52 protein-coding genes (2 of these 52 cut by a window edge) are annotated in these 57,671 nt (G+C 46.5%); all 52 read left to right on the top strand.

The annotated features are described in order from the left end of the window. A protein-coding gene (gene fliM / locus ATL39_RS05235) for a flagellar motor switch protein FliM (protein ID WP_120192246.1) crosses the window boundary here: on the top strand, nucleotides 1–704 show its 3' portion. Its footprint begins 286 nt before the window's first position; only the last 704 of its 990 coding nucleotides appear in the window; its start codon lies beyond the left edge, outside the window; the stop codon is at nucleotides 702–704. Further along, nucleotides 697–1,812 (top strand): flagellar motor switch phosphatase FliY, encoded by a 1,116-nt coding sequence (gene fliY / locus ATL39_RS05230; protein ID WP_120192245.1) that lies wholly within the window; start codon nucleotides 697–699, stop codon nucleotides 1,810–1,812. Before fliM ends, fliY begins: the two co-directional genes overlap by 8 nt. Nucleotides 1,813–2,317: 505 nt before the next feature. Beyond that, entirely contained in the window at nucleotides 2,318–2,908 is a 591-nt protein-coding gene (gene fliO / locus ATL39_RS05225) for a flagellar biosynthetic protein FliO (protein WP_120192244.1), read from the top strand. Beyond that, nucleotides 2,905–3,585 (top strand): flagellar type III secretion system pore protein FliP, encoded by a 681-nt coding sequence (gene fliP / locus ATL39_RS05220; RefSeq protein ID WP_120192243.1) that lies wholly within the window; start codon nucleotides 2,905–2,907, stop codon nucleotides 3,583–3,585. The genes fliO and fliP overlap by 4 nt, the downstream gene beginning before the upstream one ends. Nucleotides 3,586–3,598: 13 nt before the next feature. After that, entirely contained in the window at nucleotides 3,599–3,868 is a 270-nt protein-coding gene (fliQ, locus tag ATL39_RS05215) for a flagellar biosynthesis protein FliQ (protein WP_120192242.1), read from the top strand. A 10-nt stretch (nucleotides 3,869–3,878) separates the two neighbouring features. Beyond that, nucleotides 3,879–4,652: a flagellar biosynthetic protein FliR gene (fliR, locus tag ATL39_RS05210; protein ID WP_342768760.1), complete on the top strand. Its 774-nt coding sequence runs from the start codon at nucleotides 3,879–3,881 to the stop codon at nucleotides 4,650–4,652. Nucleotide 4,653: 1 nt separating this feature from the next. After that, the gene (flhB, locus tag ATL39_RS05205) at nucleotides 4,654–5,733 is read left to right on the top strand and encodes a flagellar biosynthesis protein FlhB (protein WP_120192241.1); all 1,080 of its coding nucleotides are present in this window, start codon (nucleotides 4,654–4,656) and stop codon (nucleotides 5,731–5,733) included. A gap of 19 nt (nucleotides 5,734–5,752) precedes the next feature. Further along, nucleotides 5,753–7,792, top strand: a complete 2,040-nt coding sequence (flhA, locus tag ATL39_RS05200) for a flagellar biosynthesis protein FlhA (protein WP_120192240.1) — start codon at nucleotides 5,753–5,755, stop codon at nucleotides 7,790–7,792. Nucleotides 7,793–7,810: 18 nt separating this feature from the next. Then, entirely contained in the window at nucleotides 7,811–8,857 is a 1,047-nt protein-coding gene (locus tag ATL39_RS05195) for a protein-glutamate methylesterase/protein-glutamine glutaminase (RefSeq protein ID WP_120192239.1), read from the top strand. Nucleotides 8,858–8,884: 27 nt separating this feature from the next. Next, complete coding sequence (locus ATL39_RS05190; protein WP_120192238.1) at nucleotides 8,885–9,514, top strand: chemotaxis protein CheC; 630 nt, start codon at nucleotides 8,885–8,887, stop codon at nucleotides 9,512–9,514. Further along, entirely contained in the window at nucleotides 9,507–10,013 is a 507-nt protein-coding gene (locus tag ATL39_RS05185) for a chemotaxis protein CheD (RefSeq protein WP_120192237.1), read from the top strand. The genes ATL39_RS05190 and ATL39_RS05185 overlap by 8 nt, the downstream gene beginning before the upstream one ends. 24 nt (nucleotides 10,014–10,037) lie before the next feature. Next, nucleotides 10,038–10,817, top strand: coding sequence for a FliA/WhiG family RNA polymerase sigma factor (locus tag ATL39_RS05180; RefSeq protein ID WP_120192236.1), 780 nt, complete (start codon nucleotides 10,038–10,040; stop codon nucleotides 10,815–10,817). Between the two features lie 193 nt (nucleotides 10,818–11,010). Continuing rightward, nucleotides 11,011–11,760 carry a 30S ribosomal protein S2 gene (rpsB, locus tag ATL39_RS05175; RefSeq protein WP_120192235.1) on the top strand — a complete coding sequence of 250 codons (750 nt, stop codon included), beginning with the start codon at nucleotides 11,011–11,013 and terminating at the stop codon, nucleotides 11,758–11,760. A 124-nt stretch (nucleotides 11,761–11,884) separates the two neighbouring features. After that, nucleotides 11,885–12,766 carry a translation elongation factor Ts gene (gene tsf, locus ATL39_RS05170; protein ID WP_120192234.1) on the top strand — a complete coding sequence of 294 codons (882 nt, stop codon included), beginning with the start codon at nucleotides 11,885–11,887 and terminating at the stop codon, nucleotides 12,764–12,766. Between the two features lie 101 nt (nucleotides 12,767–12,867). Continuing rightward, nucleotides 12,868–13,584, top strand: coding sequence for a UMP kinase (gene pyrH / locus ATL39_RS05165; protein WP_120192233.1), 717 nt, complete (start codon nucleotides 12,868–12,870; stop codon nucleotides 13,582–13,584). A gap of 2 nt (nucleotides 13,585–13,586) precedes the next feature. Next, nucleotides 13,587–14,144, top strand: coding sequence for a ribosome recycling factor (gene frr, locus ATL39_RS05160; protein WP_120192232.1), 558 nt, complete (start codon nucleotides 13,587–13,589; stop codon nucleotides 14,142–14,144). A gap of 237 nt (nucleotides 14,145–14,381) precedes the next feature. Beyond that, entirely contained in the window at nucleotides 14,382–15,146 is a 765-nt protein-coding gene (locus ATL39_RS05155; protein ID WP_120192231.1) for an undecaprenyl pyrophosphate synthase, read from the top strand. Between the two features lie 14 nt (nucleotides 15,147–15,160). Next, the gene (locus ATL39_RS05150) at nucleotides 15,161–15,961 is read left to right on the top strand and encodes a phosphatidate cytidylyltransferase (protein ID WP_120192230.1); all 801 of its coding nucleotides are present in this window, start codon (nucleotides 15,161–15,163) and stop codon (nucleotides 15,959–15,961) included. A gap of 43 nt (nucleotides 15,962–16,004) precedes the next feature. Continuing rightward, complete coding sequence (locus ATL39_RS05145; protein ID WP_120192229.1) at nucleotides 16,005–17,150, top strand: 1-deoxy-D-xylulose-5-phosphate reductoisomerase; 1,146 nt, start codon at nucleotides 16,005–16,007, stop codon at nucleotides 17,148–17,150. A gap of 13 nt (nucleotides 17,151–17,163) precedes the next feature. Continuing rightward, nucleotides 17,164–18,429 carry an RIP metalloprotease RseP gene (gene rseP / locus ATL39_RS05140; protein ID WP_120192228.1) on the top strand — a complete coding sequence of 422 codons (1,266 nt, stop codon included), beginning with the start codon at nucleotides 17,164–17,166 and terminating at the stop codon, nucleotides 18,427–18,429. A gap of 164 nt (nucleotides 18,430–18,593) precedes the next feature. Then, a complete protein-coding gene (locus ATL39_RS05135) occupies nucleotides 18,594–20,294 on the top strand; it encodes a proline--tRNA ligase (protein ID WP_120192227.1) in 1,701 nt (566 codons plus the stop codon). A 110-nt stretch (nucleotides 20,295–20,404) separates the two neighbouring features. Then, complete coding sequence (locus ATL39_RS05130; protein WP_120192226.1) at nucleotides 20,405–24,703, top strand: PolC-type DNA polymerase III; 4,299 nt, start codon at nucleotides 20,405–20,407, stop codon at nucleotides 24,701–24,703. A gap of 260 nt (nucleotides 24,704–24,963) precedes the next feature. Further along, entirely contained in the window at nucleotides 24,964–25,434 is a 471-nt protein-coding gene (gene rimP / locus ATL39_RS05120) for a ribosome maturation factor RimP (RefSeq protein ID WP_120192224.1), read from the top strand. A gap of 31 nt (nucleotides 25,435–25,465) precedes the next feature. Next, nucleotides 25,466–26,569 (top strand): transcription termination factor NusA, encoded by a 1,104-nt coding sequence (nusA, locus tag ATL39_RS05115; RefSeq protein WP_120192223.1) that lies wholly within the window; start codon nucleotides 25,466–25,468, stop codon nucleotides 26,567–26,569. A 26-nt stretch (nucleotides 26,570–26,595) separates the two neighbouring features. Further along, nucleotides 26,596–26,868: an RNase P modulator RnpM gene (gene rnpM, locus ATL39_RS05110; protein WP_120192222.1), complete on the top strand. Its 273-nt coding sequence runs from the start codon at nucleotides 26,596–26,598 to the stop codon at nucleotides 26,866–26,868. Further along, entirely contained in the window at nucleotides 26,865–27,167 is a 303-nt protein-coding gene (locus tag ATL39_RS05105; RefSeq protein WP_120192221.1) for a YlxQ family RNA-binding protein, read from the top strand. The genes rnpM and ATL39_RS05105 overlap by 4 nt, the downstream gene beginning before the upstream one ends. 18 nt (nucleotides 27,168–27,185) lie before the next feature. Continuing rightward, nucleotides 27,186–29,288, top strand: coding sequence for a translation initiation factor IF-2 (gene infB, locus ATL39_RS05100; protein ID WP_120192220.1), 2,103 nt, complete (start codon nucleotides 27,186–27,188; stop codon nucleotides 29,286–29,288). Further along, nucleotides 29,285–29,563, top strand: coding sequence for a DUF503 domain-containing protein (locus ATL39_RS05095; RefSeq protein ID WP_120192219.1), 279 nt, complete (start codon nucleotides 29,285–29,287; stop codon nucleotides 29,561–29,563). The genes infB and ATL39_RS05095 overlap by 4 nt, the downstream gene beginning before the upstream one ends. Nucleotides 29,564–29,581: 18 nt before the next feature. Then, nucleotides 29,582–29,935, top strand: coding sequence for a 30S ribosome-binding factor RbfA (gene rbfA, locus ATL39_RS05090; protein ID WP_120192218.1), 354 nt, complete (start codon nucleotides 29,582–29,584; stop codon nucleotides 29,933–29,935). Nucleotides 29,936–30,072: 137 nt separating this feature from the next. Beyond that, nucleotides 30,073–30,987: a tRNA pseudouridine(55) synthase TruB gene (truB, locus tag ATL39_RS05085; protein ID WP_342768759.1), complete on the top strand. Its 915-nt coding sequence runs from the start codon at nucleotides 30,073–30,075 to the stop codon at nucleotides 30,985–30,987. Between the two features lie 31 nt (nucleotides 30,988–31,018). Next, nucleotides 31,019–31,996 carry a riboflavin biosynthesis protein RibF gene (ribF, locus tag ATL39_RS05080; RefSeq protein WP_120192217.1) on the top strand — a complete coding sequence of 326 codons (978 nt, stop codon included), beginning with the start codon at nucleotides 31,019–31,021 and terminating at the stop codon, nucleotides 31,994–31,996. A 138-nt stretch (nucleotides 31,997–32,134) separates the two neighbouring features. Next, nucleotides 32,135–32,404: a 30S ribosomal protein S15 gene (gene rpsO, locus ATL39_RS05075; RefSeq protein ID WP_120192216.1), complete on the top strand. Its 270-nt coding sequence runs from the start codon at nucleotides 32,135–32,137 to the stop codon at nucleotides 32,402–32,404. 154 nt (nucleotides 32,405–32,558) lie between these two features. Beyond that, nucleotides 32,559–34,655, top strand: a complete 2,097-nt coding sequence (locus ATL39_RS05070; RefSeq protein ID WP_120192215.1) for a polyribonucleotide nucleotidyltransferase — start codon at nucleotides 32,559–32,561, stop codon at nucleotides 34,653–34,655. 120 nt (nucleotides 34,656–34,775) lie between these two features. Further along, the gene (locus ATL39_RS05065; RefSeq protein ID WP_120192214.1) at nucleotides 34,776–36,038 is read left to right on the top strand and encodes a M16 family metallopeptidase; all 1,263 of its coding nucleotides are present in this window, start codon (nucleotides 34,776–34,778) and stop codon (nucleotides 36,036–36,038) included. Nucleotides 36,039–36,136: 98 nt separating this feature from the next. Then, complete coding sequence (asd, locus tag ATL39_RS05060; RefSeq protein ID WP_120192213.1) at nucleotides 36,137–37,192, top strand: aspartate-semialdehyde dehydrogenase; 1,056 nt, start codon at nucleotides 36,137–36,139, stop codon at nucleotides 37,190–37,192. 23 nt (nucleotides 37,193–37,215) lie between these two features. Further along, nucleotides 37,216–38,439 (top strand): aspartate kinase, encoded by a 1,224-nt coding sequence (gene dapG, locus ATL39_RS05055; protein ID WP_120192212.1) that lies wholly within the window; start codon nucleotides 37,216–37,218, stop codon nucleotides 38,437–38,439. Between the two features lie 69 nt (nucleotides 38,440–38,508). Further along, a complete protein-coding gene (dapA, locus tag ATL39_RS05050; RefSeq protein ID WP_120192211.1) occupies nucleotides 38,509–39,378 on the top strand; it encodes a 4-hydroxy-tetrahydrodipicolinate synthase in 870 nt (289 codons plus the stop codon). Nucleotides 39,379–39,595: 217 nt separating this feature from the next. Then, nucleotides 39,596–41,263, top strand: a complete 1,668-nt coding sequence (locus ATL39_RS05045; RefSeq protein WP_120192210.1) for a ribonuclease J — start codon at nucleotides 39,596–39,598, stop codon at nucleotides 41,261–41,263. A 192-nt stretch (nucleotides 41,264–41,455) separates the two neighbouring features. Continuing rightward, the gene (locus ATL39_RS05040; protein WP_170146842.1) at nucleotides 41,456–43,807 is read left to right on the top strand and encodes an FtsK/SpoIIIE family DNA translocase; all 2,352 of its coding nucleotides are present in this window, start codon (nucleotides 41,456–41,458) and stop codon (nucleotides 43,805–43,807) included. 18 nt (nucleotides 43,808–43,825) lie between these two features. After that, on the top strand, nucleotides 43,826–45,100 hold the full coding sequence (gene yfmF, locus ATL39_RS05035) for an EF-P 5-aminopentanol modification-associated protein YfmF (RefSeq protein WP_120192209.1): 1,275 nt from the start codon (nucleotides 43,826–43,828) through the stop codon (nucleotides 45,098–45,100). After that, nucleotides 45,101–46,390, top strand: coding sequence for an EF-P 5-aminopentanol modification-associated protein YfmH (gene yfmH / locus ATL39_RS05030; protein ID WP_120192208.1), 1,290 nt, complete (start codon nucleotides 45,101–45,103; stop codon nucleotides 46,388–46,390). Continuing rightward, complete coding sequence (gene ymfI, locus ATL39_RS05025) at nucleotides 46,383–47,117, top strand: elongation factor P 5-aminopentanone reductase (protein ID WP_120192207.1); 735 nt, start codon at nucleotides 46,383–46,385, stop codon at nucleotides 47,115–47,117. Before yfmH ends, ymfI begins: the two co-directional genes overlap by 8 nt. A gap of 107 nt (nucleotides 47,118–47,224) precedes the next feature. Continuing rightward, nucleotides 47,225–47,977: a DUF3388 domain-containing protein gene (locus ATL39_RS05020; protein WP_245960925.1), complete on the top strand. Its 753-nt coding sequence runs from the start codon at nucleotides 47,225–47,227 to the stop codon at nucleotides 47,975–47,977. 17 nt (nucleotides 47,978–47,994) lie between these two features. Then, nucleotides 47,995–48,849, top strand: coding sequence for a helix-turn-helix domain-containing protein (locus ATL39_RS05015; protein WP_120192205.1), 855 nt, complete (start codon nucleotides 47,995–47,997; stop codon nucleotides 48,847–48,849). Further along, nucleotides 48,833–49,000: a hypothetical protein gene (locus ATL39_RS17385; RefSeq protein ID WP_170146841.1), complete on the top strand. Its 168-nt coding sequence runs from the start codon at nucleotides 48,833–48,835 to the stop codon at nucleotides 48,998–49,000. Before ATL39_RS05015 ends, ATL39_RS17385 begins: the two co-directional genes overlap by 17 nt. A 57-nt stretch (nucleotides 49,001–49,057) precedes the next feature. Continuing rightward, nucleotides 49,058–49,636: a CDP-diacylglycerol--glycerol-3-phosphate 3-phosphatidyltransferase gene (gene pgsA, locus ATL39_RS05010; protein WP_120192204.1), complete on the top strand. Its 579-nt coding sequence runs from the start codon at nucleotides 49,058–49,060 to the stop codon at nucleotides 49,634–49,636. A gap of 20 nt (nucleotides 49,637–49,656) precedes the next feature. Beyond that, nucleotides 49,657–50,907, top strand: coding sequence for a competence/damage-inducible protein A (locus tag ATL39_RS05005; protein ID WP_120192203.1), 1,251 nt, complete (start codon nucleotides 49,657–49,659; stop codon nucleotides 50,905–50,907). Then, entirely contained in the window at nucleotides 50,894–52,510 is a 1,617-nt protein-coding gene (locus tag ATL39_RS05000; RefSeq protein ID WP_120192202.1) for a DEAD/DEAH box helicase, read from the top strand. The genes ATL39_RS05005 and ATL39_RS05000 overlap by 14 nt, the downstream gene beginning before the upstream one ends. Before the next feature lie 239 nt (nucleotides 52,511–52,749). Then, complete coding sequence (gene recA, locus ATL39_RS04995) at nucleotides 52,750–53,796, top strand: recombinase RecA (protein WP_120192201.1); 1,047 nt, start codon at nucleotides 52,750–52,752, stop codon at nucleotides 53,794–53,796. Between the two features lie 136 nt (nucleotides 53,797–53,932). Further along, on the top strand, nucleotides 53,933–54,982 hold the full coding sequence (locus ATL39_RS04990; RefSeq protein ID WP_120192200.1) for a 2,3-butanediol dehydrogenase: 1,050 nt from the start codon (nucleotides 53,933–53,935) through the stop codon (nucleotides 54,980–54,982). A 451-nt stretch (nucleotides 54,983–55,433) separates the two neighbouring features. Further along, nucleotides 55,434–56,999: a ribonuclease Y gene (rny, locus tag ATL39_RS04985; protein WP_120192199.1), complete on the top strand. Its 1,566-nt coding sequence runs from the start codon at nucleotides 55,434–55,436 to the stop codon at nucleotides 56,997–56,999. A gap of 74 nt (nucleotides 57,000–57,073) precedes the next feature. Beyond that, nucleotides 57,074–57,671: the 5' portion of a TIGR00282 family metallophosphoesterase gene (locus ATL39_RS04980; RefSeq protein WP_120192198.1), read on the top strand. It continues 197 nt past the right edge of the window; the window shows 598 of its 795 coding nt (coding positions 1–598); its start codon is at nucleotides 57,074–57,076; its stop codon lies beyond the right edge, outside the window.

The following is a 57,671-nucleotide window of genomic DNA, read 5'->3' as shown; positions in this document are numbered from 1 at the left end:
CCATACCGAAAATGACGCTTTTAAACGTATTTGAAGCACAGCCTATGGCAGGCCGGCTCTTAATGGAAGTGAATCCAAACATCGCTTATGCCATGATGGACCGCCTCCTAGGCGGTCACGGCAGCAGTGTAAATAAAATCGATAATTTAACAGAAATCGAAACAATCATTATGACGAGGCTTTTTCAGACGATGCTTGATTCTTTTCAAGGGGCATGGGAATCGGTAATGGAAATCGATCCGGTCGCAGAAGAGATGGAAGTAAATCCGCAGTTTCTGCAGATGGTGTCTCCCAATGAAACGGTTGTGGTGATTTCGTTATCGACGACTATCGGTGAAACGACGGGTATGATCAATATCTGTCTTCCCCACGTTGTAATGGAGGATATACTTCCTGATATTTCCGGGCATTACTGGATGCAGACAGCCAAAAAGGAAACCAATCAGGAAGAGTACCTGAAGCTGTCCAATCAGATAAAAACAGCTCCTCTTACGCTGCAGGCAGTACTCGGTCATTCCAGTATTACGATTGAAGAATTTCTGCAGCTGTATGAAGGAGACGTAATTGAACTCGACCAGAAAATTAATGAGCCGTTGACGATATTAACAGAAGGCGTGCCCAAGTATAAAGCACAGCCCGGCAGACGTGGAAAAAAGCTCGGCGTGCAGATTATAGAAGAAATAAAGGAGGAACCAAATGAGTGATGATATGCTTTCCCAGGACGAGATCAACAATCTGTTAAAACGAGTAGCAGAAGAAGAAAACGGCGGGGGAACAGCCGAAGAGGAACTGCCTGAGCTGGATTCCATTGAAAAAGATGCGCTCGGAGAAATAGGGAACATTTCGTTTGGAAGTGCGGCGACGGCTCTTTCTACGCTGCTGAATCAAAAAGTGGAAATCACTACACCGGAAATTTCCGTTATTGACAGCTCCGAGCTCAATGAGGAGTTTCCTGTCCCTCATGTTGCAGTGAATGTAGATTATACCGCCGGATTTGAAGGAACCAACTTACTGGTAATCAACTCAACGGATGCGGCCGTTATCGCAGATTTAATGATGGGTAATGATGGAACGTCTCCGGAGGCTGTATTAAGTGAAATGTATTTAAGTGCCATGCAGGAAGCGATGAATCAGATGATGGGATCTGCTTCTACATCAATGTCAACAATTTTTAACAAAAAAGTAGATATTTCCCCACCCGGTATTGAAGTAATGGACGTGGGAAATGAAGAAGGAACGGCCCACATACCTAAAGATAAAAAGCTCGTAAAAATTGCGTTTCATATGAAAATCGGTACGCTGGTTGATTCTTATTTAATGCAGATTGTCACGATTCCTTTTGCTAAAAAAATGGTGGAAGAATTAATGGGCACGCCGGAAGAAGAGCTCTCTGCTGACGAACATATCGTCGAGGAGCCGGTTCCTCCGGCTTCTCCCATGCAGGAAAAAACCAACACTTCTGTTTCGGAGTCAAAAGAACAGCCGGCTGCCAACCGGGTCGAAAATGCTGCTTTTTCTCCATTTGAAGAAATGGAACGCGGGACATCAGATTCGAAAAATCTCGACATGCTTCTTGATATTTCATTAGAGGTGACGGTAGAACTGGGCAGGACAAAGAAATCGATTAAAGATATTCTGCATTTTTCGCAGGGGTCCATTATCGAATTGGATAAGCTTGCCGGCGAGCCGGTTGATATTTTAGTTAACCAAAAATTGGTAGCACGCGGAGAAGTCGTCGTTATTGATGAAAATTTCGGAGTGCGTGTGACAGATATCGCAAGCCGGGAAGACCGAATCCGACATATTCAATAAAATATTTTTCAAAACACGCTATCTCTAAACGGATATAGCGTGTTTTTAATGTGATGAAAAAAACTAGTCTTAAAGTAGTCCTTTATTCCTTGAATGATAGAACATCCTATCGGAATTCTACCTTTGGTGGTTAAACATAAGATATTTACAATCACTGCTGCTGCAGTCTTGTACAAAGGACTATAAAAATAAACTGGGCATTTATTACTAACATATTCAAAAACCAAAAGACTGTTAGACAAACGTCCTAATTTTTTGTACAATTTTAATAGTTGATCTGATAGTTTGTAATAATTTGGAATAAAAGTTGTTATAAAGTCATAATATATTTACGCTGATTATTTATTTTTAGAAAACAGAGGATCCTTGTACCCAGATGAAAGGAGGCAGTTGGGTATAAATACATTTTCAAAAAATGTGGTGAGGGTGCTTCTATTTTCAGCTGCTCCGGCTGTTACATAATACTGTACTGTATTTTACTTATATAAAGATAAGAGGCGAAACAATGATTAAAAAAATATGCAGCATGTGGCTTATCGCTTTATTGTTTTTTCTTGGAATGGCTGCATCTGTTCAGGCGGAGGAAAACCGAACGCTGAATGATGCGCTCGAAGAAGGAACGCCGCCGGCAGAAGAAACGGATGCTGCAGAAGAAGAAATCGCTCTTGTAGAAGAAAGAAGCGCGGTCATGATCTTCGGACAGATGATTCTTGCACTGGCAGCCGTTATTACGATTATGTACCTGCTTCTCAAATTCATAAACAAACGAACCAAAAAATATTCTTCCAACCAGACGATGCAGAATCTGGGAGGGGTGCCGCTTGGGCAGAACAAGTCGGTTCAGCTCGTCAAAGTCGGCGAAAGACTTTTAGTTGTAGGCGTGGGCGAATCGATTCAGCTTTTAAAAGAAATAGAAGATGAGGAGGAAAGGGAGACATTATTGGAACAGCCTGAACCTGAACCATCTTTCTTTTTTAAGAAAAAACAAAAAAAAGAAGACCACGCCGGATTTCAATTCAAGTCGATTTTGGATAAAAGGCTTGAAGAAATAGAAAAAAACCGCAAACCGGGCAGCGGGAGGGATGAAGGTTCATGATACTGATGTTTCCAAGTATTGATTTTGGGGCCTTTACAAGCGACGACCCGGAAAACATGGCAACGACACTGCAGCTTGTAGCGCTTATGACGGTCTTATCACTAGCTCCAGCTATTCTTATTTTGATGACCAGCTTTACACGCATTGTTATTGTACTCAGCTTTGTACGAATGGGACTGGCTACCCAGCAGATGCCTCCGAACCAGGTTCTTATCAGCCTGGCATTATTTATGACTTTTTTCATTATGGCTCCGGTATTCTCGGACATTAATGAGTCCGCGCTGACGCCGATGCTTGATGGGGAAATGACGCAGGAAGAAGCCTTTACGGAAGGAACGGAGCCGCTTAAAGAGTTCATGTCCCAGCATACGCGGGAAAAGGATCTGGCTTTATTTATGGGATATGCCGGACTCGAGAGACCGGAAACGCTGGAAGATGTTCCTTTAACAGCACTGATTCCCGCTTTTGCAATAAGTGAACTGAAAACAGCCTTTCAAATCGGTTTTCTGATTTTTGTTCCGTTTCTGGTTATTGACATGATTGTGGCGAGTATTCTTATGTCGATGGGTATGATGATGCTGCCGCCGGTCATGATTTCGCTGCCGTTTAAAATTTTATTATTTGTGCTCGTGGATGGATGGTATTTAATTGTAGAATCGCTTTTATTAAGTTATTAGAGGGTGAAATGATATGACGCCGGAAACGGTCATTAATATAGCGGAAAGCGGAGTATGGATGGTATTCATTATCGCTGGTCCGCTGCTGGTTGTCGCTTTAGTCCTGGGATTTGGAGTAGCGATTTTCCAGGCAACTACACAGATTCAGGAACAGACGCTGGCGTTCATACCAAAAATTTTCGGAGTATTGATCTGCCTGATTCTATTCGGGCCCTGGATGCTTTCCCAGATGGTTCACTTTACATATCAGCTGCTAAGCAACTTAAACGACTTTATTGGATAGGGAGAACATTATGGAATGGATAGAGCAGCTGCCCGCTTACTTATTGGTCCTGGCCAGGGTTCTGGCTTTTTTTACAACGATGCCTCTATTCTCTTATCGGAATGTTCCTTCCTATTTTAAAGTTGGACTGGGAATTTTCTTTGCTTTTTTTATATTATTCAGCATTGATGCCCCGGCGATGGAGGTAGACAGCACGTTCGTGCTTATTCTATTTAAAGAAATTCTGGTAGGGCTTAGTATCGGCCTGCTGGCGGGGATGCTTTTATACGCTGTGCAGACGGCAGGTATGTTTCTGGACACGTCGCTCGGGTTTCTAATGGCCAACGTAATTGATCCGCAGACAGGTGCTCAGACCCCGCTGACAGGAGGGTATCTTTATACGTTTACGCTTCTGCTGCTTCTCGCGCTCGACGGCCATCACATGATGCTCGATGGCATGTTTTACAGCTACAACTTTATTCCAATGGAACAGGTCACGCTGCCTTTCGGGGATGAAGAAGTGGTGCGGCATATTGCCAGATCTTTTGCGCTGATGTTTATGATTGCTTTTCAAATGGCCTTTCCGGTCATGGGGGCTTTGTTTTTAGTAGACATCGCGCTTGGCATGATGGCGCGGGCGGTTCCGCAGATGAACGTATTTGTAGTCGGACTGCCTCTTAAAATATTTGCAGGGATGCCGCTTTTGGCTATAGGCCTGCCCAGCTTTTACTTAGTAGTGGAAAATCTATTCGATCAAACATATGAGGCGATGCGTGTGTTAATGACTTTGCTGGGGAGTGCATAATATGAAGCTTCGTCTGGATCTGCAGTTTTTCTCGGGGGAAAAAACAGAAAAAGCCACCCCGAAGAAAAAAGAAGAATCAAGAAACAAAGGCCAGGTGGCAAAAAGTAACGATGTAAATACAGCGCTGATGATGCTTGGGTTTTTCCTGTTTTTGTTTTTTTATGCGGGGACAGTCGGAGAATATCTAATGGACATGATGAGTCATGTGTTCACCGAATACCTGCTTCGTGACATTACGATTGCAAGCGTGGAAGACATCATGTTTGAAATAACGGTGGAATCCTCCATCGTTCTGCTGCCGCTGATGGCCGTAGCCGTCGTAATCGGCACCGCGGCGGCTGCTATGCAGGTGGGGCTGAAGTACACCCCGGAAGCCATCAAAATGAAACTGGAAAAAATTGATCCTTTAAAAGGCTTTAAACGAATATTCTCCGCCCGGGCGATTGTGGAGCTATTCAAATCATTATTCAAGATCACGCTTGTTGGAGCCGTTGTTTTTACGATTATTTATATTCATCTCGATGACCTGCTGATGATGTATCAGAAGCATCCGCTGGACGGGTTCTACCTGATTGCGAGACTCACCGGCCTGATCGGGGTGGCAAGCGCCATCCTGCTCGTTATCCTGGCAGTTCCGGATTATATCTATCAGCGCTATGACCATGAAAAACAGATGAGAATGTCCAAGCATGACGTGAAAGAAGAACATAAAAAAATGGAAGGGGATCCGCGCATCAAATCAAAAAGGCGCCAGAAGCAGATGGATATGGCGATGAACCGGATGATGCAGGAAGTACCAAAAGCGGATGTTGTCATAACCAACCCTACCCATTTTGCTGTCGTACTCAAATATGAAGACGGTTCGATGGCTGCTCCGGTAGTCACTGCCAAAGGCGCGGATTTTGTTGCAAAAAAAATTAAAGAACTGGCCCGCGAAGACCATATTCCGATGGTGGAAAACAAGCCGCTTGCAAGAGCCTTGTTCAGCCAGGCGGATATCGGTGACGAAGTGCCGGAGGATTTGTTCAAAGCCGTCGCGGAAGTACTCGCGTACATTTACCGGCTTAAGCACAAAATATGAAAAGGAGAGGAGGAAGTAAATGAAAATTAGAGAGTTTTCCGTATTGTTCGGCGTCATCATGATTGTAGTTATGCTGATTATTCCTCTTCCCACCCTGATACTGGATTTATTAATCATTTTAAATATTTCGCTGGCGCTGTTAATTATTCTTGTCGCAATGAATACGAAAGAACCACTGGAATTTTCTATATTTCCGACCCTCCTGCTGCTCGTCACCCTTTTCCGGCTGGGTCTTAACGTCTCCACGACCCGTTCGATATTAAGCAATGCCGATGCGGGAAACGTCATTGAAACATTTGGTAATTTCGTTATATCGGGAAGTGCACTAGTCGGCTTTGTTGTTTTTCTTATCTTAATTATTATTCAATTCGTCGTGATCGTAAAAGGAGCCGAGCGGGTTTCGGAAGTCGGCGCCCGATTTACGCTTGATGCTATGCCTGGTAAGCAGATGAGTATTGATGCAGATTTGAATGCGGGGATGATCTCCGACCTGGAAGCCAAGCAGCGCCGTGAAAAAATTGAACGGGAAGCTGATTTTTACGGCTCCATGGACGGGGCAAGTAAATTTGTAAAAGGGGATGCGATTGCAGGTATCGTTATCGTCATTATTAACATGATCTTCGGCATCGTGATCGGCATGACCGAACACAGTATGGATGTCGGCACCGCAGCGAATACGTTTACGCTTCTTACTGTAGGAGACGGACTTGTCAGCCAAATACCTGCGCTGCTTATCTCGACTGCTACCGGTATTATCGTTACAAGAGCCGTATCGGAAGGTAACCTGGGCTCGGATGTAACCCGGCAGCTGCTGGCTTTTCCTACCATGCTCTATATTGCGGCAGGGTCCATTTTTGCCCTCGGCGTTTTTACGCCGATTAACTTCTTTTTAACATTTTCTATTGCTTCGCTGCTCTTTGTTTTAGCCTGGTTTGCCAACAAAACGCTCAAATCGGAAGCTCTCGAAGCCGAAACGGCAGCAGCGGCAGGCCAGGAAGAAGAAGTGGACATGAAGTCTCCGGAAAATGTGGTTCATTTGTTAACTGTTGACCCTATTGAATTTGAGTTCGGATACGGGCTGATTCCATTAGCTGATACCAATCAGGGGGGCGACCTGCTCGACCGGATTGTGATGATCCGCCGCCAGCTCGCTCTGGAAATGGGAATGATTGTGCCGGTTATCCGCATCCGGGATAACATCCAGCTGCAGCCTAATGAATACGTGATAAAAATGAAAGGCAATGAAGTAGCAGGAGGAGAAATGCTGCTCGATCATTATCTGGCGATGAGCCCGGGAGTCGAAGATCCGGCCGTACAGGGAATCGAGACAGTGGAGCCGGCATTTGGTCTGGCGGCCCTCTGGATAACCGAGGACATGAAAGACACCGCTGAAGGCTCCGGCTATACGGTTGTTGATCCGCCTTCCGTTGTGTCCACGCATTTAACAGAAGTTGTAAAAGCCCACGCGCACGAGCTGCTTGGACGGGAAGAAACAAAACAGCTGGTGGACCATCTGAAAGAAACATATCCAACGCTTGTGGAGGAAGTAACACCTTCTCCGCTGCAGCTTGGAGAAATTCAGAAAGTGCTTTCCAATCTGCTGAAGGAAAAAATATCGATCCGCAACCTGCCTACTATTTTTGAAATTCTTGCAGAATACGGCCAGATGACAAAAGATATGGATTTAATTACAGAATATGTGCGGCAGGGTCTTTCCAGACAGATCACCAAACAGTTCGCGCAGGAAGGAAGCGCGATGCAGGTCATTACGATCAGCGGAGGAATTGAAAAGCAGATAGCTGACAATATCCAGCAGACAGAACATGGGAATTATCTGGCGATGGATCCAGGCGTAAGCCAGCAGATATTGGAATCGATAAGCAGGGAAACGGAACGGGCTGCCGGAAACGGACAGCCGGCCATTCTCCTTTGTTCACCGGCTGTGCGTATGCATCTGCGTCAGCTTGTGGAACGCTATCTGCCGCAGGTGCCGGTTCTTTCTTACAATGAACTCGAGCCAAGCCAGGAAGTCCAGAGTATTGGCATCGTTCAGCTATAGGAAGAGGAGGACTGGAAAGTGATCGATGTGCTGGTAGTTGATGATTCAGCGTTTATGAGAAAAATGCTTTCGGAATTTATAAACAGCCAGACGGATATGACCGTAAAAGCAGCAGCAAGAAACGGCAGCGATGCTTTGAAAAAAGTTCAGGCCGAACATTTTGACGTAATGACGCTGGATGTGGAAATGCCGGTTATGAACGGCATAGACGTATTAAAGAAAATCCCTGCAGGCGGGCCGGCCGTTATTATGGTCAGCTCAAAAACCCAGCGCGGTTCCGATATGGCCGTTGAGGCCCTGGAACTCGGAGCAGTAGAAGTAGTAGCCAAGCCCTCGGGATCTATATCCCTTGATATAGATAAAGTTAAAGAAGAATTTCTTTCCAAAATAAGAATAGCGGCAGCGGCAGGTACGGGAAAGCCGGTGGTGGATCGAAGCCTATCCAGAGCATCTGCACCGACGGTTCCACCTAAAGCAGTTGTCCATTCAGGATGCAGGAACGTTATTGCCATCGGTACATCAACGGGAGGGCCGAAAGCTCTTCAGGTCGTTATACCAAAACTTCCGGCATCACTCCCTGCCCCTGTTTTTGTTGTTCAGCATATGCCTCCCTCCTTTACAGGCTCTCTTGCCAGACGGCTTAACCAAATTTCCGGAGTGCGTGTGAAAGAGGCGGAGCATAATGAAACGGCCGAAAACGGCGTCGTTTATATTGCGCCGGGGGGAAGCCAGATGCGTGTCGGTAAAAAAGAGGGAAGGCTGTTTCTTTCCGTGACACAAGAAGAAGCTAACGAAGGGCACCGGCCTTCAGTAGACGTTTTATTTAAATCATTATCCGCCTTAAAACATGTCCGCGTTACAGCGGCAGTGCTTACCGGAATGGGAAGGGACGGGGCGGAGGGAGTAAGGCAGCTGCTTGAAGAGAATTCGAGCCGCATTGCAGCGGAGTCGGAAACGACTGCGGTTATATACGGAATGCCAAAAGCGGCAGCCCGGATTGCCGGGGTGGAAAATATAGCACTGGAGCATATATCGGCTTTTCTTACCCGGGACTTTTCCGGCTGAAAATGAAAATAGAAAGGACGCAGAGAAATGAACCTGACGATAGATGACAGATTTGAGGATATGCTTAAGGAGGCGGCCAATATTGGTTCCGGCCGTGCCGTTAACTCGCTGTCCCTGCTGCTGGGCGAGCCCGTATCAATGAAGCCTGTTCAATTGAAAGTGGTCTCTTTTCAAGAACTTATGTCTGAATATGGTGATAAAGAGGAAGTGATGGCAGCTTCTCTGCTTCCTTTCTACGGTGATTTAGAAGGCATTGTATACCTGCTTTTTTCACAGGACGATATAAACGCATTAGCCGGCTCCTTAATAGGAAGATCTGTAACAATGAAAGAACTGGAAACGGATCCGTATATGCACTCTATGCTGATGGAGCTTGGCAATATTCTGTCAGGAGCCTACATTTCAGCGCTGGCTGACTTTACCTCTTTAAACATGCAGACGGCTGCTCCCTCTGCAGCCGTTGATATGGCTGTTTCTCTGTGGAATGAGGGGCTGACATATACTCAGGAAACGCAGAACGAAGTGCTTTTTCTGGAATCAGAATGGAAGAGTGCCTCCCTTCCAGGCGGAACAGCCTCGGGACGCTTCTTATTTCTGCCGGATGCAGCCTCTTTTCAAGTGCTGCTGCGCAGTCTGGAGGAAAAAATAAATGACTAGTATTTCAGCTGGATTATATATAAGGGTGGGGATGTCCGACTGGAAAGCCTCTACAGATAAAGAGCAGCTCCGCACTTCCGGGCTAGGCTCCTGCATCGGCGTAGTCATCTACCAGCGGAGCGGCGCTCTGGCTGTTATGGCTCATATTCTGCTTCCTGCCTGCCCGGAGAACCAGTTGGAAAACACGCAGCTGAGAGCTAAATTTGCTGATACTTCTATAGAAGATATTGTTCATTTTTTTCATAAACAAAATATTCCCTCCCGAAAACTTGCCGCCAAAATGGCAGGGGGAGCACAGATGTTTGCTGTATCTTCTGGAAGAGAAAATAAAAGCATCGGTTTCCGGAATGCAGAAGCGGTAAAAGAAGCGCTGCAGCTTTACTCCGTACCGCTGCTTGCTGAGGATACCGGGGGCGACAAAGGCAGAACGATTACATTTGATCCTGGGTCAGCCAATCTTTACATACGAAAAGCCTATGGGGAAGAAAATGCAATTTAAAACGATGGAAAAGGGGGAACTACAATGGCAAGAACAACTTTTCATGAGCATCAGGAGCTTTGGGAAAAATGGATAGAGCATAGAGACATGGAGGCATGCAATCAGCTCATGCATGAGTACCAGCCGCTTGTTCATTATCACGTGCAGCGTATTGGAGCGGGGCTGCCAAAAAGTGTACGCCGGGACGATCTGTGGAGCCATGCAATGGCAGGCCTGTATGACGCGATGAAAAAATTTGATTTCAGCCGTGACCTGAAATTTGATACCTATGCCTCTTTTCGTATAAAAGGTTCTATTCTGGACGGTCTTCGACAGGAGGATTGGATGCCCAGGTCATTAAGGGAAAAGTCGAAAAAACTGGAAGAGACGACGGAAATGCTTGAACAAAAGCACGGCAGGTATGTGACGGAAGAGGAAGTGGCCATGCAGATGAACGTAACGACTGCGGAAGTGCGGAAGGTAAGTGCAGAAAGCTTTTTCGCCAATGTCCTCTCAATGGACGAAGAAAGCGCAGAAGGCGATAAATCAGAATCATTTAAAGTAGCTATACGTGATGAAAAAACCCTGAGCCCTGAAGATCTAATGATGAAGGATGCATCCATTCAGGAACTTGCCGAAGTGATTCAATCCCTCACTGATAAAGAAAAAATGGTCGTCAGTCTGTTTTATACAGAAGAGATGACGCTTACGGAAATCGGGGAAATCATGAGCCTTTCCACTTCCCGGATTTCCCAGATCCACTCCAAAGCCCTCTTCAAATTAAAACAGGCTCTGGAAAAAAGAAAACTGCAGAACAACGGATAAAACGGTTAAATAGAAAATAAATTTTTTACAAATAAATAAAGTTCATTATCTTGATTTGCCTATATGCATATGATATATTAATTGACGGTGTTAAATACACACGCCCGGCTGATCTGCAATAAGGTGGCTGCTGAATGCAGCTGAAATGCAGAAAAGATGCAGGCGGAGGAAAAAACCTAAGGAGGAATAAATCATGGCAGTTATTTCCATGAAACAATTACTAGAAGCAGGGGTGCACTTTGGTCATCAGACCAGACGCTGGAACCCGAAAATGAGCCGTTATATCTTTACTGAAAGAAATGGTATCTATATCATTGACCTTCAGAAGACGGTTAAAAAAGTAGAAGAAGCATACAACTACGTACGCGACATTGCTGCAGACGGAGGAAAAATTCTTTTCGTTGGAACGAAAAAGCAGGCTCAGGATTCTGTCCGTGACGAAGCTATCCGTTCAGGTCAGTTCTATATCAACCAGCGCTGGCTCGGAGGAACTCTTACGAACTTTGCAACGATCCGTAAGCGTATTGCCCGCCTAAAAGATATCGAAAAAATGCAGGAAAATGGTACATTCGAAGTCCTGCCTAAAAAAGAAGTAATGCTTCTCGTTAAAGAAATGGACCGTTTGGAAAAATTCCTCGGCGGAATTAAAGAAATGAAGAAGCTGCCGGCAGCTATCTTTATTATTGACCCGCGCAAGGAAAGAATTGCTGTCGCAGAAGCGCACAAGCTTAATATTCCAATCGTTTCTATTGTAGATACAAACTGCGACCCGGATGAAATTGATAAAGTAATTCCTGGTAACGACGACGCGATCCGCGCTGTACGTCTTTTAACTTCAAAAATGGCAGATGCTGTTATTGAAGCAAATAGAGCTAATGAGCAGGCCGAACTTGAGAAAGAAACAGAAGAAGAAGCTGCTGAAAATCAGGAAACAATTTCATAATCACAGCATCCGCATCATGAATACGAGTGCTGTACACAAAAGGGTGGTATAAGGGGATTGCCCTTTATCATCCTTTTGTTATAGAAAAAAGAAACAGGCATTTATTCAGAGGAGGAATATAACAATGGCAATTACAGCTGGTATGGTAAAAGAGCTCCGCGCAAAAACAGGAGCCGGAATGATGGACTGCAAAAAAGCACTAACGGAAACAGACGGAGATATGGATCAGGCAGTTGATTATCTTCGCGAAAAAGGTATTTCCAAAGCCGCAAAGAAAGCAGATCGTGTGGCAGCAGAAGGTCTTTCCTCCGTATTAATCGAAGGAAACAAAGCAGTTATTCTTGAAATTAATGCAGAGACAGATTTCGTAGCTAAAAACGAAAACTTCCAGGCACTGGTCAAAGATGTAGCTTCCTATCTTCTTTCAGAAGAGCCGGCAGATGTTGACACAGCACTTGCTGCTTCGTTTAAAGAAGGAGTAACGCTTCAGGATTACCTGAACGACCAGATCGCTAAAATCGGGGAGAAAATTTCCCTCCGCCGTTTTGAAATTGTAAAGAAAAGCGACAATGATTCGTTCGGCTCGTATCTTCATATGGGAGGACGCATTGGTGTTCTTACGCTTCTTGAAGGCACAACCGATGATCAGGCAGCTAAAGACGTAGCAATGCACATCGCTGCTATCAACCCGAGCTACACGTCCCGTGATCAGGTACCTCAGGAAGAAGCAGATCGTGAAAGAGAAGTTCTTAAGCAGCAGGCTCTTAACGAAGGCAAGCCGGAAAACATCGTTGAAAAGATGGTAGAAGGCCGTATTAATAAATACTTCGAGCAGATCTGCCTATTGGATCAGGAATTCGTAAAAGATCCGGACCAGAAAGTCGGCAAGTATGTGAAAAGCTTCGGCGCTGAAGTAAAAGGCTTTGTCCGCTATGAAGTTGGAGAAGGTATGGAAAAACGTGAAGATAACTTTGCTGAAGAAGTTATGTCCCAAGTGAAAAAATAATGGTGCAGCGGGTATGCTCCCTGGATATATCCAGTGGGGCAGGCCCTCTTTCCATGTTATAGAAGGGTTTCACAATAATACCTGACAAGCGGAGGTAAATGATGGAAAAGTACAACAGAGTAGTATTGAAATTAAGCGGTGAAGCTCTTGCTGGAAAATTAGGATATGGAATTGACCCGGAAGTTATTCAGTCCATAGCCACCCAGATTAAAGAGATTGTGGCTTATGATATTGAAATAGCTATCGTAGTCGGCGGCGGAAATATCTGGCGCGGAATGGCTGGCAGCGCAAAAGGAATGGACCGCGCAACAGCTGATTATATGGGAATGCTTGCAACAGTCATGAACTCACTGGCACTTCAGGACAGCCTGGAAGATAACGGCGTTCAGTCCAGAGTACAGACATCGATTGAAATGAGACAGGTTGCTGAACCATACATAAGACGCAAGGCGATCAGGCACTTGGAGAAAAAACGTGTTGTTATTTTTGCAGCCGGCACAGGCAATCCGTATTTTTCTACAGATACGACAGCTGCCCTTCGCGCTGCTGAAATTGAAGCCGAAGTGATTCTTATGGCCAAAAATAAAGTAGACGGCGTATATGATGCAGATCCATTTGTTCATCCGGAAGCCAAAAAGTATCAGGAGCTTACTTACCTTGATCTGCTGAACGGAAACCTTGGCGTCATGGATTCAACCGCCTCTACTCTTTGTATGGACAACGACATCCCTCTTCTCGTGTTTTCCATTATGGAAGAGGGCAATATTAAAAAAGCTGTACTCAAAGAAAAAATTGGTACAGTAATTAGGGGGAAGTAAACGTGGCAGAGAACGCAAAGCAGGAAACATCCGCTAAAATGAAAAAGTCCATCGACTCCTTTCAACGGGAGCTTGCAACATTAAGAGCAGGAAGGGCTAACCCTTCTATGCTTGATAAAGTAATCGTGAGCTATTACGGGGCGGAAACACCTCTAAATCAGCTGGCTTCCATTTCTGTGCCGGAAGCACGGCTTCTGGTTGTAGCACCTTATGACAAATCCTCCATTAACGATATGGAAAAAGGAATCCAAAAAGCCAACCTCGGTCTTACTCCGAGCAACGACGGCGAAGTGATCCGTATATCCATACCGGCTCTTACAGAGGAACGCCGTAAAGACTTATCAAAACTGGTAGGCAAATATGCAGAAGAGGCAAAAGTGGCGATCCGCAATCTCCGCCGCGATGCTAACGAATCTCTTAAAAAGCAGCAAAAAGATGGAGATATTACAGAAGATGACCTTCGTCGCCAGCAGGATGATATTCAAAAAGTAACAGATCAGCATATTGCAGAAATCGATAAAGCAGCAGCAGATAAAGAAAAAGAAATTATGGAAGTTTAAGCTCACAGACGATACAATAGAAAGAATGTAAAACCCTCTTCTTGCAGGAGGGTTTTTCCTTTTATTAAACGAAATAAAGAAGAGGGCTGCCGCATGAACAGGAAAAGTTTCCCTCATCTCTTGTGTTTGAGAGCACTAATGCATTAAGATGAAAAAGGACTGCATAACTCTGCCGGTATAGAAAACAGGCAGAAAAAATAATGGGTTACATATTAAAAGAAGGCTGGTGCCCCAACCATGATTGATAGATTTTTAAAAAATCCAGAAGAACGCCCGCATCAAAAGGCCGACACTGCTAAATCAGGTAACATACCGGCTCACGTTGCTATCATAATGGATGGAAATGGGCGCTGGGCAAAAGAACGAGGTATGCCGCGCGTTGCTGGACACCGTGAAGGCATGAAAACCATTAATCGCATTGTAGAAAAAGCCCATTTAATGGGAATTAAATATATAACGCTCTATGCATTTTCAACAGAAAACTGGAAACGTCCCAAGTCAGAAGTGGAATTTCTCATGAGGATGCCGGAAAAGTTTATTACGAAAGAGCTTCCCTCCCTGATGGAAAATAACGTTAAAGTTCAAATGATGGGGAGCACGGATCTGCTTCCGGCCCATACGTTGAAAGCTGTTAAAAAAGCAATCGATGATACGGCCGGCAACACAGGTATTGTTATGAATATTGCCATGAATTACGGCGGACGGGATGAACTGGTCCGCGCCGTGAAAGCACTTGGAGAAGAAGTGGAGAGCGGTTCTATTAAAGCTGAAGACATTTCGGAAAAAGATATAAAGGCAAAACTTTTCAGCAGCAATCTTCCGGATCCGGATCTGCTCATACGAACGAGCGGAGAGATACGCCTGAGCAACTTTATGCTGTGGCAGCTGGCTTACAGCGAGTTTTGGTTTACAGATGTTCTCTGGCCGGACTTCAACGGGGAACACCTGGAAGAAGCAGTTAAGGTGTTTCAGGAAAGGAAGCGGCGGTACGGGGGCGTTTAGATGGGGGAGACACAATGAGACAACGAATAGTAACAGCAGTAATTGGAGGCATTGTATTACTTGGCGCTGTTATTGCAGGCGGAGTGTTTTTTACAGCGTTTGTGGCTATTATTGCTTCAGCTGCTATGTATGAACTGATTCGAATGAAACATATTAAAGCCAGGTCGTTTATGGGACTGATCAGCATGTTGTTTATGTGGACGCTCCTCATTCCCGCTGAATGGCTGAACGTCGTATTTCTGGATCATGTGTCAAAGTCCGAACTTTTCTTCGTCATGATTTTGTTTTTGCTTGCATGGACCGTAGTAACCAAAAACTCATTTACATTTGATGAGGCCGGTTTTGTTATTTTATCAGCGGTCTACGTCGGTTACGGATTTTATCACCTGATTATTACCCGTAACCTCGAGGATATTGGACTGCTCATTGTATTTTTTACTTTATTTATTATCTGGGCGACCGATTCCGGTGCCTATTTTATCGGCCGGAAGTGGGGAAAGCATAAGCTCTGGCCCGATATCAGTCCGAAAAAAACAATTGAAGGATTCATAGGGGGAATAGGTGCCGCGCTTATTGTAGGGTGGGTATTTCACATGTTCTTTCCTATCTATTCGTCGGCATGGGTCGTCACTGCATTTATTTTAACGGCTTCTATATTTGGACAGCTCGGAGATCTGGTAGAATCAGCGTTAAAACGCCATTATGCCGTAAAGGATTCCGGAACGCTGCTGCCGGGCCACGGCGGTGTGCTCGACCGCTTTGACAGCTTGATTTTTGTCATGCCTCTGCTGCACTTTTTCTATTTTTTATCGTAGAACGTACATACTACAGACAGGCTGATTAATAAAGGAGACTACTATGAAAAAAATCTCACTGCTTGGATCCACCGGCTCTATTGGCACACAAACGCTGGACGTCATTAAAAGCCATCCGGAAGAATTTTCGCTCGCGGCTATGACAGCCGGTAAAAACATTACGCTTGCGGCAGAACAGATAGCGCTGTTTAAGCCATCGCTTGTCAGCGTAGAACGAAAAGAAGATGCAGAGCGGCTTCAAAAAGAATTTCCGAATATCCGGGTTCTTTTTGGCAGAGACGGGCTGATTGAAGCTGCCTCATATAAGGAAGCTGATTTTCTAATGAACGCAGTGATGGGAAGTGTCGGACTGGAGCCGACGCTTGCAGCTATTGAAGCGGGCAAGGATATCGGCATTGCCAATAAAGAAACGCTTGTGACGGCCGGTCACATCGTTACGCAGGCAGCTAAAAAGCATGAGGCGCTGCTGCTGCCCGTGGACAGCGAGCATTCGGCTATTTACCAGTGCCTGCTCGGCAATAGAAGAGAGGACGTAGACCGGTTAATTATTACAGCATCCGGCGGAAGCTTCCGTGATCTAAACCGGGATCAGCTGCAGAATGTAACAAAAGAAGATGCCCTGAACCATCCGAACTGGTCAATGGGCGCAAAAATAACGATCGATTCGGCAACGATGATGAACAAAGGCTTTGAAGTTATCGAAGCCCACTGGCTCTTTGATATGGCGTATGATGACATTGAAGTTGTTATCCACCGGGAGAGTATTGTGCATTCCCTCGTGGAATATAAAGACAAAAGCGTGATAGCCCATCTTGGATCGCCTGATATGAGGGTTCCCATTCAGTTTGCCCTGTCCCAGCCTAAAAGGCTTGAATTAAAAGATACAAACAGGTTAAACTTATGGGAAGCAGGAGCGCTTCATTTTTCAAAGCCGGATTTCGACCGGTACCGCTGTCTGCAGTATGCGTATGATGCAGGAAAAACCGGCGGTACGATGACAGCTGTTTTAAATGCGGCAAACGAAATAGCGGTGGCGGAATTTCTCGCAGGCCGGATTTCCTTTGTGGCTATTGAAGAGTATATAGAAAAAGCAATGCATCGGCACTCGTCCCAGCGTGCTCCTGATTTACAGACCATTCTTGAAGTGGATAAAGAAACAAGGGAATATGTGGCTTCTTTAATAGGGTAAAGGTGGGAAAAAATTGGATACATTAATTGCAATAATTATTATTTTTGGAGTGCTGGTGGCAGTCCATGAATGGGGGCATCTTTACTTTGCCAAAAAAGCCGGTATATTATGCCGGGAATTTGCAATTGGCTTCGGCCCGAAAATATTTTCAACAAAACGTAATGAAACGCTCTACACCGTCAGGCTGCTTCCGCTTGGAGGCTATGTACGTATGGCCGGCGAAGAACCGGAGCAGGTACAGATTAAGCCCGGCTATGAAGTAGGTCTCGTCTGGAATGAAGCCGGCAAGGTAAAAGAAATCATCGTAAACAATAAATCAAAGCATCCTGAAGCAAAAGTAGTGTCCGTCGAACGTATAGATCTTGATAAACAGCTGTTTATTGAAGCATATACCGATGACGAAGAAGAGCTGCAGCGCTTTGATGTAGATGATGCCTGCAATATGATCGTCGATGAAAAGCCGGAGCAGATTGCCCCGTACCACAGGCAGTTCGGCTCCAAGAAACCGGGTCCCAAGTTTTTGACCATATTTGCGGGTCCGGCCATGAACTTTATTCTCGCCTTTGTACTGTTTATGACGTTTGCGCTGATTAACGGCGTACCAACAGACGAAGCTTCCATGGGAGAACTGGTGGACGGAAGTCCTGCCCAGGAAGCCGGCCTGATGCAGGGCGATGAAGTAAACGCCGTGGACGGCCAGCAGGTAAATACGTGGCAGGAAATGACGTCAGTCATTCAGCAGAACCCGGGTCAGGCTGTTCCGTTTGATATTGTGCGTGATGGTCAGGAACAGACCATCACCGTAGAGCCGGACAGCGTGTACGATGAAATGGCGGAGCAGGAAATCGGTCAGATCGGCGTAAATGCGCCGGCTCCGGAGCATTCCTTCTTTGGAGCGATTGAATATGGTGCGACCAGCGTCGTCGAAGTAGCGACCTTGATTTTTCAGGTGCTGAGTACGATTTTAACCGGCCAGTTTTCACTCGATGACCTGGCAGGGCCTGTCGGTATTTATAATGCTACAGGCGAAGTTGCCTCTTTAGGCATTCTGGTGCTAGTGCAGTGGGCTGCAATGCTGAGTGTGAATCTTGGTATTGTGAACCTGCTGCCGCTTCCGGCATTGGATGGCGGAAGGCTTATCTTTATTACGCTTGAAGCAATCCGCCGCAAGCCGATTGATCCGCAGAAAGAGGGCATGGTCCATTTACTCGGATTTGCCCTGCTGATTCTGCTGATGCTGGCGGTAACGTGGAATGATATTAACCGTTTCTTTTTATAATAATGCTGCAAGGCTTCAGTGCCCGAGCTTTCTCCGAGGAGATAACGACTCAAAAGGTGAGCCTTTTGTCGGGAGCGGGTACTGGCGCCTTTGTTTTATCTAAATACGATACCGGCAGGAATATTTCTGCCTGTTTAACTTGAAGAAAGAGGGTTCCTACTACTATGAGACAACAATCATTTTTCAGTCCCACGATGCGTGATGTGCCGCAGGGCGCAGACATAACGAGCCATCAGCTGATGCTCAGAGCCGGACTTATCCGTCAGACGGCTTCCGGAATTTACAGCTATCTTCCGCTCGGCTATAAAGTACTTAGAAAAATTGAAAATATCGTTAGAGAAGAAATGAACAATGCCGGAGCTCAGGAAATTCTTATGCCGGCGGTGCAGCCAGCTGAAATATGGGAGGAATCCGGCCGTATTCACGATTATGGTCCGGAACTGATGCGCTTGAAAGACAGGCACAACCGCGATTTCGTACTCGGTGCCACGCATGAAGAAGTGATCACCTCACTTGTGCGCGATGAGTTGAATTCCTACAAAAAACTGCCGGTGAATCTCTACCAGATTCAAAACAAATACCGGGATGAAAGAAGACCGCGTTTTGGGGTGTTACGTTCCCGCGAGTTTGTTATGAAAGATGCCTATTCTTTTGACAGCAGTGAAGAAGGGCTTGAAGAAAGCTACTGGAACATGTTCCGCGCCTATCAATCTGTATTTAAAAGATGCGGCCTCGATTTCCGTGCAGTGGAAGCAGATGCCGGAGCGATCGGCGGCAAAGGCGGCACCCATGAATTTATGGCCCTTTCCGACGTAGGTGAAGACACGATTGCCTATTCGGACGCTTCCGATTTTGCGGCCAATATTGAAGTGGCAAAGATTGCCGACGGTTATGAAAAGCCGGCCAGGCCGGAAACGTCCATGGCGCCGATTGATACCCCGTCGATGAAAACGATTGACGATTTGATGAAAGGTCTTTCGATAGAAAGTACTTCCATTATTAAATCTGTGTTATTTATAGCAGATGAAGAACCTGTGCTTGTTTTAGTCAGGGGAGATCATGAAGTAAATGAGATTAAAGTTGCCAACCTGCTGGACTCCTCAGAAGTCAGGCTGGCAGAAGATGCCGAGGTCGAGCAGGTAATGGGATGCCGCACAGGCTTTATCGGGCCGGTCCGTGCACCGGAAAACGTGAAAATACTGGCTGATTATGCTGTACGAGGCATAGCGGAAGCGGTAACAGGAGCTAACGAATCAGATAAGCATTTTATTAACGTTCATCCGGACCGCGATATTACAATCAGCTCCTATGAGGATCTGCGTTTTATCAAAGAAGGAGATCCGGCTCCGGATGGCAAAGGAACGATCCGCTTCGCCAAAGGGATTGAAGTCGGTCAGGTATTTAAGCTGGGAACCAAGTATTCTAAAGCGTTAAAAGCTGATTTTCTGGACGAACAGGGAAAAGCACAGCCGTTAATCATGGGATGTTACGGCATCGGCGTGAGCCGGACTATTGCGGCAATTGTCGAACAGCATCATGATGAATCCGGCATCATCTGGCCGAAAAATGTCGCTCCTTTCGATATCCACCTGCTGACGATGAATGTAAAACAGGAAGATCAGGCTGCCCTTGGAGAATCCTTGTACAAGAAGCTCCGCGAAGCCGGTTTTGATGTGTTATACGATGACCGGAAAGAACGCGCCGGAGTGAAATTCAAAGATGCTGATTTATACGGTATTCCGGTCAGAGTGGCCTGCGGCAAAAAAGCGGCGGAAGATATTGTGGAAGTGAAACTTAGAGAAGGTGGAGAAGCCGTGGAAGTTGCGGTATCCGGCCTTATGGACTATTTAAAACAGCACGCATAATCGAAGAATCAAGCTATTATCCCATGGGCCTTTATTAGAAATGACACTTTCTAATCGAAGAAAACCATGGGATAATTTTATGAAGAAAGTAACGAAAGGGGTGCTCTGCAGTGAGTTCAGACAACCGTATCAGAGAAGAAAGATTTCAGCTGCTGATGGAGCAGCTGGATGTCCCCGCTGACATAAAAGAGAGATACCTGCAGGAGGGGCGGATAGAAAAACTGGAAATCAGCAAGCAGGAGAAAAAGTGGCACTTTTATTTCTACCTTCCGGTTCCGCTTCCCTATGAAATATTCGAGCTGATTGAAAATAAGATGAACACAGCGTTTACGCACGTTGCGTCAACTTCTTTTTCCATACAATATCAAGAAGAACAGCCGTATGACCGTCTGACATCCTACTGGCCGGCCGTAGTTAAGCGGATTGACGGCATGGCGCCTCATTTGAGGCAGCGTCTTAACGGCGGCCTGCCTGCCATCGAAAATAACGTGATCACTCTTTCCTGTAAAAATGAGGCAGAAGCTTCGATGATGGAGCGAAAGCTCGCGGATTCCCTTCAGGAGATTATGCCGGGTCTTGGATTCGGCAAGTGCATCGTTAAAGCGGACGTCAAGAACTCGCAGGAAGAGCGGGAGGCGTTTGAAGAAAAGAAGAAAGAAGAAGATCACTCCAAAGTAGTCGAAGCTATGATGGAGCGTAAAAAGCAGGAAGACCGGTCCAAAAAAGCCGGCGATTCCGGTTCTCTTCGTATCGGCTATCCTATTAAAGAGGAACCGGTTCCGATTGAAACGATCCAGGACGAAGAACGCCGGATTGCTATACAGGGGTATATTTTTGAGGCGGAAACAAGAGAGTTGCGAAGCGGACGTACGCTTCTAACTTTTAAAATTACCGATTATACCGATTCCATCAGCGTGAAAATGTTCTCCAGAGATAAAGAAGATCTGCCGATGTACCTGGCCCTGAAAAAGGGCATGTGGGTGAAAGTAAGGGGCGGCGTACAGAATGACACATTTGTGCGTGATCTGGTGATGATCGGAAATGATGTCACACAGATTCAGCCTGCGGTAAGAACAGATAAAGCAGATCCTGAGGAAACAAGAGTAGAGCTTCATGCTCATACAAATATGAGTCAGATGGATGCGACGACGACGGCTTCCGAATACGTAGCAAAAGCAGCAGAATGGGGACATCAGGCAGTGGCCATCACCGACCATGGTGTAGCCCAGTCTTTCCCGGATGCGTACAGCGCATCGAAGAAGCACGGCGTGAAAATCCTGTACGGGCTCGAGGCTAACCTTGTGGATGACGGGGTGCCGATTGCATATAACGAAGCGGACCGTGATCTGGCGACCGGCACTTATATTGTGTTTGACGTAGAAACGACGGGACTGAGCGTTGTGTACGACACCATTATTGAGCTGGCAGCTGTGAAAATAAGAGATGGAGAAATCGTAGACAGGTTTGAACGATTTTCCAATCCGCATCAGAAGCTGTCGGATACGATTATTGATTTGACCGGTATTACCGATGATATGCTCGAAGGGGCACCGGAACTTAACGACGTGCTTACTGATTTTGAAACCTTTATGGAGGATGGTATTCTCGTCGCTCATAATGCCAGCTTTGATATGGGATTTCTAAATGAAGGCTACCGGAAAATGGATCAGGATAAAGTGGAAAATCCTGTGATTGACACATTGGAGCTGGGACGTTTTTTATACCCGCATTTAAAAAACCACCGCCTGAACTCTTTATGTAAAGCGTTTGATATTGAACTCGTCAGCCACCACCGGGCTATTTATGATGCAGAAGCAACAGGATACCTGCTCTGGAAAATGCTTAAAGACGCAATGAACAAAGAAATTGCCAATCATAATCAGCTGAATCAGAACATGGGTCAGGGCGATTTCTACAGACTCCGCCCTTCCCACTGCACGCTGATCGCCCAGACTCAGGAAGGCCTGAAAAATCTTTATACGCTTATTTCCAAATCCCATCTGGAGTATTTCTTCCGGACCCCCCGTATTCCAAGGTCGGTTCTGCAGAAGCACCGTGCCGGACTTATAGTCGGCTCTGGATGTGACAAGGGAGAAGTGTTTGAAACGATGATGCAGAAGTCGGCAGAAGAAGCTAAGGTAGCCGCAGAATTCTATGATTATCTGGAAATCCAGCCGCCCGGCAACTACGCCCATCTGGTGGAAAAAGAGCTGCTCAAAGACCAGGATGCTGTTTATGACATTACCAAAAAAATAGCCGCTCTGGGCGAAGAACTCGGCAAGCCTGTTATCGCTACGGGTAATGCCCATTATATTGAACCCGAAGACAGCGTTTATCGTAAAATACTGGTAGCTTCCCAGGGCGGAGCGAACCCTTTGAACCGTCAGACGCTGCCTGCCGTTCATTTTCGGACAACAGATGAAATGCTGGAGGAATTTTCGTTTCTTGGAGACGATCTTGCAAAGAAAGTTGTAGTGACCGAATCGAGGGCACTGGCCGATTCAGTCGAGGAGATTCATCCCATCCCCGACCAGCTTTATACGCCTACCATTGAAGGCTCGGATAAAGAAATCAGGGATATGTGCTATACGAAAGCGGAGGAACTTTACGGCTCCCCGCTTCCTGAAATTGTTGAAAGCAGGCTGGAAAAAGAGCTGGCCAGCATTATCGGCCATGGATTTGATGTTATTTATCTCATTTCACAGAAGCTTGTAAAAAAATCACTGGACGACGGCTATCTGGTCGGTTCCAGAGGGTCGGTCGGATCTTCATTTGTAGCAACGATGACCGAAATAACGGAAGTGAATCCACTCCCGCCCCACTACGTGTGTCCGTCCTGTAAGCATTCCTACTTCTTTAACGACGGTTCCGTAATGTCGGGCTATGACCTGCCTGACAAAGCGTGTGAAAAGTGCGGAAGCACATATATTAAAGAAGGTCAGGATATTCCGTTTGAAACGTTCCTCGGATTTAAAGGGGATAAAGTGCCTGATATCGATTTAAACTTCTCCGGTGACTATCAGCCGAGAGCGCATCATTATACAAAAGAGTTATTCGGCGAAAAAAACGTCTACCGGGCCGGAACGATAGGTACCGTTGCTGATAAAACGGCTTACGGGTACGTGAAGGGATATCAAAGTGATCATGATATGCATCTGCGCGGGGCGGAAATTGACCGGCTTGTGTCAGGGTGTACAGGTGTTAAGCGTACAACCGGCCAGCACCCGGGGGGTATAATCGTTGTACCCGAGGAGTATGATATCCATGATTTCAGCCCGGTTCAGTTTCCGGCTGATGATAAAAGTTCGGAATGGCGGACGACCCATTTTGACTTTCATTCCATTCATGATAACCTGCTGAAGCTCGATATTCTTGGACACGATGACCCGACTGTCATTCGTATGCTGCAGGATTTAAGCGGTATTGATCCAAAGACCATTCCCGTAGATGATAAAGAAGTAATGAAGATATTCAGCTCGCCCGAAGTACTCGGCGTAACGCCGGAACAGATTATGTGTAAAACGGGCACCTACGGCATTCCTGAATTTGGTACGCGGTTCGTCCGGCAGATGCTCGAGGAAACGAACCCGACCACATTTTCAGAGCTGCTGCAGATTTCCGGACTTTCCCACGGCGCAGACGTATGGCTTGGAAATGCCCAGGAACTGATCCAGAGCGGCACGTGCCAGCTTAAAGATGTAATCGGCTGCCGTGACGATATTATGGTTTACCTTATCTACAAAGGGGTGGACGACGCCCTGGCATTTAAAATTATGGAATTTGTCCGTAAAGGAAAAGGTCTTCAGGAAGAATGGGTTGAAGAAATGAAAAAGCACGGCGTACCGGACTGGTATGTGGAATCCTGCTTAAAAATCAAGTACATGTTTCCAAAAGCCCACGCCTCTGCTTATGTATTAATGGCAGTGCGGATTGCCTATTTTAAAGTGCATCATCCAATGTTTTTCTATGCCGCTTATTTTACCGTCCGGGCCGATGACTTTGATTTAAATACGATGATCAAAGGCGGTACTTCCATTAAGAGCCGGATTCAGGAAATACAGGCAAAAGGCTTTGATGCCACACCGAAAGAAAAAAATATTGTGACCGTACTCGAACTTGCTCTTGAAATGGTAGAGCGTGGCTATTCCTTCCAGAAAGCAGACCTTTACCGGTCAAAAGCATCAGAATTCATCGTAGAAGGGGATTCGCTCATACCGCCTTTTAACGCGCTTGACGGCGTCGGCACAAATGCAGCGCTCAGTATTGTAAAAGCAAGAGAAGGCGGCGAATTTCTATCCAAAGAAGATCTGCAGCAGCGCAGTAAAGCGACAAAAACGGTTATTGAAAATCTCGATCTGCACGGCTGCCTGCAGGGTCTGCCGGATTCCAATCAGCTGTCTTTATTTTAAAAACAGACACGAAGAAGCAGAACCTGGATGATAAAACGAACAACAGGAGCCTGTAAGGCGCATGAAAACAAGCTCTGGTTGCATTTTCAGTCGTTTTATGGTAATCTATTAAGCGAAAGCAATGGATATGAAGCGTCGGGAGAAGAGTGGGTAAATACCCACTCTTTCGTTTGTAAAAAAGGGTATTTTGCACTTATTTCATACATGAACAGGCGTAGCGTAAAGAAAACAGCTTATCATATAAATCAAGGAGGATGGTTATGAGCGAGCGGGTCAAAGATACCGCCAGACGACTTGTTCAGCCCATCTTGGAAGATTTAGGGCTAGAACTAGTTGAAGTGGAATATAAAAAAGAAGGAAAAAATTGGTTTCTGCGTGTATATATAGATAGTCCAAAAGGAATAGCTATTGAAGACTGTGGAACCGTAAGTGAGAGACTAAGCGAAAAACTTGATGAACAGGATCCGGTAAATGAAAATTATTACCTCGAAGTATCCTCACCAGGTGCAGAGCGTCCGCTCAAATCGGAGGAAGACATTAAGCGCGCTGTAGGCAAATACATTAACATTACGACCTATAAGCCTTTAAACGGCGATAAAGTCTTCGAAGGAACGCTGCTCTCTTTTCAAGATGGCATATTGGAAATCAGCCAAAAAGAAAAGCAGAAAAAAGTCAGAATGGAAATTCCTTATAAAAAAGTAGCAAAAGCCAGACTGGCCATCGAATTTTAAGAGGTACCGATAACAAGGGGGAGGATAATCCGTGAATACAGATTTTATGGATGCACTAAATTCACTGGAAAAAGATAAAGGCATTGAAAAAGAAATTATTCTGGAAGCGATTGAAGCTGCATTAATATCAGCTTATAAGCGCAATTTTAACCAGGCACAGAACGTACGGGTGGATGTAAGCCGTGATAATGGAAGCATCCGCGTGTTCGCACGTAAAGAAATAGTCGAAGAGGTATTTGATCCGAGACTTGAAATTTCGCTTGCAGAGGCACGGGAAATGTACTCCGAGTATGAGCTTGATGATGTAGTGGAGCTGGAGGTAACGCCGAAAAACTTCGGACGTATCGCGGCCCAGACGGCAAAGCAGGTCGTTACCCAGCGTGTCCGCGAGGCAGAAAGAGGCATTATTTATTCTGACTTCATAGACCGCGAAGAAGATATCATGACTGGGATCGTTCAGCGCCAGGATCACCGGTTTATTTACGTCGATCTTGGAAAAGTAGAGGCGCTTCTTCCGCAGGGAGAGCAGATGCCCAATGAAAACTATAAGCACAACGACCGGATTAAAGCGTATATTACGAAGGTGGAAAAAACGACAAAAGGTCCGCAGATCGTTATTTCCAGAACCCACCCGGGTCTGCTGAAAAGACTATTTGAATTAGAAGTGCCGGAAATATATGATGGAACTGTGGAGATTATTTCTGTTGCAAGAGAAGCGGGAGACCGTTCAAAAATATCCGTTCACGCAGAAGACCCGGAAGTGGATCCGGTAGGATCCTGTGTAGGCCAGCGCGGTCAGCGTGTTCAGGCAATCGTCGATGAATTAAAAGGCGAAAAAATTGATATTGTACAGTGGTCTACAGACCCGTTTGAATACGTAGCAAATGCGCTGAGTCCTTCTAAAGTTCTCGATGTGCAGGTGGATGATGATAATAAAAGCACGCTCGTTATCGTGCCGGATTACCAATTATCCCTTGCTATCGGAAAAAGAGGCCAGAATGCACGTCTGGCTGCAAAGCTTACCGGCTGGAAAATAGATATAAAAAGCCAGACGGAAGCCGAAGAGCTCGGTCTTTATGTTCCAAAAGAAGAAACAGAAGAAGAAGCCTGGGATGACAGCTTCGAAGAGTCATAACAGCGAGTTTAAAGGAGCGAAAAGAGTTGAAACGCAAACCTCCTATTAGAAAATGCATTGTAAGCGGAGAATCAGGTACTAAAAAAGAGCTTGTCCGTATCGTGCGTGATACCGAGGGATATGTAAGCGTAGACTTCAGCGGCAAAAAAAACGGCCGCGGCGCTTATCTGACAAACGAGGAATCCGTTTTTCTGGAAGCAAAGAAACGGGATGCGCTTTCCCGTCACCTGAAAGTATCCCTCAGCCCGGACGACTATGACCGCTTGCTGCAGGAAAGAAACAAAGGAAAAAAACCATGAATGATAAATTTTATTCGCTGCTTGGACTGGCGTCCAGAGCCGGTAAAGTAAAAACTGGTGACACAGCCGTCCTGAAAGATATCCGCAGCCAGACGCTCCGGCTCGTTATTGTAGCCGGGGATGCGTCGGAAAATACGCAGAAGAAATTTAACGACAAATCCAGCTATTATCGCGTACCGTACAGAATTGCCGGAACCCGTCAGACGCTGGGACAAGCGCTTGGAAAAGGGGAAAGGGTGACCGTAGGGATTACCGATGAAGGATTCGCGAAAAAGCTAATCTCATTGCTGGATAATTAGAAGGTGGAGGTTAGGCTTATGAGCAAAATGAGGGTGTACGAATATGCCAAACAGGTGGACAAGTCCAGTAAGGACATCGTCCAGGCTCTAAAAAGCAAAGGCGTGGAAGTTTCCAACCATATGTCGATTATTAGCGATGAGGATATAAAAAAAATCCAGGCACCGGCAAAGCCGGCGGCAGAAGCTCCAAAAGCTTCTACTAATAAAAAAACAGAAAATGAGGGAAAGAAAAATACAAATATGAATAATACTAAAAATAACTCGAAACCAAACAACCGCGGCAGTCAATCCAATCCAAGAGGCAGAGGAAAAAGAAGAGGAAGCTCACGTCAGCAGAGCAAGTCACCTCACCAGATTCTTGCCCTACCTAAAAAGATTACGTTCATCGAATCTTTAACCGTAGGAGAACTGGCTGAAAAGCTGCACAGAGATTCTTCCGAAGTTATTAAAAAGCTGATGAAACTCGGCGTAATGGCAACAAAAAACGAATCACTTGATAAAGAAACCATTGAACTGATCACGGCTGATTACGGCGTGGAAGTTGAAGAAGAAGAAGTAATAGACAAGCTCGATATTGATATCTACACAGACGAAAACGACAGCGAAGAAAACCGTACGGAACGTCCGCCGGTAGTTACTATCATGGGACACGTTGACCACGGTAAAACGACGCTTCTTGATTCGATCCGTCATACAAAAGTAACGGCAGGCGAAGCAGGCGGCATTACGCAGCACATTGGTGCCTACCAGATTGAAGAAAATAATAAAAAAATTACGTTCCTTGATACTCCCGGACACGCTGCATTTACTACAATGAGAGCCCGCGGTGCCCAGGTAACAGATATTACGATCCTTGTGGTAGCCGCAGACGACGGTGTTATGCCGCAGACAAAAGAGGCAATTGCCCATGCAAAAGCAGCGGAAGTGCCGATTATTGTAGCGGTAAACAAAATGGACAAAGAGGGTGCCAACCCGGACCGCGTAATGCAGGAACTGACAGAATTTGAATTGGTTCCGGAAGCATGGGGCGGCGAAACGATTTTCGTTAACGTATCTGCTATTAAGGGAGAAGGCATTGATGAGCTCGTTGAAATGATCCTTCTTGTATCCGAAGTAGAAGAATACAAAGCAAACCCGGACAAACGTGCGACGGGCACGGTTATTGAAGCAGAGCTCGATAAAGGAAAAGGACCAGTTGCGACCCTTCTTGTGCAGGACGGCACCATGCATGTCGGCGATCCGATCGTAGTCGGAAACACATTCGGTCGAATCCGCGCCATGGTCAATGATCTCGGCCGCCGCGTGAAGTCAGCAGCGCCATCCACTCCGGTTGAAATTACTGGTTTGAGTGACGTACCGCAGGCAGGCGATCAGTTTGTTGTATTCGAAGACGAGAAAAAAGCCCGCAGCGTTGGGGAGCAGAGAGCCGCCAGAGCGAAAGACGAAGAGCGCAACCTAACAAACCGCGTCAGCATTGATGATCTGTTCAGCCAGATTCAGGACGGCAATATGAAAGAGATCAATGTTATTGTAAAAGCAGACGTACAGGGTTCTGTAGAAGCAGTAAAAGGCTCATTGGAAAAAATTGATGTAGAAGGTGTCAAGATTAATATTATCCATGCAGGAGCAGGCGCTATTGCAGAATCAGACGTTATTCTGGCTTCCGCTTCCAATGCCATTATTATTGGATTCAACGTACGACCTGACGTGAACGCTAAGCGTACGGCTGATGTAGAAAAAGTAGATATCCGCCAGCACCGTGTTATATACGATGCAATTGAAGAGATTGAAGCAGCGATGAAAGGTATGCTTGACCCGATATTTGAAGAAAAAGTTATCGGTCAGGTGGAAATCCGCCAGCTGTTTAAAGTATCGAAAATTGGTACCATTGCAGGAAGCTACGTAACGGAAGGTAAAATCACCAGAGATTCTACCGTCCGCCTTATCCGTGATGGCATCGTTATTTATGAAGGTGCAATCAACGCGCTGAAACGCTTTAAAGATGACGTGAAAGAAGTAAGCGCCGGCTATGAGTGCGGTGTAACGCTTACCAAGTTTAATGATCTGCGAGAAGGCGACGTAATTGAAGCGTACGTCATGGAAGAAATCAAACGCACATGATCGGAGCCGTTCATTTTGAATGCCTGATACACAGCGCTTATTCCCTAAAGGATAAGCGCTCTGTGCTTTTACGGCTGAAAAATAAAATCCGGAAGCACTGTAATGTATCCATTGCGGAAATGGACTATCACGACACATGGAACCTCACAGCCCTTTCTGCTGTCACCGTAGCCAATTCAAAGAAAGCAGCTGAAAAAGAGCTGGCACACGTTTTAGAATGGGCAGACAGGGAAATGGAAATAGAACGAACAATCACAACGTATGAGTGGCTGTAAGAAGGAGGCAGAAGAACGATGAGTAATATCCGTGCCAACCGGGTTGGAGAACAGATGAAAAAAGAACTGGCTTCCATGTTTACCCGGGATCTAAAAGATCCAAGAATAGAATTTATTACGGTCACCGGTGTGGACGTGACCGGAGACCTGCAGCAGGCCAAAGTATTTATTACCGTACTTGGCGATGACGAAAAGAAAAATGATGCACTTCAGGCTTTAACGAAAGCAAAAGGATATATCCGCAGCGAAATCGGCAAACGGATTCAGCTTCGCAAAACGCCGGAAATTATGTTTGAATTTGATGAGTCGATTGACTATGGTAATAGAATTGAATCCCTTCTTAGAGAAATCCATCATGAAGATGATAAATAGAAGGTAAACAAAGCAGGAACTGTCCATACGAAGGGTTATTTTCTCAAGAAAATAGAACTTCATTTATGGACAGTTCTTTTTGTTTTGCGCTAGTATAGATAACAAGAGTGAATTGATAGATAAGAGGAGCCGTCATTATGAGTATTGAAGGGATTATTCCCGTTTGGAAACCTGCAGGAATCACGTCACATGACTGTGTATATAAAATAAGAAAAATTGCCGGCACCAAAAAAGTAGGCCACACCGGCACACTTGATCCAGCTGTCGAAGGCATACTGCCGATTTGCATTGAACGTGCCACAAAGATCTCCGATTACATGATGGATCTTCCTAAAAGCTACCGGTGTGTAGTAGCTCTTGGAAGCAGCACTACAACCGAAGACGCAGAAGGCGAGCTGGTCGATACGCTCGACCCGGGATCCGTTTCTAAAAAAGATATTGAAAACACGCTGCAGCAGTTTACCGGGGAGCTCGTGCAGGTTCCGCCGATGTATTCAGCAGTGAAAGTGAACGGCAGAAAGTTATATGAATATGCCCGGGAAGGAAAAGAAGTAGAAAGGCCTTCCAAGAAAATAACCATCTATTCGATTACGTTAAACGAAGACAGTTTGTCCTACAGCGGCGGTGAATTTACATTTGAATGTGATATTGTCTGCAGTAAAGGCACCTACATACGGACGCTTGCCGTTGATATAGGAAAAGCCCTTTCCGTGCCGGCTCATATGAAAAGCCTCATCCGGACAGGATCGGGTCCCTTCAGGGAAAAAGACAGCTGGACGCTGGAGCAGCTGGCACAGCTTCAGGCAGAAAACAGGCTTGGAACGGCCGTCATTCCTATTGCCGGAGCACTGGCTCATATAGAGCGGCGGGAGGCAGCTGAGGAAGAAACAGCGTTAATTAAAAATGGAGCTGTGCTTCCATACGAGGAAGGCATGCCCTCCCCGTTTATCTTTATGGCCGGTCAAACGCCGCTGGCTGTGTATGAGAAGCATCCGACGAAACCTGATAAAATAAAACCGAAAACTATGCTGCATATCGAAGCCAGGTCATAGCAGAAGCCCGGGCGATTGGAAAGGTGAGATAATGAAAACTATTTATGTATACCACGACAACATACCAAAAGCTGAAGATTTTCCGCCTTTGGTTATGGCTCTGGGTTATTTTGACGGGGTTCACCGGGGGCATCAGGAGGTCATCCGCACCGCAGGGCAGATTGCCGGCCAAAAACAGGCAAAGCTTGCAGTGATGACGTTCAGCCCCCATCCTAAAACGGTTTTATCTCCCGATTATTCCGAGGAAACAATGCGGTATATTACGCCGCTTCCGGTTAAGGAAGAAGAGATGAAAAAGCTGGAAGTTGATTACCTGTTCGTCGTTCATTTTGACCAGCAGTTTGCAGAGCTCGAGCCTCAGGAATTTGTCGATTCCTATTTGATCGGATCGCGTACGATTCACGTTGTGGCAGGATTCGATTTTTCCTACGGCCGTCTCGGTAAGGGGACGATGGAAACTCTTCCTTTTCATGCGCGGGGCAAACTGGACTACACAACGGTTGGGAAAAAAGAATGGGAAAACGAAAAGATCAGCTCGACGTTAATCAAGCAGTGTATTTTGGAAGGCAATGTGGAAAAGGCTTCCGTACTGCTCGGGAGACTATACGCGATCAGAGGATTAGTCGTTAAGGGAGAACAGCGGGGCCGGACGATTGGATTTCCAACGGCTAATGTCCAGATAGAAGATCCTTATATCGTTCCCGATACCGGCGTTTATGCGGTTTGGTTTACTGTGCAGGGCAGACGCTGGAAAGGGGTCTGCAATATCGGCTATAAGCCGACTTTCCATGACATCAGGGCAGAACGCCCGGAGGTGGAAGTGCACGTATTTGATATGGATGAGTCGATTTACGGAGCCAAAGTAGACGTAGAATGGGTACAGCGTCTGCGCGGGGAAAAGAAATTTTCTTCGGTGGAAAACCTCATTGAACAGCTCCATCTCGATAAAAAGCAGGCAGAGAAAGTGCTTTCGGGACAGCACCGGGAAATCCGGACGCAGGATTTGTGAAAAGAAAGAGTTAATGCCTTGCATTTTCCTGAAAAAAAGCGTATTCTATTGAATGTAATCAAGCCGTTGCTTGGCATGCACGTTCCTCCGACGTCCTGCTAGGGAATTGGCGTTAACTAATTGAAGGAGGTGCTTTGGATGGCTTTAACTTTGGAAAGAAAAACTGAAATTGTTGAGCAGTACAAAACGCACGAAAATGATACGGGTTCACCAGAAGTACAGGTAGCAATTTTAACGGAGCAGATCAACACACTTAACGAGCATTTGCGCACACACAAGAAAGATCATCATTCCCGCCGCGGCTTGTTAAAAATGGTTGGTAAGCGTCGTAACCTGCTTACGTACCTTCGTAACAAAGATGTTATGCGTTATCGTGAATTAATCAAAAGTCTTGGATTGCGTAGATAAATGTAAGAAAAGCGGGAGGGCAACTCCCGCTTTTTTTGCCATTTTTAAGAAATTATTTCAGTCTGCGGACTGTTCTATATAATTGTTTTACATGAACATAGAAACACAGGCAGCACTTTGGAAGTGCGCACTATAGAAACAGGAGGATACCCTATTGAGCACAGAACAAGAAAGCAGATCGTTTAGTATAGATTGGGCAGGACGGGAATTAACGATTGAAACAGGGAAATATGCAAAGCAGGCTAACGGGGCGGTAATGGTTCGTTATGGCGATACGGTTGTATTATCAACGGCTACAGCTTCCAAAGAACCGAAGGATCTGCCGTTTTTCCCATTAACGGTAAACTATGAAGAGCGCCTTTATGCCGCCGGTAAAATCCCGGGCGGGTTTATTAAACGAGAAGGACGTCCAAGTGAGAACGCTATTTTAACGAGCCGCTTAATTGACCGTCCGATCCGTCCATTATTTCCGGACGGCTTTCGTAACGATCTTCAGGTTATCAGCATCGTCATGAGCATTGATAAAGACTGCTCGCCCGAAATGGCCGCAATGATTGGCTCTTCGATGGCGCTCAGCGTGTCTGATATTCCATTTGACGGACCGATTGCAGGAGTCCGCGTAGGTCGTGTGAACGAAGAGTTTGTTATTAATCCTTCGATGAAGCAGCTTGAAGAAAGCGACATTGACCTTACGGTTGCCGGCACGAAAAATGCGATCAACATGGTAGAAGCAGGAGCAAAACAGGTTACTGAAGATATTATGCTTGAAGCAATTATGTTCGGTCACGAAGAAATTAAAAAGCTTGTCACGTTCCAGGAAAAAATCGTTTCCGAAATGAATGTAGTAAAACGCGACATTCAACTACGTACGCCGGATGAGGATCTGACCGTACGGGTAAAGGAAGCAGCAGGAACGGATCTGCGCGAAGCTGTCATGGTAAGAGAAAAACAGGCCCGCGATGTAGCTACAAAAGAAGTCTCCGATCGGATTATGGAATCTTTTACAGAAGAAGAGCACGGGGAAGTAAAAGAAATCATCCAGGGCCTTGTTAAAAAAGAGTTCCGAAAACTCATCACTAAAGATAAAATCCGTCCGGACGGCCGAACATCCGATGAAATCCGTCCTTTGACTTCAGAAGTAAAGCTGTTGTCGAGAACGCACGGATCCGGACTATTTACACGCGGTCAGACACAGGCGCTCAGCGTGTGTACGCTTGGACCGCTCGGCGACGTTCAGATTCTGGACGGCATCGGCGAAGAAGAATCCAAACGCTTTATGCATCACTATAATTTCCCATCGTTCAGCGTAGGGGAAACCGGACCTATCCGCGCGCCCGGCAGAAGAGAAATCGGCCACGGCGCCCTTGGCGAACGGGCATTGGAAGCTATTATTCCCGACGAAAAGGATTTCCCATATACAATTCGTCTTGTCTCGGAAGTGCTTGAATCCAACGGTTCGACTTCACAGGCCAGCATCTGCGCAAGCGCACTCGCTATGATGGACGCAGGTGTACCTATTAAAGCACCGGTAGCCGGTATTGCAATGGGGCTTGTAAAAGAGGACGAAGATGTGACGGTTCTTACCGATATTCAGGGTATGGAAGACGCGCTTGGCGATATGGACTTTAAAGTAGCGGGCTCTGAAAAAGGGGTAACCGCGCTGCAGATGGATATAAAAATTGACGGCATTGACCGTGAAATATTAAAATTTGCATTAGAACAGGCAAGACAGGCACGTCTGCACGTACTCGACAATATGCTCTCTGCTATCGGCGGATCAAGAGAGGAGCTGTCTACGTACGCTCCGAAAATCCTGACGCTTCATATTAAACCGGAGAAAATCCGCGACGTTATCGGACCGAGCGGAAAAACCATCAACCAGATTATTGATGACACCGGCGTGAAAATTGATATTGAACAGGATGGAACCGTGTATATTTCTTCTACGGATTCCAGTGCCAATGCGGCTGCCAAGAAACGTATCGAAGATCTTGTGCGTGAAGTACAGGTCGGCGAAACGTATCTTGGTAAAGTAAAACGCATTGAAAAGTTCGGCGCGTTTGTTGAGCTGTTCAAAGGCAAAGACGGACTAGTCCACATTTCACAGCTTGCAGAAGAGCGCGTGAACAAAGTGGAAGACGTGGTTAAGCTTGATGATGAAATCATGGTCAAAGTTACAGAAATTGATAACCAGGGCCGGGTTAACTTATCAAGAAAAGTTTTGTTGAAAGAAGAAAGCAGCAATAAATAAGAAAATAAAATCGGGTTCTGGCCTGGCCAGTCAAATTGAATAGGCACGAACCTGAAAAGCTTGGCTTAGGCCAAGTTTTTCTTATATCACGGGATAAAAGAAGCAAAAAGGAGGAAGCTGTTGATAAATAAAAAAGAACTGGCCAATGGGGTGAGGATCGTTACCGAACACATTCCCTTTGTCCGCTCCATTACGATCGGTATTTGGGTCGGCACCGGATCGCGCTATGAAAAAGCAGAAGAAAACGGGATCTCGCACTTCCTGGAGCATATGTTTTTTAAAGGCACAAACACAAGAACGCCCGCAGATATCGCGGAAAACTTCGACCGCATCGGCGGGCAGGTAAATGCTTTTACGGCAAAAGAGTATACCTGCTTTTATGCGAAAGTGCTTGACGAACATGCCGGCCAGGCGCTTGATATTCTGTCCGATATGTTTTTTCATTCGACGTTTGATGAAGAGGAACTGGAAAAAGAACGAAGCGTTATTTTTGAAGAAATAAAAATGGTGGACGATACGCCTGATGATATTGTGCATGATTACTTAGACTCGGTTTCCTACGGTTCCCATTCTCTGGGACGGCCGATACTCGGTACTACCGGCACCGTCGGCTCATTCACTGCAGCTTCTTTGAAAGCATATTTGGAAAAATATTATACAGGAAGCAATGTTGTCATTTCTGTCGCAGGAAATACGAATGAAGCCTTCTTGGATAAAGTGGAAGAAACATTTTCTGTACTGGGCCGCAGAGGAGCGGAAAATAAATCGGAAAGCCCCGTATTTTTACCGGGGGAAAGCGTGCACGCCAAACAGGCGGAACAGGCTCATCTCTGTCTTGGGTTCCCCGGCCTGGAAGCCGGACACGCTGATTCCTTTGCTCTCGTTCTATTGAATAATGTGCTGGGAGGAAGCATGAGCAGCAGGCTTTTCCAGGATATCAGGGAAACGCGCGGGCTTGCCTACTCCGTCTATTCCTATCAATCTGCCTACCGCGACAGCGGAATGCTTACCATTTATGGAGGAACCGGAGCCGAACATCTGGATGAAATGTTTGACTCCATGCAGGGTATTATTAAAGAGCTTTCCCAGAACGGCATCCATCGGAAAGAATGGGAAAATGGGAAAGAACAGCTGAAAGGAAGCGTTATGCTCGGACTGGAAAGCACAAGCAGCCGGATGAACCGCAACGGCCGCAATGAGCTGCTTCTCGGCTATCACCAGAGTCTGGACGATATTGTTGAAAAGATAGAAGCGGTTACGCTGGAGGATACAGCACGTGTTGCAGATGCTCTGTTAGGACAGGATTACTCGATCTCTCTTATCAGCCCGGAAGGCAGGCTGCCGGAAAATCATACGAAAAAAACAGAAATTTCCCGCCGTTAGGCATTTCCATTGAAATATCTGCAGGCGGTTCAGGATCATTTATGTTAATATAGGTAGAGATTAAATGAATTTGTTATTTTGAAAGGGAGTATAACTCAATGTCAAATAAAACAGGATTCACGGTAGCAGTAGTAGGAGCAACAGGAGCGGTCGGACAGCAAATGCTGAAGACGCTCGATGAAAAGAATTTCCCTATTAAGGAATTAAAGCTTCTTTCCTCAAGCAGGTCAGCAGGCAAAAAAGTAGAATTTCAAGGTAACGAATATACGCTGGAAGAAGCGAAACCGGAATCATTTGAAGGCGTGCAGATTGCCTTGTTTTCAGCAGGCGGTTCTGTATCGAAAGAATTAGCGCCGGAAGCGGTTAAGCGCGGAGCTGTATGTATTGACAATACGAGCGCCTACCGGATGGATAAAGATGTTCCGCTTGTTGTACCGGAAGTAAATGAGGCGGATCTTCATAATCATAACGGCATCATCGCAAATCCAAACTGCTCGACGATTCAAATGGTTGTCGCATTAGAACCGATTCGTAAAAAGCACGGATTGAAAAAAGTAATCGTTTCTACGTATCAGGCCGTTTCAGGTGCAGGCTGGGCCGCTGTGGAAGAGATGAAAAACCAGTCCCGTGATATGCTGGACGGCAAAGAAGCCGCTCCGGAAATTCTTCCTGTCGGTGGTGACAAAAAGCATTTCCCTATTGCGTTTAACGCGATTCCACAGATTGATAAATTTCAGGAAAACGGCTATACGTTTGAAGAAATTAAAATGATGAACGAAACAAAAAAGATTCTGCATCAGGACGAGCTTGAAGTAGCGGCTACCTGCGTGCGTCTTCCAGTTGAAACCGGCCACTCTGAATCAGTCTATATTGAAACGGAGAACGGAAACCCGGGCGTAGACGAGTTAAAGGCACTTTTAAAAGATTCCGCGGGAGTAACGCTTAAAGATGATCCTGCCAACCAGGAGTATCCAATGGCACTGGACAGCGTCGGCCTGCCTGACGTATTTGTCGGCCGGATCAGAAAAGACCTGGATCGTGCGAACGCCTATCATTTCTGGGTTGTTTCAGACAACCTTCTAAAAGGTGCTGCCTACAACTCCGTACAAATTGCAGAAAGCTTACTAAAACTTGGTCTTGTAAAGCCATCGTAAAATAATAAACGAGGTGCAGCAGCATGAAAGTCATAGTACAAAAATTCGGCGGAACATCCGTTAAAGATAAAGAAACGAGAGAACTCGCAGCTGCTCACGTAGAACGTGCGGTAGAAGAAGGATACAAAGTCGTCGCCGTTGTTTCGGCAATGGGACGGCAGGGAGACCCTTATGCAACAGATACGCTGCTCGGCCTGCTGAATCAAAACGGTTCCCAGATCAGCACTAGGGAAAAAGATATGCTCGTAAGCGTAGGAGAAACAATTTCTTCCGTTATCTTCACGGAGCTGCTGCAATCGAAAAAATTAAAAGCGTCAGCTATGACCGGCGCGCAGGCCGGCTTCCGCACAGACGGGCAGTACGGGTCAGCTCGTATTGTGGACATGCAGACCGAAGCGCTCGTACATCGGCTCGAAGAAGTTGATGTTGTAGTCGTAGCCGGATTTCAAGGCGTATCCGGTGATGGAGAGCTTACTACGCTTGGCCGGGGAGGCAGTGATACGTCGGCAACAGCAATCGGCGCAGCCCTCCAGGCAGAGTATGTGGATATTTTTACCGATGTAGAAGGCATTATGACCGCTGACCCGCGCGTTGTCGGCGAAGCAGAAATTCTTCCGTCTGCGACCTATCAGGAAATCTGTAATATGGCCTATCAGGGTGCCAAGGTTATTCATCCCCGGGCAGTGGAAATAGCAATGCAGGGGAAAGTTCCTATCCGAATCCGCTCGACGGCATCAGAAGCTGCCGGAACGCTGATTTCATCTGTTATCGGGGGTGCAGCAGGCTCGGACCGGATAGAACGCCAGGTGACCGGAATTGCCCATATTTCCGGCGTCACACAGGTTACCGTGGAGCATACCGAAGGAGTAGTGCAGCAGGCGGCCATATTCAGAGAGCTGGCTGACAATGACATTTCCGTCGACTTTATTACGATTCAGCCGCAGCGCCTGGTCTTTACGGTACCGGACGAAAGAAGCCCGGAAGTGAAAATTCTGCTCGACACAAAGCAGCTTGAAGGTACTTTTATTCATAACTGCGCCAAGATATCTGCAGTGGGCGCGGGCATGACCGGAGTTCCCGGCGTCGTATCCAAAATTGTAGGAGCGCTCGCTGAAAAAGATATATCCATCCTGCAGTCAGCTGATTCACATACGACGATCTGGACGCTTGTTCACGGAGAAGATATGAATAAAGCCGTGCTGGCACTTCACCAGATGTTTGAATTAGGCCGGCAGGTGAAACAGTAATAAAGTAAAGCATTCTCCATTTTCCTATATAAAAAAACCAAAGTAAAAAAGGAAAGGGGGAGGGAGAGCTTGGAATTTGGCCGAATATTAACCGCCATGGTCACTCCCTTCGACAGCGAGGGGAAGATTGACTGGCAGGGCGTGGAAAAAGTTGTGGAACATCTGATACTGACTGGAAGTGAAGGTCTGGTTATAGCTGGTACCACCGGAGAATCACCGACACTCACCACCGAAGAAAAACTAAAACTTTTTCAACGGACCGCGGAAATCAGCGGACGACGTGTTCCGGTTATTGCCGGTACGGGTACAAATGATACCGGTTATTCCACCGCTCTAACGGAAAAAGCCTCGAAGCTCGGCATAGACGGAATAATGGCAGTGACGCCATATTACAATAAGCCAAGCCAGGAAGGCATGTATGAACATTTTAAAGCGATCGCTTCAGCTACAACTCTTCCTGTTATGGTATATAACATACCAGGACGCTGCATTATTAACCTGCAGGCGGAAACGATGATTAAGCTGGCCGGCATACCTAACATTACGTCGGTGAAAGAAGCAAGTGGAAGCCTCGATCAGATTTCGCATATCATTGCTTCGACTCCGGAACATTTCGCAGTGTACAGCGGGGATGATTCGATGACGCTTCCGATTATGAGTGTAGGCGGACATGGAGTAGTGTCCGTCGCTGCCCACATTGCAGGACATGAACTTAGAGAAATGGTTCAGGCCTTCTCTGAAGGGTCTGTGGAGCATGCATCGGCTATTCACCGGTCGCTGCTTCCTAAAATGAAAGCATGCTTTATTGCTCCAAATCCGGCGCCGGTTAAAGCGATGCTCGAGCAGCAGGGAATTATATCACGCGACACAAGACTGCCGATGCTTCCGCTGACGGACGCGGAAATTAAGCAGCTGGAACAGTGGTTCAGCCTGGCCTGACGGCCGGGCTTTTTATTTGCACAATGGCGGGATGAAAAGGCCTGATTACATATGGAAAAGACAACCGGGCCCCTTTTCCGATAGCAAAGAACCTTGTATTCTTATTTCTACTTGCGTTATACTACAATCAAGTGCTGGACCGGGTATGCAAAGAAAATAGATGACTGCTGCGATCACACTACTACAGAAGAATATAGACTATATAGGAGGAAACACATTGTCAAATCAAAATACAGACAGCATTCGTATTTTTGCCTTGGGCGGCGTAGGCGAAATTGGTAAAAATATGTATGTTGTGGAAACAGAAGAAGATATTCTCATTATTGAAGCGGGGCTAATGTTCCCGGAAGATGATATGCTCGGCGTAGACATCGTTATTCCGGACATCTCGTACCTCGTACAGAACAAAGAAAAAATCCGAGGTATCATCGTGACACACGGACACGAAGATCACATAGGAGCGCTTCCCTACATTCTTCGTAAGATTAACGCGCCGGTTTACGGCACAAAGCTTACGATTGCGATTGTGGAAGATCATATTAAAGAAAACGGCCTCCGTAAAAAATCGGATCTGCGCACGTTTGATCCTAAATCCCGTCTGACAATCGGCAGCCTGCCTGTGAGCTTTTTCAGAACGACGCACAGCCTGCCGGATTCTATCGGCGTATGCATCGACACTCCGCAGGGACTGATCGTGCATACAGGAGATTTCAAATTCGACCAGACGCCGATAGACGGCCAGCTTACTGAAATCGGCAAGCTGACCAATTACGGTAAAAAAGGCGTTCTCTGCCTGCTTTCCGACAGTATTAACGCGGAAGTACCGGGGACGACTCCTTCTGAAGCGGTAGCAGGCGAGCAGATGATGGATGCCTTTATTGAAACAAAAGGCCGTATTGTCGTAACAACGTTTGCATCCAATATTCACCGTATTCAGCAGGTGATTAATGCATCAGAAAAAGAAGGACGCAAAATTGCGGTAGTGGGCCACAGTATGCTCAAAGCAATTGAAATTTCACACAAACTCGGCTACCTTCAGCATCATGAAGATACCTTTATTGAGACAAACGAGGTGGAAAGCTATGCGCCTCATCAAATAACCATATTGTGTGCCGGAAGCCAGGGAGAGCCGATGTCTGCGCTGACCCGTCTTGTGAAAGGGGCAAACCGCCAGCTTTCCATTCAGGAAGGCGACAAAGTGCTTATTGCTGCCAATCCGATACCGGGCCATGAAAAAACCGTCAGCCGTACAATTGATGCAATTTATCAAGTAGGCGCGGAAGTGGTTTATGGAAAGAACAGCATTCATACGTCCGGGCACGCCAGCCAGCAGGAATTAATGACAATGCTCAATATTGTTAAACCGAAGTATTTTATCCCGATCCACGGGGAATACCGGATGCAGTCCGCCCACGGCGAACTTGCTGAGAAAGCCGGCGTTAATCCGGCCAATATCTTTTTAGTCGATAAAGGTGAAGTGGTTGAATTTACGAAACGCAAAGCCCGCCGCGCCGGCAAAGTATCTTCCGGCAACGTATTAATTGACGGACTCGGCGTAGGAGATGTCGGAAACATCGTTCTCCGTGACAGGCGCCTTCTATCCGAAGACGGCATTCTCGTTGTGGTCGTTACCCTGCATAAGAAAACGGGAACGATTGCTTCCGGTCCGGATATTATTTCCAGAGGGTTCGTGTATGTACGCGAATCGGAGGAACTGCTTGAAGAAGCCAATAAAAAAGTAACAGCTACGCTTGAGAAATGCATTGCTGAAAAAGAAAAAGAATGGTCTACGTTAAAAAGCAGCGTCCGCGACGTGCTGAGCCGTTTTCTTTATGAAAAAACGAAGCGCCGTCCTATGATTCTGCCTATTATTATGGAAGTTTAATTTAAAAAAGAAGAAGAGCCCTGCTGATTGGAATCTATGATTCTCCAGCAGGCTCTTTGCATATGAAGAACTAAAAAATACAAGCCGCAGCGCCTTAGCAGCAAAGGCATATGCTATAATAACAACAGGCATATCCGAACATAGAATGGTTTTAAAACAACAGGTGAGAACAGATAATGAGGTGGACAATCAGTGGCAAAAACACGTAAACGAACAAAAAAATGGTCCAAAAAACGAAAAAGCGAAATGAAGATAGAGTGGACGGGACTGGTTCTGCTTACCCTGGCTTTAACAGCGCTGTTTCAATTCGGGCTGGTAGGAGAGCTGCTCGTTTCTTTTCTGCGCTTTTTTGCAGGGGACTTTCATATCGTACTGAACCTTGCTGTAATGGCAGTAGCAGCTGCTTTCATTTTCAAGAAGAAATGGCCGCGGATAAATAAACGCATTGGAGCAGGCGTTCTGCTGGGCGCTCTCTCCGTACTGATTTTCAGCCACATTTCTTTTATGAACCGGGCAGGAAATGGGGAGAGCAGCCTGGCCGTCACGTGGAATGCATTTACAGAGCAGGCGTCAGGAGCAGCCAATGCATCAATTGGAGGAGGCATGACAGGAGCGCTGCTGTATACGGGTACATACACCCTTTTCGGGGTGCCGGGCTCTTATCTGATTGCTGTGCTGCTTGCTGTCGTGGCGTTAATGATTATTACCGGCGTAACGATACAGGATCTGGCTAATGGGACAAAAACCAAAGCAGGACCAGCTGTGAAAAAGACGCAGGCCGTGCTCAGTGAAAAATATCAGGCTTCCAAAGAACAGCGGGAGCAGAAAAAGCAGGCTCGCGAAGCTGAACCAACACCAAAACCTGCAAAAAAGAAGCAGGCACCAAAAGCTAAAGAGCCGGAGTACGAACAGCAGGAGCTGGTGGAACAGGAGCCGGAAACCCCGCTTATCTACAATTTTGCAGAAAACGCCTACGAAAAGCAGGAGGAGCCGGAAAAACCAGCCGCCGCGCCGGCAAAGGAAAAAGCAGCAGAAAAGCCTGCTGAAACAGGCGGAGACGCTGAAGTGATTGAGGAAGCTGTACTGGCCTCTTCGGCGGAAGAAGAGAATAAAAATTATATACTGCCTTCACTTGATTTATTAAATGCACCGGAGCGGAATACCCAGCATGTAGAAAAACGTATGCTGAGTTCAAATGCAAGAAAACTGGAAGAGACTTTGTTAAGCTTTGGAGTGAAAGCAAAGGTTAACGAAGTTCACCTGGGACCGGCCGTAACTAAATACGAAGTGCAGCCGGATACCGGCGTGAAAGTGAGCAGGATTGTCAATTTAACCGACGATCTGGCACTGGCTCTGGCAGCTCGTGATATCCGTATTGAAGCACCTATTCCAGGAAAATCAGCCGTCGGCATTGAAATACCGAATCAGGAAGTGGCAATGGTGACGGTCCGGGAAGTGCTGGAAACCGGAATGAAAAAAGACAATCACCCGCTTGCCGTTGCTCTTGGCCGTGACATATCAGGAGAACCAGTGCTGGCTGCCCTGAATAAAATGCCGCATCTTCTCGTAGCAGGTGCTACAGGAAGCGGAAAAAGTGTGTGTATTAATGGAATCATTACGAGTATTCTTATGAAAGCAAGGCCGCACGAAGTAAAACTGATGATGATTGACCCTAAAATGGTAGAGCTTAACGTGTATAACGGTATTCCACATCTGCTGGCACCGGTAGTAACAGAGCCAAAACGTGCCGCACAGGCACTGAAAAAAGTAGTAGCCGAAATGGAACGGCGCTATGATCTGTTTTCCCACACAGGTACGCGCAACATGGAGGGCTACAATCAGTATGTAAAGAAAGAAAACGAGAAAAATACGGAAAAACAGCTGGAACTGCCTTACATCGTTGTCATCGTGGATGAGCTGGCCGATTTAATGATGGTCGCTTCAAGCGACGTAGAAGATGCGATTACAAGACTGGCACAAATGGCAAGAGCTGCAGGGATTCATATGATTATCGCAACCCAGCGCCCGTCTGTTAATGTAATAACAGGAGTAATTAAAGCAAACATTCCATCGCGGATCGCATTTGGGGTAACGAGCCAGATCGACTCCCGTACGATCCTTGACAGCGGGGGTGCTGAGAAACTTCTCGGAAAAGGGGATATGCTGTTTTCTCCAGTAGGATCAAACAAATCCACCCGTATTCAGGGCGCATTTATTTCCGACGGGGAAGTTGAAGCGATTGTCGCCTCCGTAATTGCCCAGCAGAAAGCAAATTACCAGGAAGAAATGATTCCTGATGACAAGGTAGAACAGGTAGAAGAAATAGATGATTCTTTATATGACGAAGCGGTAGCATTTGTTGTAGAAAGACAAAGCGCCTCTGTTTCCATGCTGCAGCGTAAGTTCAGGGTAGGCTATACGAGAGCCGCACGCCTGATTGACGCCATGGAAGAACGGGGTATTGTAGGACCTTACGGCGGGAGCAAACCAAGAGATGTGATCTCCGCCCCTCCGGCAGCCGAAGAAGAAGCACCGCGCTATTAAGAAAGGGGCTCAAAGCCAATGGTAGAGAAAGAACAGATTAATACGGGAGCCGCACTTCATCTGCTTCCGACAAAAAAATTCAAAACGACAACGATTCTTCTGCAGATGCTTGCACCGCTTGAGGCGGAAACCGCAACAGAACGTTCGCTGCTTTCCCAGGTATTAAAAAGTGCAACAGCCGACTATCCTTCACGTAAAAGCATCCGCTCCCACCTGGATTATTTATATGGAGCCGTTTTTACGACGGACGTAGCAAAAAAAGGCGACTATCATCTGCTGACCTTCCGGCTCGATATTGCCAATGAGCGGTATATTGAACATGCAGAACCGCTATTGGAAGAAGGACTCGCTTTTCTAAAAGGAGCTGTTCTGTCCCCTTATCTGGAAAATGGTATCTTCTCTGAGAAAATTATTGCAGAGGAAAAACGCAACCTCCAACAGCGGATGGAAGCCGTATACGATGACAAAATCCGCTATGCCAACAACCGTATGCTCCAGCATATGTTTCCGGAGGATCCTTATAGATTACAGGCTCAGGGAGAGCTCGAACGTCTGGAGGCTGTATCAGCGGAGCGCCTGATGACAGTATATGAATCCATGCTGAAAGAAGATAAGGTCGATATGTATATCATCGGGGATGTAGAAGAAGCCCAGGCCGCCAAAGCAGCTTCGGCCTTTTCCGTATTTGAAGAAAATCGTCACGTTAAAAAAGCTGCAGGAACCGCTTATTCCGTCAGGGAGACGCCTAATCATATAAAAGAAACCGATGATATTCAGCAGGGTAAACTGCATATTGGCTGCCGGGTGCCGGTCTATTTTAAAGATTCTTCGTTTGCTGCCATGCAGGTAGCCAATGCGCTGCTCGGCGGATTTCCTCATTCGAAGCTGTTTTTAAACGTCAGGGAAAAAGAAAGCCTCGCTTATTATGCAGCATCGAGGTATGACAGCCTAAAAGGCTTTGTAACAATTATGGCCGGTATCGAAACGTCCCAGTATGATAAAGCACTCGCTATTATTACAGAGCAGATTGAAGACATGAAAATCGGGCGTTTTACCGAAGACGAAGTAGAGCAGACTAAAGGCATGCTCGTCAATCAGCTGCTTGAAACTGCCGATTCGGCAAAGGGTACCGCAGACCTGCTGTATCAGGGCATTGTCGGAGAACGCCAGATATCCATGGATGAATGGATCAGCCAGGTGCAAGCCGTTACGCTTGAAGAAGTAGCCGACTGCGCAGCAGATATTGTAATAGATACTGTATTTTTTCTTCACGGAGAGAAGGAGGACCAATAAATGAACACGCTCGAAAAAAGCACCATTGATGAAAAGCTTTATTACGAAGTACTTGATAACGGCCTGCAGGTGTATATTCTGCCGAAGAAAGGCTTTCATAAAACATTTGCCACATTTACGACGAACTACGGCTCAATCGACAATCATTTTACGCCGATTGGAGGCAGTGAGCCGGTAAAAGTACCGGACGGCATTGCTCATTTTCTGGAGCATAAAATGTTTGAAGATGAAGAAGGGGATGTGTTCCAGACGTTTGGTAAACAGGGGGCATCGTCCAATGCGTTTACGAGCTTTACGAAAACGGCCTACTTGTTTTCAAGCACCGCGCAGACAGAAAAAAATATCAGTACGCTGCTGGATTTTGTACAGCATCCTTATTTTACGGAGGACAGCGTGGAAAAAGAGAAGGGCATTATTGAACAGGAAATCCGCATGTACGAAGATCAGGCGGACTGGCTTGCCTTTTTCCAGCTTCTTGGAGGCATGTATCATGAGCATCCGGCAAAAATCGATATCGCCGGTACGGTAGAATCTATCTATGACATTACGAAAGAAGATTTATATACGTGCTATGAAACGTTTTACCATCCATCCAACATGGCGCTGTTCATTGCAGGCGACGCCGAGCCGGAGGCGCTGATGGCGTTAATTAAAGAGAACCAGGCAGGCAAGGAGTTTCCTCCTGCACCGGAGCTGAAACGAATTCTTCCGGAAGAGCCGGCTGAAGCGGCATCTGATAAGAAAGTTCTGGAAATGAGCGTTAATACGCCAAAAGTGCTCGTCGGCTATAAAGTGCTTCAGGAAAGAACCGGCGAAGATTTAATGCGTTATGAACTTGCCATGGATCTGCTGATGGATACGCTGATCGGCCCCGGCACTACCTTTTACGAATCTTTGTACGAAGAAGGTCTGATAGATGACTCGTTTTCCGGTGAGTTTCAGGTAGACCGTTCGTTCACCTTTTTTGTAGCAGGCGGGGACACGGCGCAGCCGGACGAGCTTCAAAATCGTATTACAAGCCTGCTCGAAACAAAAGATCCGGCTGCTTTTGATTCAGAAATGTTTGAGCGTATTAAGCGCCGCAACATTGGTACGTTTCTGCGCCAGCTTAACAGTCTCGAATTTATGGCAAGTCAGTATACGAGCTATGCCTTCGCGGGAATGGATATGTTTGACACAGCAGCTATGCTGGAGTCTATTACAGCAGAAGAATGCCTGGAATTATGGAATCAGCACTTCCACGGACCGGAACGTTCCGTATCTCAAGTCGTAAAAAAGAAAAATGAGTAGCAGAAAGCCGTTTGTATTAGTAACCGGGGCAAGCGGTGCGATTGGAAGCGCCGCTGCCGTTAAACTTGCCGGGGAAGGGCATTCATTGTTTCTGCACTGCCACAGCGCTTCGGAAGACCATATGGATGAACTTGCCGAAGCGTGCCGCTCCTATGGGGCGGAAGCATATGTAGTCCGTGCCGATTTATCAAAAGAAAATGGAGCAGAAATCTTGCTTCAGCAGGTGCATTCCCCGGTCAGCGGTCTGGTTTATGCAGCAGGAGCTTCTTTGTATGGGCTCCTGCAGGATGCAGAGCCGGAAGAAATTATGAACCAGTTCCATTCCCATTTGATTCAGGCGGTCTTCACGTCCCAAAAGCTGCTTCCTTATATGATTCAGGAAAAACAGGGAACGATGGTGTTTATTTCTTCTATCTGGGCAAGCAGCGGGACGGCCATGGAAACGGTTTATTCGGCTGCTAAAGGGGGAATGGAGGCATTTGTTCGTTCTCTTGCAAAAGAAGCTGCTCCGAGCGGTGTGAAAGTTAATGCAGTTGCTCCCGGAGTAATTGATACTCCCATGAACGGTATTTTTACCGGCGAAGAGCGTGAAGATCTCGTCGCGCAGATTCCGGCAGGGAGAATGGGCCGGCCTGATGAAGTGGCAGAAGCCGTCGCTTTTTTATTCTCAAACAGCTCATCGTACATGAATGGTCATATTCTGCAAATAGACGGAGGCTTTTCATAAAAAAGCTTTGTACCGTATTTAGACAAACGTTACAATAACAGTAACCAATCTATATATAGTTCAGTACAGAAAGGCAGGCGGAGACAATAGAACCTAAAGAATGGTATATGGAGTATGAAATTCATGAGAACAGACCCGGCCTTCTCGGGGACATTTCTTCCCTGCTCGGTATGCTCTCTATTAACATCGTAACGATCAATGGCGTAGAAAACAGCCGCCGCGGCATGCTGATCCGCAGCCGGCAGGATGATTCGGTCGTAAGACTTCGCAGCATTATGGAAACAATCGACACTATTACCCTTCGGAAAATCCGGGAACCGAGGCTCCGCGACCGGCTGGCCGTTATGCACGGGCGCTATATTGAGCGGGATGCCGATGATAAAAAAACGTTTCGGTTTGTACGGGATGAATTAGGACTGCTCGTTGATTTTATTGCCGAGCTATTCAAAAAAGATCGGCATTATTTAGTTGGTATCCGCGGGATGCCCCGTGTCGGAAAGACCGAATCGCTTGTCGCAGCAAGCGTATGCGCCAATAAGCGCTGGACATTTATATCGTCCACTCTTCTTCGCCAGACGGTAAGAAGCCATCTGGGGGAAGATGAAAAAGGAGAAGGACATATTTATATTATTGACGGCATCGTCAGCATGATGCGGGCTCCACAGAAGCACAGGGATCTTGTTGACCAGGTGATGAAGCTCCCCTCGGTTAAAGTAGTCGAGCACCCGGATATATTTATCCGTGAGTCCCACTACACGATCCAGGATTTTGATTGTATTATAGAACTGCGTAATGATGAAAGTCAGGTTATTACGTATGACGTAGTGGATTCCGGCTTTTCTTCGTTTGATATTAGTTAAATGATAGGTGGTACAGCATGTCAGAATTAGGAGCTTTTCTGCGAAACAAACGGTTGGATCAGAACATGTCCCTTGATTATCTCCAGGAAGCGACGAAAATTCAAAAACGTTATCTGCTGGCCATTGAAAACGGACAGTATGAAGCTCTTCCGGGAGCTTTTTATGCAAAAGCCTTCGTAAAAAGCTATTCGGAAGCGCTCGGCCTCAATCCGGATACGGTAATAGAACAGTACGGAGGAGAGCTTCCGGAAGTCCATCATCCTGAAAACAGGCGGAAATCCCGCATGGATCGTCTCCAGCGCCGCAGGAAAGCGTCCGGAAAGTCTCAGGGCAGACCAACGCTTCTGCCTGTATTTGCGGGCATCCTATTTCTGGGAATTGTCGGTTTCGGGCTGTTTCTGGCTATTCAGGGCCTGAGCGACAGCGGCGACCAGTCCTCTTCTCCGGGGGACGATCCGGGAGTGCAGGTAGAATCAAACGAAGACCCCGGAGAACCGCCTGCTTCTCAGGAAAATGAACAAGAAGAGGATGCTCCGGCAGAAGAAGAAGAAGAAAACGGCAGCCAGCCGGAAGAAGTATCAAGTGAAGGCATGGTAACTACATTTGACGTCTCTGGTATGGAAACGCTGGAGATAGAGCTGACGTTCACCGGCGAATCGTATATTGATACAAAGGATGAGAGCGGCAGTATTATTGACCAGTATGATGGAACCGCTGATATGGACCCTGTCACTCTGGATTATAGTGATCTGGATTATGTTCTCTTGAATATCGGGAATACCTCAGGTGTAGAACTAACCATTAACGGCGAAGCATTTGAATGGCCGAATGATTCTATTCACCAGAACATTGTGTTTGAAAGAATGGAGTAAAAAGCGCCGCAGCTCCGGCGCTTTTTTTCATCCATTATTTACAGATGCGATCTGCCGGTTAAAAGAAGAACGGAAAAAAGCCCGGCAGACCAGCGGGAAATGTATACGCATCCGCCGCTGGGTGGAAGAATTATGGTACAATAACAACTGACATCATTTTTTTAGATGAGCGCTGTTTAGAAAGAAAAAGAAGAGAGGTAAGCGCCTGATGAACCTTCCTAATAAAATTACATTGGCACGAATAGCATTAATTCCACTGTTTGTGTTTTTCATGTTAATTCCTCCATGGTTTGGCATGATTGGATCCGGCACGTCCAGTATCCCTGTGTCTCATGTAATAGGCGGTGTTATTTTTATTGTGGCCGCTGCTACCGACTGGCTTGATGGATATATTGCCAGGAAGCACCAGTTGATAACAAGCTTCGGAAAATTTCTTGATCCGCTTGCAGACAAGCTGCTTGTTACAGCTGCGCTGCTTGCATTAATTGATTTACAGCTTCTGCCTTCCTGGATGGCGATCGTGATTTTAAGCCGGGAGTTTGCCGTAACCGGCATCCGGCTTGTAGCTGCTGCCGAAGGGGACGTCATTGCCGCAAGCGGACTTGGCAAATGGAAAACTGTTTTTCAGATGGCGGCTATTACCGTGCTGCTTTTCCATAACCTTCCGTTTAGTTTGATCGGGCTTCCGCTCGGCATGGGACTGATGTGGATTGCTGTAATCCTGACTATTGTTTCCGGCGTTGATTATTTTATGAAAAACAGACATGTGATGCTGAAATCCACCTAACAGAAAGAAGGACTGTCCTTATGAATGCAGAAATAATCGCGGTAGGATCAGAGCTGCTGCTCGGCCAAATAGCCAACACGAACGGCCAGCATTTGTCAAAAGAACTGGCAGCTCTTGGTATCAGCATTTTCAGGCATACTGTGATTGGAGATAATACCGCACGGCTTCACGAAGCAATAACCGAGGCTGAAAAGCGGGCGGATCTGGTAGTACTGACCGGAGGGCTTGGACCGACAGAAGATGACCTTACCAAAGATGTGGCAGCAGAGCATGCAGGACGTAAATTAATAGAGCATCCCCCTTCAATGAAAAGTCTCACGCTATTTTTTGAAGAGCGGGGGATGGCGCTGACAGAGGCCAATAAGCGTCAGGCTCTATACTTAGAAGACAGCTGTGTGCTGGAAAATCACAACGGGCTTGCCTGCGGGGTAGCATTTAAGCAGAACGATACGCATTATATGCTTCTTCCCGGACCGCCTCATGAAATGAAAATGATGTTTGAAAAAGAAGGAAAGCCTTATCTGCTGAAAAACAGGAAGGAAAATAAAGTGATCGAATCAAAAATTTTCCGCTTTACGGAAATCGGAGAGTCGACGCTTGAAGCAAAACTTAAAGATATTATAGGATTTCAATCCAATCCAACCATTGCACCGCTTGCTTCAGAAGGAGAAGTCATTATACGCGTAACAGCGGCCGCTTCGACAGCAGAGGAAGCTGACAAGCTGATCGCTGCAACCGAACAGCAGATTCTCGAACGCGCCGGAGAGTACTGCTATGCTGTTGGGGAGAAGCCGTTGATTGAGCTGACGCTCGACCGGCTGAGAGAGTCCGGCAAAACCATTGCAGCGGCGGAAAGTCTGACCGGCGGATGGTTTGCCAAAAAAGCGATAGATGTAGAGGGCGCTTCAGCCGTATTTGCGGGGGGAGCCGTAGCCTATTCGGCCTCTGCCAAGGAGCAGCTTCTCGGTGTCAAAGCTGAAACGATTGCTTCCTACGGTACGGTAAGCCGGGAGTGCGCCGAAGAAATGGCCGTGAACGTTAAAGACTACATGCAGGCTGATGTAGGTATAAGTTTTACAGGAGTGGCCGGACCGGACCCGCTTGAAGGTCATCCGCCGGGCACCGTCTGGATCGGACTGGCTGTAGATAATGAAGTAAAAGCTTTTCCGCTCGAACTAAGAGGAAGCAGAAAATTAATCAGGCATTCTGCCGTGTTTCACGGCTATCGACTGTTATGGAAAGAAAAGGTGATAAATAATGACGTTTTTTGATGATTTTTCAATTCGCAGTGAAATAAAACAGGCTGTAAAGGAAATGGGATTTGAAGAACCTTCCCCTATTCAGGAAAAAGCTATCCCGAAAATTCTGGAAAAAATTGATTTAATCGGGCAGGCCCAGACAGGTACGGGAAAAACAGCTGCTTTCGGCATTCCGATTATTAACAGCGTAACGACAGAAAAACACGTTCAGGCTATTATTCTGACCCCTACAAGAGAGCTTGCCATCCAGGTGTCCGGAGAAATTCAAAAGCTGTCCCGTCATGTAGGTGTTCGTACGATGCCTATATACGGCGGCCAGTCGATCGGCCATCAGATCCGGGCTTTAAAAGAAGGAGTCCAGATTGTGATCGGCACACCGGGCCGTGTTCAGGATCACCTCCGCCGGGGCACGCTTGAACTGAATCAGGTGAAAACAGTCGTCCTTGACGAAGCAGACGAAATGCTCGATATGGGGTTTGTTGAAGATATTGAAACGATATTAAAAAGAGTGAATAAAGACAGGCAGACTCTGCTATTCTCCGCCACAATGCCTCCTGCTATTAAGAAGCTTTCCCAGAAATACATGGTAAAGCCGCAGGTTGTATCCATTAATAAAGGAGAAGTAACGGCTCCTTCCATCGCCCAGGTATATTATAAAGTGCTGGAAAAGAACAAACAGGATTCCCTGTGCCGAATTCTCGACAGCCAGGATCCTGAGCTCGGAATTATTTTCTGCCGTACAAAAAAAGGCGTTGCGGAACTAACAGAAGCGCTGCAGGCGCGGGGATATCTGGCGGACGGCCTGCACGGCGATTTAAACCAGGCCCAGCGTGATGCGGTCATGAAAAAATTCCGTGATGCGTCGATCGAATTTCTTGTGGCAACAGATGTAGCGGCACGCGGGATCGACGTACAGAACGTCAGCCACGTGATTAACTATGATATTCCCCAGGATCCGGAAAGCTATGTGCATCGTATCGGCCGGACCGGACGCGCCGGTAAGAACGGTCAGGCGCTTACGATTGTAACTCCGAGGGAAATGAAGCACCTTCGCTCTATTGAAGCAGAAATCAAAATGACCATTCCGTCCAGTGAAGTGCCTTCTATTGAAGAAGTGGTCGAAAAGCAGCAGGAATCGTGGAAAAAAATGATTACGGATCAGTTCAGCGAAGAAGAGCACCTGAATTTATTTGATGACCTTACCGATGAATTATTAAAAGAATCCGATCCAAAAGACATTATCCGTGCGTTAATGAAAATGAATTTTTCGGGCTCGCTCGGCGGAAATGACGATGCGTATAACTTCGGAGAAACCGGCGGAGCTAAAGGGATGACGCGTTTCTTTATTAACGTAGGAAGAAACGTTAATATGAGCCCTAAAATTCTGATCGAGGAAATCTCCGAAGCGGTTGGCATTGCCGGCAAAGCAGTGGGACGCATCGATATTTTTGAAAACTTTACGTTCGTAGAAGTGCCGGATGACGTGGCGCCGTTCGTATATGAATCTCTGCGCTATTCCAGAATTAACGGAGCAAGGGTAAACCTTGAACCGGCAAAGCCACGGCCGAAACGTACAAATACGTCTCCCCGTCCTGCTGCGCGACAGACAAAATAGTACCGGGCTGCCTGCATCGAAGCAGGCAGCTTTTCCATTAGCCGCCGTTATGGCCCCTTTGGAAAAAATAATAAAAAAAGCGAATGGATGTTCGCAAATTAGTTGGCAAACGGAACAAAAAAGGGTATGATGTATTTAGCGATAAAGTGCAGCAGCGATTCACCAGCGTTCCTTCTTTTTTCCAATAAATCGGGGGAGGCATTGGAAAAAAACAGCATTTAATAAAAAGGAGAGATCATATGAATGATAGAAAAGCCGCGCTCGACCAGGCGTTGAAAAATATTGAAAAGCAGTTTGGAAAAGGATCCATAATGAAAATGGGGGAGCAGACCGACCGCCGCGTCTCCACCATTTCAAGCGGTACATTGGCAGTTGATATTGCTCTTGGAGTCGGCGGTTACCCGCGCGGCCGTGTTATTGAAATTTACGGACCGGAATCTTCAGGTAAAACAACAGTTGCCCTCCATGCGATTGCAGAAGTGCAGCGCGGCGGCGGCCAGGCGGCATTTATCGATGCAGAGCACGCGCTCGATCCGGCATATGCAGCCAAACTCGGCGTCAACATTGATGAACTTCTTTTGTCCCAGCCGGACACGGGAGAACAGGCGCTTGAAATAGCAGAAGCACTTGTACGAAGCGGCGCAGTTGAGATGATCGTTGTTGACTCCGTAGCAGCGCTTGTACCAAAAGCGGAGATTGAAGGAGAAATGGGCGATACCCACGTTGGTCTTCAGGCACGCCTAATGTCTCAGGCGCTTCGTAAATTATCCGGTGCGATCAGCAAGTCAAACTCGATCTGCGTATTTATTAACCAGATCCGTGAAAAAGTCGGCGTTATGTTCGGAAGCCCGGAAACAACTCCAGGCGGACGCGCGCTTAAGTTCTACTCTTCCGTACGTCTTGACGTAAGACGTGCGGAAACGCTGAAACAGGGAAATGAAATGATCGGTAACAAAACGAGAATCAAAGTCGTAAAAAATAAAGTGGCACCTCCGTTTAAAGTAGCAGAGGTGGATATTATGTACGGAGAAGGAATTTCCCGTGAAGGATCGGTGCTTGATATTGCAGCCGAACTGGATATCGTTCTGAAAAGCGGTGCCTGGTATTCATATGAGGGCGAACGCCTTGGCCAGGGACGCGAAAATTCCAAGCAGTATTTAAAAGAGCATCCGGAAATATTGAACGCCATCGAGCGGCGTGTCCGCGAACACCACAATTTAACTATCACACCTGAAGAAGATGTGAAACAGGAAACAGAGCCGGCTCTTTCTCTCGAAGACGAATAACGATATGTTCAGAAAGCACTGTCCACAACGGACGGTGTTTTTTTTCGTGAATGTGACATGGCTCACAGGCAGCATCCGCCGTATCGGCTACACTAATAAAAGAACCACTATTTTTATTTCGACAAGGAGGAATAAAATGAAGGCAGCGTTATGGCATAAAGCCAAACATGTTACCGTGGAAGATGTAGAGGAGCCGGCGGCAGGTGCGTATGAAGTTAAAATTAAAGTGAAATGGTGCGGGATCTGCGGAAGCGACCTGCATGAATACCTGGCAGGACCTATTTTTATACCTGTAGAAGCACCGCATCCTATCAGCGGGGGCAAAGCACCTATTATTATGGGACATGAATTTGCAGGAGAAGTGGTTGAAATTGGCGAGGGTGTAACGAAAGTAGTGCCGGGCGACCGGATAGCGGTTGAACCGATTCTGGCTCCTCATGAAAAAGGCTCCTATATAGATGAAAAGTATAATTTAACTCCATTATTAGGGTTTCATGGTCTGTCAGGAGGAGGCGGAGGTTTTTCGGAATATACGGTAGTAGGAGAACATATGGTGCATAAACTGCCTGAAGAACTCTCCTATGAGCAGGGGGCACTTGTCGAACCGGCGGCAGTAGCGCTGCACGCAGTGCGCCGGAGCAGTTTAAAAGCCGGCGACACGGCCGCTGTATTTGGCACCGGCCCTATCGGCCTGCTTGTGCTGGAAGCGCTGCGGGCTGCTGGTGCTTCCAAAGTGTTCGCAGTTGAAGTGTCCGACTCTCGTAAAAAGATGGCAGGGCAGCTTGGCGCTCACGTAATTGATCCGACTGAAACAGATCCGGCGGCCGAAATTCAGCGGCTCACAAATGGAGGGGTGGATGTTTCTTTTGAAGTAACCGGAATACCGAAAGTGCTGAATCAATGTATTAACAGCAGCCACAGTGGAGGAGAAACGGTCATTGTAAGTATTTGGGAATCTGAGGCGTCGATTTCCCCAAACGATCTTGTCATAAAAGAAAAAACAGTAAAAGGCATTATTGCCTACCGCCATGTGTACCCAGCTGTGATGGAATTAATGAAACAAGGGTACTTTAAAGGTGAAACCATGGTTACAAACAAAATTACGCTTGCTGAAGTCGTGGCACAGGGATTTGAACAGCTCGCTCATGATAAAAGCCAGATAAAAATTTTAGTCAGTCCCGAATAGCCGCTGTATTATTTTTAATGAAGGATGCCTCCGTGCATAGGAAGCATCCTTTTCTGCCTGCCTGAAGAGAACGTATGATCTTTTTTCCCTTTCATGCCTTAAAGAATGAAATGGCATACATAAAGCCCCGGCTATCGGTGAAACCGTCTGAAATCCTTATAAGATAAGGGTTTCAACGATTACAATATCTTGACATGTATCTTTCATAAGGATACAATTAAGAAGCAGATACCGAATGAAGCGTCCGGAAGATGTCTGGTATACGTCTTTTGGAAGGTTTTTGGTATCTTACCGTTTTATGCATAAAAGTAGAATGAAACGCTTTTTTCTTTTCTGGATAAAAAAACAGTAAAAGCATGCCTGTCAGGCATGTGAAGATTGAAATGAAGAAAAGGGCATTCTCCTGGAGGTAACAGGAGGCAAAACTAGATAGCAAGAGGAGGTGACAAGTATGGATAATATCTTACTCATCTCCATTTTGCTTATTGTCGTTGCAGCTTTAAGTGGATTTGCAGGCTATTTTGTACGTCGTTCTATTGCAGAAGCGAAGATTTCTAGTGCAGAACAGGCAGCTAAAAATATCGTGGAAGATGCAGAGCGAAAAGCAGAAGCCAGCAAGAAAGAGGCTGTATTAGAAGCGAAGGACAAGGCTCATCAGCTTCGCGCTGAGGCGGAACAGGATGTAAGAGACCGACGAAATGAAGTGCAGAAACAAGAATCGCGTCTGTTGCATAAAGAAGAAACTCTGGACCGTAAAAGTGAAACCCTGGATAAAAAAGAAGAATCGTTGGAAAGAAGAGAGGAAACTCTCGCTGATAAACAACGACAGGTGGACGATAAAAACAGCAAAGTGGAGGAGATTTTATCTCAACAGCAGGAAGAATTAAATAGAATTTCCGGCTTGACCCGCGAAGAAGCGCAGGATATCATACGCCGCGATGTCGAGAAGGAACTGCAGCATGATCTGGCCGTACTCGTCAAAGAAGAAACGGCCCGTGCGAAAGAGGAAGCAAACAAAAAATCCAAAGAAATACTTTCGCTTGCCATTCAGCGCTGTGCAGCAGATCACGTCGCGGAAACAACCGTGTCGGTAGTTAACCTTCCAAATGACGAAATGAAGGGACGTATTATCGGTCGTGAAGGCCGTAATATCCGTGCTCTTGAGACATTGACGGGAATTGATCTTATTATTGATGATACGCCTGAAGCCGTTATTTTATCCGGTTTTGACCCTATTCGAAGAGAAATTGCCCGTACAGCTTTAGATAAGCTCGTACAGGACGGGCGTATTCACCCGGCCCGCATTGAAGAAACGGTAGAGAAATCCCGCCGTGAAATCGATGAAATGATCCGGGAATACGGGGAACAGGCTACCTTTGAAATGGGTATTCACAACCTGCACCCGGATTTAATAAAAATTCTCGGACGTCTGCGCTATCGTACAAGCTATGGACAAAACGTCCTGAAGCACTCTATGGAAGTAGCCCATTTAACGGCTATGATGGCTGCAGAACTTGGAGAAGACGAACATCTGGCACGCCGCGCCGGCCTGCTTCATGACATCGGTAAAGCGATTGACCATGAAGTGGAAGGAAGCCACGTGGAAATCGGCGTAGAGCTTGGCCAGAAGTACCGGGAAAATAGTGTAGTTATTAACAGTATCGCTTCCCACCACGGTGATACGGAAGCAACTTCTGTTATTGCGACACTCGTAGCCGCAGCGGATGCGCTGTCAGCAGCGCGTCCCGGGGCAAGACGTGAGACGCTTGAAACGTATATCCGCCGTCTGGAAAAGCTCGAAGAAATTTCAGAGTCTTTTGAGGGCGTGGAGAAAACCTATGCTATTCAGGCCGGACGTGAAGTCCGCATCATGGTAAAACCAGAAATTGTAGATGATGTGGTAGCCCACCGTCTGGCACGGGATATCACAAAACGGATTGAAAATGAACTGGATTATCCGGGACATATCCGGGTAACCGTTATCCGTGAAACAAGAGCAGTAGAGTATGCTAAATAAAGCGGCGGCAGCGCCGCTTTATTTTTTTCGTTAAATAATACGCTGAAAGTTTGAAAGAAAAGAGGACGTGTAGAATGAAATTATTATTTGTAGGGGATGTGGTCGGCTCTCCCGGCCGCAAAATGATTACGGAGTACCTGCCGAAATTAAAGAAAAAATACAAGCCCGCCGTGACGATCGTAAATGGGGAAAATGCTGCCGGCGGACGCGGTATTACAGAGAAGATATACAAAGGCTTTCTGGAAAGTGGAGCCCAGGCTATTACGATGGGAAACCATACGTGGGACAATCGGGAAATTTTTGAATTCATCGGAAATGCCCCGCGGCTGGTGAGACCCGCCAACCTCCCTGCAGGCGTACCGGGAGTCGGCTGTACGTATGTGAAAATAAATACGCTCGAAGTCGCCGTGATCAATTTGATTGGACGTACGTTTATGCAGGCAAGCGATGATCCTTTTCAAAAAGCAGAAGAGCTGATCGAGGAAGCCAGAGCGAGAACGCCTTTTGTTTTTGTTGATTTTCATGCAGAAGCAACGAGTGAAAAGCAGGCAATGGGCTGGACGCTGGACGGAAGAGCAACAGCTGTCGTCGGCACGCACACCCACGTCCAGACCGCGGATGAAAGAATTCTGCCGGAAGGAACAGCTTATTTAAGTGATGTAGGAATGACCG

Origin of the sequence: Sinobaca qinghaiensis (assembly GCF_003610495.1) — a bacterium.
Taxonomy (GTDB): domain Bacteria; phylum Bacillota; class Bacilli; order Bacillales; family Marinococcaceae; genus Sinobaca; species Sinobaca qinghaiensis.
The sequence above is the reverse complement of the archived record's forward strand: the minus strand, read 5'-3'. Positions and strand labels throughout refer to the sequence as shown.

Excerpts from the sequence above, each read along its gene's own strand:
- flhB (WP_120192241.1), top strand. The coding sequence starts at position 4,654 with ATGAAGCTTCGTCTGGATCTGCAGTTTTTCTCGGGGGAAAAAACAGAA.
- fliY (WP_120192245.1), top strand. The coding sequence starts at position 697 with ATGAGTGATGATATGCTTTCCCAGGACGAGATCAACAATCTGTTAAAA.
- rny (WP_120192199.1), top strand. The coding sequence starts at position 55,434 with ATGGATAATATCTTACTCATCTCCATTTTGCTTATTGTCGTTGCAGCT.
- ATL39_RS05135 (WP_120192227.1), top strand. The coding sequence starts at position 18,594 with ATGAGACAACAATCATTTTTCAGTCCCACGATGCGTGATGTGCCGCAG.
- tsf (WP_120192234.1), top strand. The coding sequence starts at position 11,885 with ATGGCAATTACAGCTGGTATGGTAAAAGAGCTCCGCGCAAAAACAGGA.
- asd (WP_120192213.1), top strand. The coding sequence starts at position 36,137 with ATGTCAAATAAAACAGGATTCACGGTAGCAGTAGTAGGAGCAACAGGA.
- ATL39_RS05095 (WP_120192219.1), top strand. The coding sequence starts at position 29,285 with ATGATCGGAGCCGTTCATTTTGAATGCCTGATACACAGCGCTTATTCC.
- ymfI (WP_120192207.1), top strand. The coding sequence starts at position 46,383 with ATGAGTAGCAGAAAGCCGTTTGTATTAGTAACCGGGGCAAGCGGTGCG.
- ATL39_RS05155 (WP_120192231.1), top strand. The coding sequence starts at position 14,382 with ATGATTGATAGATTTTTAAAAAATCCAGAAGAACGCCCGCATCAAAAG.
- ATL39_RS05150 (WP_120192230.1), top strand. The coding sequence starts at position 15,161 with ATGAGACAACGAATAGTAACAGCAGTAATTGGAGGCATTGTATTACTT.
- infB (WP_120192220.1), top strand. The coding sequence starts at position 27,186 with ATGAGCAAAATGAGGGTGTACGAATATGCCAAACAGGTGGACAAGTCC.
- ATL39_RS05185 (WP_120192237.1), top strand. The coding sequence starts at position 9,507 with ATGACTAGTATTTCAGCTGGATTATATATAAGGGTGGGGATGTCCGAC.
- rimP (WP_120192224.1), top strand. The coding sequence starts at position 24,964 with ATGAGCGAGCGGGTCAAAGATACCGCCAGACGACTTGTTCAGCCCATC.
- dapG (WP_120192212.1), top strand. The coding sequence starts at position 37,216 with ATGAAAGTCATAGTACAAAAATTCGGCGGAACATCCGTTAAAGATAAA.
- fliO (WP_120192244.1), top strand. The coding sequence starts at position 2,318 with ATGATTAAAAAAATATGCAGCATGTGGCTTATCGCTTTATTGTTTTTT.
- fliR (WP_342768760.1), top strand. The coding sequence starts at position 3,879 with ATGGAATGGATAGAGCAGCTGCCCGCTTACTTATTGGTCCTGGCCAGG.
- rpsB (WP_120192235.1), top strand. The coding sequence starts at position 11,011 with ATGGCAGTTATTTCCATGAAACAATTACTAGAAGCAGGGGTGCACTTT.
- rpsO (WP_120192216.1), top strand. The coding sequence starts at position 32,135 with ATGGCTTTAACTTTGGAAAGAAAAACTGAAATTGTTGAGCAGTACAAA.
- ATL39_RS05105 (WP_120192221.1), top strand. The coding sequence starts at position 26,865 with ATGAATGATAAATTTTATTCGCTGCTTGGACTGGCGTCCAGAGCCGGT.
- ATL39_RS05000 (WP_120192202.1), top strand. The coding sequence starts at position 50,894 with ATGACGTTTTTTGATGATTTTTCAATTCGCAGTGAAATAAAACAGGCT.
- truB (WP_342768759.1), top strand. The coding sequence starts at position 30,073 with ATGAGTATTGAAGGGATTATTCCCGTTTGGAAACCTGCAGGAATCACG.
- fliP (WP_120192243.1), top strand. The coding sequence starts at position 2,905 with ATGATACTGATGTTTCCAAGTATTGATTTTGGGGCCTTTACAAGCGAC.
- recA (WP_120192201.1), top strand. The coding sequence starts at position 52,750 with ATGAATGATAGAAAAGCCGCGCTCGACCAGGCGTTGAAAAATATTGAA.
- pyrH (WP_120192233.1), top strand. The coding sequence starts at position 12,868 with ATGGAAAAGTACAACAGAGTAGTATTGAAATTAAGCGGTGAAGCTCTT.
- yfmF (WP_120192209.1), top strand. The coding sequence starts at position 43,826 with ATGGTAGAGAAAGAACAGATTAATACGGGAGCCGCACTTCATCTGCTT.
- ATL39_RS05180 (WP_120192236.1), top strand. The coding sequence starts at position 10,038 with ATGGCAAGAACAACTTTTCATGAGCATCAGGAGCTTTGGGAAAAATGG.
- ATL39_RS04990 (WP_120192200.1), top strand. The coding sequence starts at position 53,933 with ATGAAGGCAGCGTTATGGCATAAAGCCAAACATGTTACCGTGGAAGAT.
- ATL39_RS05015 (WP_120192205.1), top strand. The coding sequence starts at position 47,995 with ATGTCAGAATTAGGAGCTTTTCTGCGAAACAAACGGTTGGATCAGAAC.
- pgsA (WP_120192204.1), top strand. The coding sequence starts at position 49,058 with ATGAACCTTCCTAATAAAATTACATTGGCACGAATAGCATTAATTCCA.
- ATL39_RS05190 (WP_120192238.1), top strand. The coding sequence starts at position 8,885 with ATGAACCTGACGATAGATGACAGATTTGAGGATATGCTTAAGGAGGCG.
- yfmH (WP_120192208.1), top strand. The coding sequence starts at position 45,101 with ATGAACACGCTCGAAAAAAGCACCATTGATGAAAAGCTTTATTACGAA.
- ribF (WP_120192217.1), top strand. The coding sequence starts at position 31,019 with ATGAAAACTATTTATGTATACCACGACAACATACCAAAAGCTGAAGAT.
- fliQ (WP_120192242.1), top strand. The coding sequence starts at position 3,599 with ATGACGCCGGAAACGGTCATTAATATAGCGGAAAGCGGAGTATGGATG.
- ATL39_RS05005 (WP_120192203.1), top strand. The coding sequence starts at position 49,657 with ATGAATGCAGAAATAATCGCGGTAGGATCAGAGCTGCTGCTCGGCCAA.
- ATL39_RS05145 (WP_120192229.1), top strand. The coding sequence starts at position 16,005 with ATGAAAAAAATCTCACTGCTTGGATCCACCGGCTCTATTGGCACACAA.
- rbfA (WP_120192218.1), top strand. The coding sequence starts at position 29,582 with ATGAGTAATATCCGTGCCAACCGGGTTGGAGAACAGATGAAAAAAGAA.
- flhA (WP_120192240.1), top strand. The coding sequence starts at position 5,753 with ATGAAAATTAGAGAGTTTTCCGTATTGTTCGGCGTCATCATGATTGTA.
- ATL39_RS05020 (WP_245960925.1), top strand. The coding sequence starts at position 47,225 with ATGGAGTATGAAATTCATGAGAACAGACCCGGCCTTCTCGGGGACATT.